This is a genomic window from Archangium sp. (assembly GCF_045802675.1).
GTDB lineage: Bacteria > Myxococcota > Myxococcia > Myxococcales > Myxococcaceae > Archangium.
The window spans coordinates 1-55,661 of the sequence record NZ_JBJMQO010000094.1 but is presented as its reverse complement, the minus strand read 5'-3'; the positions used below and the strand labels follow the sequence as shown (position 1 = coordinate 55,661).

Sequence of the window (55,661 nt, the reverse complement as noted above, 5' to 3'; positions counted from 1 at the left end):
AGCTCATCCGCACCGAGGTCATCCACGGCGGCACGCTGAAGAACAACAAGGGCATCAACCTGCCGGGAGTGGCGGTGCGCGCGGATGCGCTCACGCCCAAGGACCGGGAGGACCTGGTGTTCGGCATCAAGGCGGGCGTGGACTTCATCGCCCTGTCCTTCGTGCGCCAGCCGTCGGACCTGGACATGGCGCGTGCGGCCATGGCGGAGGTGGGCCGCACGGTGCCCATCATCGCCAAGCTGGAGAAGCCCGAGGCGATCGCCCGCCTGGACGCCATCCTGGACAAGACGGACGGCGTGATGGTGGCGCGAGGAGACCTCGGCGTGGAGATTCCGCCCGAGGAGGTGCCCTCGGTGCAGAAGGACATTGTCCGCCGGTGCAACATGCGGGGCCTGCCGGTCATCGTGGCCACGCAGATGCTCAACTCGATGATTGATAACCCGCGGCCCACGCGCGCCGAGGCCAGCGACGTGGCCAACGCCGTCTTTGACGGCGCGGACGCGGTGATGCTCTCGGGCGAGACGGCCAGCGGCAAGTTCCCCATCGAGTCGGTGCAGATGATGGAGCGCATCGTGCTGGCGGCCGAGTCGACCATCCGGGCGCAGGGGCTGACGATGCCCACGGAGTCGCCGGTGGGGCTGCCCTCGCACTTCCCGGACGTCATCGCGGCGAGCGCGTGCTACGCGGCGAAGCAGGCGGGGGCGTCGCTCATCGCGGCCTTCACGCTCTCGGGTGTGACGGCGCGGCTGCTGGCGCACTACCGGCCGCCGGTGCCCATCGTGGCCTTCAGCCCCAACCAGGAAGTGCGCCGCCGGCTGGCGCTCTTGTGGGGCGTGGTGCCGCGCGTGCTCGAGCCCATCCAGGACACCGAGGCGATGGTGCGCCGGGTGGAAGAGGAGCTCGTGACGCGGGGTCTGGCGCGCAAGGGAGACCGCGTGGTCATCGTCTACGGCGCGCCCGTGGGTCAGCCCGGGAAGATCAACAGCCTGCGGCTGCACATCATCGGCAGCTGAGCCCACCTTCCCTCTCTCTTCGGGAGAGGGCCGGGGTGAGGGTACGCGGCTCCCAGGTTGGAGCCGCGTGTCCCCCCCGCGCGTTACCCGCGGAAGTCCGTCAGGGCCCGCTTGGGAATCTCCGCCTCGACGAAGATGTGGAACAGCTGGATGTCCAGCTGGCCGCTCTGCGCCTCGCGCTTGAGGATGTCGAGCGCCAGCTGGTGCGGCACGGCCTTCTTGTAGGGCCGGTCGCTGGCGGTGAGCGCGTCGTAGATGTCCGCGATGGACATCATCCGGGACTGGGTGGGGATGCCCCCGTCCGGAACGGCGCGCGGGTAGCCGGTGCCGTCGAGCTTCTCGTGGTGCGCGTAGGCGATTTCAGGCACGCGCCGCAGGGTGCGCGTCCACGGAATCTGCGACAGGAAGCGGTACGTGTGCTCCACGTGGCTCTCGATCTCCCGGCGCTCCTCCACGGAGAGGGTGCCCTTGGCGATGGAGAGCGATTTGATTTCCCGCTCGAGCAGCAGGGACTGCTCCTGTCCGAAGGCGTCCTCGAAGCGCAGGGCGCGCAGCTCGTGCAGCCGCTCGAAGTTGCCCTGGGCGAGCACCGTGGGCCGGTTGCAGGTGAGGAGGAACTCGAGCACCTCGTCCAACCGCTTGAGCTCCTGGGCGAGCCGCTCGTCCTCCTCGGCGTCGATCTCCGCCAGGTGGTGGGTGCCGCGCAGCTTCGCGGCGGCGAGCCGGCGGCGGTAGCTCTGCAACTGGAGATCCTTGCGGGCCAGCTGGAAGCGGGCGCGCAGCACCTCGAGCTCATGGGGGTAGAGCTTCTCGGCCTTGACGAGCACCGGCTCGCGCACGCCCACCTTGCCGAAGTCGTGCAGCAGCGAGGCGTAGCGCAGTTCCTGCAGCTCGGTGAGGCTGAAGCGCGTGTGGGCGTAGGGCCCGGTGTGCACGTGCTCGAGCGCGCGGGCCATGGCCACGGTGAGGTCCGCCACCCGGCCCGAATGTCCGGCGGTGGTGGGGTCTCTGGATTCGATGGCCACCACCGAGGCGGAGACGAAGCCCTCGAAGAGGCGGTTGATGTCCTCGTGCAGCAGCGCGTTCTCGATGGCGCCGGCGGCCTGGGCGCCCAGGGCGAGCAACAGCTCCTCGTCCTCGGAGTCGAAGGGCTGCCCACTCAGCTTGTTGAGGGCCTGGATGACGCCGGTGACCTCGCCGTTGGCGTCGCGCATGGGCACGCAGAGCACGCTCTGGGTGCGGTAGCCGCTGAGGTTGTCGAAGGTGCGGTTGAAGCGCTCGTCGGCGTAGGCGTCCGGGAGGTTGATGACCTCGCCCGTCTGGGCCACCTGGCCGGCGATGCCGCTGCCCACGGGCAGACGGATTTCGCTCTTGGAGCCCTGGGCCACCTTGCTCCACAGCTCATTGCGCTCGCGGTCGAGCACGAAGAGCGAGCACCGGTCCGCCTCCACCACCTTGCTGGCCTCGTAGAGGATGAGGGGCAGCAGCAGGTCCAGATCGCGCTCGGCGCTCATGGCCTTGGTGACGTCCAGGATGGACGTGAGCTTCTTGAGGCGCCGGGTGAGATCGGATGGGTCGGGCGGCTGGGTCTGTGGAAGCACCGGGAATGGCTCCAAAGGAGGACGGCGCACGGCCTGGGAGGAATCTTCTTAGCACGGGAAAAGCGCGGCCCGCCCCTCCGGGAGGTTCGCCCCCTGGCCGCCTGCCCCGAACCACAGGACATTTCAGGTCGCCCGCCCCCCCACCGAGCGGGTACCACCCGGGGGCGGAAGTGGCTATGTAGCGCCCATGAACCGCCGCGTGCTCGTGTCCCCCTCGCTCCTGTCCTCTGATTTCGGCCGTCTGGCCGAGGAAGTCCGGGCGGTGGAGGCCGCCGGGGCGGATTGGATCCACGTGGACGTGATGGACGGGCGCTTCGTGCCCAACATCACGATGGGGCCGGTGGTGGTGCAGGCCATCAAGAAGGCCGCCACCCGGCCCCTGGACGTCCACCTCATGATTGTCGAGCCCGAGAAGTACGTGGAGGCCTTCGTGAAGGCGGGGGCGGACATCCTCACGGTGCACGTGGAGGCGTGCACGCACCTGCACCGGGTGATTCAGCAGATCCGCCACGCGGGGGCGAAGCCGGCGGTGGTGCTCAACCCGGCCACGCCCCTCTCGTCGGTGGAGGAGGTGCTGGGGGACGTGGACATGGTGCTGCTGATGAGCGTGAACCCCGGCTTCGGGGGACAGGGCTTCATCCCCCAGACGGTGGACAAGGTGCGCCGGCTGCGCGCCATGCTCGACGCGCGCGGGCTGTCCACGGACCTCGAGGTGGACGGCGGCATCAACGCCGAGACGGCGCGGCAGGTGGTGGGCGCCGGGGCGAACGTGCTGGTGGCGGGCTCGTACGTGTTCAGCTCGAAGGACTACGCCGCCGCCATCCGCTCGCTGCGCCCCTGAGGGAGCGCGTCAAACCGCGGGGGGCGCCGGCACGCCCGCCATGCGCGCCACCCGCGTCATGAAGGTGTGGTCGAAGGGCTTCACCTCGTAGGCCTCGGCGCCGAGCTCGAAGCACACGTGGCGGGTGTACTGGTCCTCCACGCCACTGAGGATGATGACCTTGCACGCGCGCGTCTCGGGGTCCTGCTTGAGCCGCGCGAGCAAGTCCCTCCCGTCCAGGCGCTGGTGGATGTCGAGGATGATGACGGCGGGCCGGTGCTTGCGGGCCAGGTCGAGCACGTGCTGGGACGTGGTATCCGCCACCGAGGAGAGCCCCGAACGGCGGGCTTCCCGGGCGAGGGCGGAGACGACGAGCGGCTCGTCATCGGAGATGAGGACGACCGGAGAGAGCATGGGACCCCGCGGTGGCTGAGCTGTACGGCACGGAGCCAAGCAAGCAGTGTTCCTGAGGGTTGCCCCCCGCAAATTGGAGGGGTTACGAGCGCGGGGGCCGGGTCAACGGAGCCCCCCGGGTCCTGGGGAACCCCGGGAAGAGGGGAGGAATGAAAAGCTGATCCACGGGCGTTGACTAGGCCGGGCGGGTCGGGTACATCCCCGCCCACTTCGACGGCCCGAGAGCAGTTCCGGCGAAGGACATAGCGGTATCGGGGAGTGGCTCAGCCTGGTAGAGCACTTGGTTCGGGACCAAGGGGTCGCAGGTTCAAATCCTGTCTCCCCGACCATCAGAAGGGCGCGGAATCCTTGGAGAAATCCTCGGGTCCGCGCCCTTCGTCTTTCCGGGACCCAGAGGCCAGCGGCAAACCAGCGGCAAGCGACGGGGGTTCACCTCCGGCGGCTCCTGGGATGACTCGGCTGGGGCTGGCTCGGGCGCTGCGAAGTCGAGCCGGTCGAGGCCTTTGCGCATGTCCTCCACGTCGAGGTGGCCGTACACCTCCGTGGTGATGGCCGGGTCCGAGTGGCGGAGGATGCGCTGCACGGTGGCCAGCGGGACGCCTGCCTTGAGCAGCAGGGTGGCCGTGGTGTGCCGCAGGTCGTGGAAGCGCAGTGGGCGAGGGAGCGCCCGTGGTCACGGCTTCATGCCGCAGCGAGGGCCTTTGGCCGGTGCTCCTCCCGCTGACGCTGCTGGGGGCGCTGGCCCTGGGAGGGCTGCTCCGGTGGAACTCCCTGCTGCGCCGCTCCCAGCGAGGCGATGCGGCGCTGGCCATGGCCTCCGAGGGGGCCCGGCAGTTGCTGAGTCCCAGCGCCCTCGCACTCGCCGTGGGCCTCTTCGGCGCCACCGCGCTGGCCAGCTCCGATTTCGCGGACGTGTACGAGTCCTTGCACCGGGACCGTCAGAGCCAGCAGGGCAGCTCCTGCGGCGGGGGCGGCTGCGGCGGCTGCGGAGGGGAGTGAGCGGGGCCGTCTCCGTATAGGCTTGGCGTCAGCGCGTGGTGGGACTGGCAAGGAGCCCCCAAATGAATCCCCTGGCTTGGAGCGGCGATGACTTCCTCGGCTTCTACGTCCTGCTGCTCTCAGGGGCGATGCTCGCCTCGGTCCCGCTGTACCAATGGCTGCGCCGTCCAGGAGGCCCGCCGGCGCCCGAGCACCTGGACCTCGAGCCGTACCAGGTAGCCCTGCTCATGGGCCGAAAGGAAACGCTGGTCTCGGCCGTGGTCCAGCTCGTTCAATCTGGCGCGCTGCGCATTCAGGACGGGCTTCTTCACGGCGCCGGGCCCTTGGCCTCCAGCGCCCACCCCCTCGAGAAGGCTTTTCACGCCGCGGTGCTCCAAGGGGTGACGGACCGGAAAGGGCTGCTGCGGGCCGCGGAGCCGGAGCTCGCGCGGATGGAGGACGCATTGCGCCAGCGCGGCCTGCTGATGGCCTCCAAGCCGCTCCAGCGAATGGACACCCTGGGCCACCTCCCCCAGTTCGCGGTGGCGGGCCTGGGATTCGTGAAGGCTGGGAGGGAGCTGTCGCGGGACAGGCCATTGGGCTTCCTCCTGCTGTTCCTGGGGCTGATCGTCATCTTCTGTGCGCACTGGGTGAACAGCCAGTACCGGCGCAGCCGGAGGGGAGACGCGGTCGTCCAAGCCCTTCGCGCGCAGCACGAGGCCCTGCCTGTCCCGGTGGGTCCGCAGGGCGCCCCAAGCTCCCCGCGCCCCGGGAACCTCGTCTTGACCGTGCTCTTCCTCGGGGCCCCCGCGCTCCCCCAGGACAAGGAGCTGCAGGGCTACCTGGCCATGGAATACACACGGCCTGGAGACGTGACATGAATCCCCTGGACTTGAGCGGCCCGCGCTTCCTCCTGCTGGACGTGCCGCTCCTCGTGCTCACGTTCATCGGCGCGGCGGTGCCGCGCGGCATGCGGCGGCCGCCGTACCTAGTGGCCCCGCCCAATCCAATCGCGGCGTGCGCTCCTTCGTCGACTCCACCGTCGCAGCCAGGGCCGGGCTCAGGCCCTGTCTTCGTCGACGATCGCCTGGGTCGCGGCCTCCAGCCAGCGGCGGGTTGAAGCGAGGCGCGCCCCGGTGAGCGACTGGATGGGCAGCAGCTTCCAACTGGTGAGGAAGCCGCTCCAGAGGATGTTGAGCCGCACCGCTCGCCCCTCGCCGTCCGGGGGGCCCAGCCAGCGGGCCAACGGTGCAACCACCTTCGTCTGGAGGAACTCGACGCTCGTCGCGTGCGCCGCGGGGTCGGCCGCCGAGAGGATCATCATCGCCAGCGGGCCCGAGGCGTCCCGCGAGTCGAACAAGGCCGCCACCATGTCCACCCCGAAGCGGTGCCGCCGGTCCTCGCGCAGGATGGGGGTGATGTCGATCACCCGCTCCAACGTCGCCCGGAACAGCCCCTCCTTCGAGCCGAAGTAGCGGCCGACGAGCGCGGAATTCACCCCGGCCTGGTCCGCCACCTCCCGCACCCCGGTGTTGGTGAAGCCGCGCGTCGAGAACAGCGTCTGCGCGGCGTCGAGGATCGCGGTGCGCGTGCGCTCGGCGTCGCGCTGGCGCGCCGCCTTCTTGGGCTCGGGAGGGCGGGACATGTACACGAGTGTTTACCTAGAACGTCACCTGGGTTATGTCCAGGATGTACACGGCTGTGTACTTGTGCGACTGGAATGTACACGGCCGTGTACATACGCTGCGGCTGTCGGTCGAAAGGATGTGTGCGGATGACTGGGACGAAGAAGGGTGAGGCCTCGTTTTCTCCGGAAGCGCTGAAGGAGAAATATCGGCTCGAGCGCGAGAAGCGGCTGCGTCCCGACGGCAACGCCCAGTACCGCGACCTCAGCGGCCTCTACGCGGATTTCGACAGGGATCCCTACGTCGAGCCCGGCTTCACCCGTCCGGCGGTGACCGAGAAGATCGACGTCTTGATTGTCGGCGGTGGCTTTGGCGGCCTGTTGGCGGCGGCGCGGCTGCGCCAGGCGGGGGTGGACTCCTTCCGCATCGTCGAGAAGGGAGGCGACTTCGGTGGCACCTGGTACTGGAACCGCTATCCGGGCGCCGCCTGCGACGTGGAGTCCTATATCTACCTGCCGCTGCTCGAGGAGACCGGCTACATCCCGACGGAGAAGTACGCCAAGGCGCCGGAGATCTTCGCCCACTGCCAGCGGATCGGCCGGCACTTCGACCTCTACAAGGCGGCGCTGTTCCAGACCCAGGTCGAGACGATGGACTGGGACGAGGGGGCCCGGCGCTGGAGCGTCACGACCAGCCGGGGCGACACGCTCGCGGCGCGGTTCGTGATCATCGCCGGTGGCATCATGCACAAGGCGAAGCTGCCCGGCATCCCGGGCATCGAGACCTTCAAGGGCCACAGCTTCCATACGAGCCGGTGGGACCATGCCTATACCGGCGGCGGCCCCAAGGGCGGCATGACCCGGCTGGCCGACAAGCGCGTGGGCATCATCGGCACGGGCGCGACCGCGGTCCAGGTGGTCCCCCAACTCGGTGCTTCGGCCAGGCAGTTGTACGTCTTCCAGCGCACGCCCTCGGGCGTCGGTGTGCGGGCCAACCAGCCCACCGACGAGGCCTGGGTGAAGACGCTCGAGCCCGGCTGGCAGGAGGAGCGCATCCGTAACTTCACCGCGCTCGTCTCCGGTCTCGAGCAGGAGGTCGACCTGGTGCGGGACGGGTGGACCGCTCTCTTCGATGCCACCGAGAGCCGCCGTGCCGGGACCCCCGAAAAAGCGGCCGAGCTCCACCAGCTGGCCAACTTCCGCAAGATGGAGGAGATCCGCGCGCGGGTGGCCACCATCGTCAAGGATCCGGTGACGGCCGAGGCGCTCAAGCCCTACTACGATCCCCTGTGCAAGCGGCCCTGCTTCCACGACGAATACCTGGACACGTTCAACCGCCCCAACGTCCAGCTCGTGGATACCGATGGCAAGGGCGTGGAGCGGATTACTCCCAGGGGCGTGGTGGTGAAGGGCAAGGAATACGAGGTCGACTGCCTCGTCTACGCCTCGGGCTTCGAGGTCTCGAGCGAATACACCCGCAAGCTGGGCTTCGACATTCGCGGGCGCGGCGGCAGGTCCTTGCGCGACAGCTGGGCCGACGGCCCGGCCACGCTCCACGGCATGACCAGCCGCGGCTATCCGAACCTCCTGATGATCAGCCTCATCCAGAGCAGTTGGGCGATCAACTTCGTCCACATCCTCGGCGAGCAGGCGCAACACGCCGCCTATATCGTCGAGCGTTGCCTGAAGCGGGGCCTCGAGACGATCGAACCGACGGAGCAGGCGCAGGAGCAGTGGTGGGGGATGATCCTCGGCAGCCTCCAGAAGGGCCACGTCTTCGGCGGTGCGGAATGCACGCCCGGCTACATAAACAACGAGGGTGTCCGGCCTCCCCCGAGTGCGATGCGCAGCGCCGGTTACGCGGGCGGCACGCTCGCCTTCATCGACATCCTGCGGAACTGGCGCGAGTCCGATGAGCTCTCGGGCCTGGAGCTCACCCGGGGCGGGAGCAACCCATGATGCCGCGATTCCTCTCCAGGACCCTGGCGGCCGGGCTGCTGATGGTGAGCGGCCAGGCTCTCTCCGCCCCACCCCCCGCCTACCGCCAGGAGGTGGTGGTGGCTGGCTCTCCCTTCCAAGGCGTCCATGGACTGGCCCTCGATGGCAAGGGGCACCTGCTGGCCAGCAATCTGCTCGGCCAGTCGGTCCAGTCCGTCGACTTGCGCACGGGTGCGGTGAGCACCCTGGTGGGGCCTCCACTGGGCGGCGCGGATGACGTCACCCTGGGCCCGGATGGCTCCCTCTACTGGACGGGTTACTTCTCCGGCCGGCTGATGCGGCGCACCCCGGATGGAAAGACGCGCGTCATCGCCAAGGAGCTGCCGGGCCTCAACTCGCTGGCCTTCCGCCGCGACGGCAGGTTCTACGTCACCCAGCTCGGCCGGGGCGATGCGCTGTGGGAGGTGGATCCGAGCGGGAAGAAGCCTCCTCGACAGCTCCTCTCCGGGCTCGGCTTCCTCAACGGCTTCGAGTTCGGCACGGACGACAAGTTGTACGGCCCGCTCCTGCGCAAGGGGCAGATTGCCCGTATCAACGTGGATACGGGCACCCTCGAGGTCGTGGCCGAGGGCTTCGCGATGCCGGTCGCCGTCAACTTCGACGCGCGCCACGAGCACCTCTACGTGGTCGACGCCGTGCGGGGCGAGCTGGTCCGCGTCCGGTTGCCCTCGGGAGAGAAGGAGATCGTCGCGAAGCTGCCCACCGGGCTCGACAACCTGGCGGTCGGCCCCGATGACCAGGTGTACGTGTCCAACATGGTCGACAGCGACATCCGCGTGATCAATCCCGCCGATGGCTCCATCCGGCCCATCGTCGAGGCGCGTTTGAGTGTGCCCTCCGGTCTCGCCGTCGCTCCGGATGATCCGGACGAGCAGCTGTACGTGGCGGATGTGTATGCCCTTCGCCGAGTGGGCGGACGTGATGGGAAGATCTCCCAGACGACCCGGGTCCTCTCCTCCCGGATGAACTTCCCGATGAATGTGAGTCTGGGCGCGAAGCACGTGGTGCTGAGCAGTGCCTACCTGGGCAACGTGCAGGTCCTGGAGCGTGCCTCCGGAGAGCTCCTGCGGACGATTCCCAATACGAATGGCGTCCAGGGTGCGCTCGAGCTCCCCGATGGCACGCTGCTCGTCGCCGAGGCCACCACGGGCAGGCTCGTCCGGGTGGATGCCGCCGAGCCCGCGGGGACCACGGTGCTGACCGAGGGTCTGGAGGGACCCGTGGGACTCGTGGCCGACACGGAGGCGGAGGAGCCGGGGGTGTACGTCACCGAGGTGCGCTCGGGACGGGTGACCCGGGTGCGCCTGTCGGATGGAGCCCGGCGCACGGTGGCCAGGGGGTTGAAGGCCCCGGAGGGCATCGCCCGGCATCCCGACGGGGGATTGATCGTCGCCGAGGTGGGCCGCAAGCGGCTGGTGCGCATCGAGCCGGCCACGGGACGCACCACCGCGCTCGCGAGCGGTTTGCGCATCGGTCTGCCCGAGAGCGAGGGCCTGCCGCCGGGCTACCTCCCCACGGGGGTCGCCGTGGGCGGCTCGGGGACCATCTACCTGTCCTCCGATGTCGAGAGCGCCCTCTACCGGTTCGTCCCCGCGCCCTGAGCGGGAGCAGAGGAGAGCACCGCAATGAAGGTCCAGAACAAGGTCGTCGTCGTGACCGGCGGCGGAAATGGCATGGGCAGGGAGCTGGTCCTGGCGCTGCTGTCGAAGGGCGCGAGCGTCGCCGCCGTGGACCTCGACACGTCTGCCCTCGAAGAGACCCTCGCGCTGGCGGGGAGACACCGGGACAAGCTGGCCACCTATCCCATGAACATCACGGATCGGGCCCTGGTGGAGGCGCTCCCGGGCCAGGTCAGCTCCCGCTTCGGAGCTGTCGACGGCATCATCAACAACGCGGGCGTCATCCAACCCTTCGTCCGGTTGAAGGACCTCGATTACGCGGCGATCGACCGGGTGATGAACGTCAACCTGTTCGGAACGCTCTACATGACCAAGGCGTTCCTGCCGCACCTGCTCGCACGCCCCGAGGCGCACATCACGAACATCTCCAGCATGGGAGGCTTCCTGCCCGTGCCGGGACAGACCCTCTACGGGGCCTCCAAGGCGGCCGTGAAGCTCCTGACGGAAGGCCTGGCCTCGGAGCTCCTGGGGACGAACGTGCGGGTCACGGTGGTCTTCCCGGGAGCGATTGGCACGAACATCGCGGCGAACTCGGGTGTGGCCGATAGCTTTCAAGTGAAGGGCGGAGAGGCGCCGGTCAAGATGCTGGCGCCCGCCAGGGCCGCGCAGCTCATCCTCGACGGCATCGAGCACAACCGCTCCCGCGTCCTGGTGGGAACCGACGCCAGACTCATGGACGCTCTCTACAGACTGAATCCCCAGCGCGCGGCGCGGTTCATCTACGGTCAGATGAAAGCCTTGTTGCCGGAGTAGGGTCGGCCAGCGCCGTGGCTCCGCACCCTTCGCCAACCCCCACCCCCCTCCTGTGAGCCGACCCCCCATGAGCGACGCCCCGACCCTGTCCCTGCCCGACAACGCCTCCCTGTTCACCCGCCTGCGCGTGGCGATCCAGGCCCTGAAGGTGCTCGAGCACGACCCGGCGAATCCCACCTGCGGCCAGCTGCTCAACATCTGCCTGGACCTCAACGTCTACGCGTCGCTCGTCCAGCAGCTCCAGCGCAGCGAGGAGGGTCGCCGCCTGCTCTCCGAGCGCCCTTCCCTGCAGGGCAAGGAGCTGGACCTGGACGCCCTCGAGCGCCTGCCCGAGGGAACGCTCGGCCATGGGGTCGCGCGCTACTTCCGCGACAACAAGATCTTCCCCTTCACGACGACGCTCGAGCTCAAGAACGACGTCGACTTCATCGGCAAGCGCTACCGCGAGACGCATGATCTGTTGCACGTGCTGACGGGCTACGGCACGGACGTGGTGGGCGAGATGGAGCTGCAGGCGTACGCCCTGGGCAACCTGGGGATCCGGACCGCGGTGCTCATCCTGCTGTTCGGCACGCTCGGACAACTCAAGGACCGGCAGTCCGGCGTCGCGCTGTCCGCGTACCTGCGGCGGCTGCGGGCCGCGTACCGCCGGGGCCGCGCGTCCCAGCAGTTCCTCGGCTTCCGGTTCGAGCACCACTGGGAGACCCCCGTGGCCACGCTGCGCGCGCAGCTGGTCGCCCCCTGTTGAGAGCCGGGTGAGCACGTCCAGGCCTGACGCCTGACGAGGCCCTCTTGCGCGGGGACTTGTCCTGGTGCAGTGTTGCACCTGTGTACAACACCGCAACACCGGGGGCTCCATGCTGATGAGCCTGAACCCGCGCGACGCGCGGCCGCTCTACCTCCAGATCGTGGACGAGGTGCGGCGGGCGATCGTGGTCGGCACGTTGCGGCCGGAGGATCCGCTGCCCTCGGTGCGGGAGCTCGCGTCGCAGCTGGTGGTGAATCCGCGGACGGTGTTGCAGGCGTACCAGGAGCTGGAGCGCGAAGGGGTCATCTACGTGAAGCGGGGGCAGGGCTCGTTCGTGGCGCCCACCGCCCACCCGGGCGCCCGTGAGCGCCGCGCCCTGGCCCGCGAAGTGGCGAGGCAGGCGCTGCGCGAGGCCCGGCGCAACGGGCTGGGGGTGGAGGAGCTGGTGAAGGGCATCCGGGAGGTGGCGGAGGAGGAGGCGTCCTCCGGCTCGGCCTCCGCCGCGAAGCAGGGAGATGAGAAATGACCCACGCGGATTCAACGGCCGGCACCTGGGCGGTGGCCACGTACGGGCTGTCCAAGCGCTACCGGGACGAGACGGCGCTCGATCGCGTCGACCTCCGGGTTCCCGACGGAGCGGTGTACGTCCTGGTCGGCGCGAACGGTGCGGGAAAGAGCACGACGTTCAAGGTACTGATGAACCTGGAGCGGCCGGATGCTGGCACCGCGGAGGTGCTCGGGCTGGACACCGCCCGGCGCGGCGCCGAGGTGCGCGCGCAGGTGGGCTACGTCCCGGAGCACCACGGCCACGGCTACCGGTGGATGACGTGCGGCCGCCTGCTCCAGCACGTGTCGGCCTACTACCCGGCGTGGGAGCCCGCCTATGCCGAGCACCTGAGCCATGCCTTCGGCCTGCGGTTGGACCGGAAGGTCGGAACCCTCTCCAAGGGAGAGGCGCGGCGGCTGCAGTGGGTGCTGGCGCTCGCGCATCGTCCTCGTGTCCTGCTCCTGGACGAGCCGACCGATGGACTCGACCCGGTGGTGCGCAACCGCACGCTGGCGCTGCTGGCCGAGCACCTCGCGGACACGCCGACCACCGTGCTCGTCTCGACGCACCACCTGCACGAGGTGGAGAGCCTGGCGGACCACGTCGGCGTGATGCGGGACGGGCGGATGGTCGCGCAGCTGCCATGTGACGAGCTCCAGCGCACCGTCCGGCGCTACCGGATGGAGGTGCCAGAGCGGTGGCAGGCGCCACCCGAGCTCCAGGCCGTGGGCTTGCGGCGCTCCAGTGCCGGCCGCGAGCTCCAGTGGACGCTGGTGGGCGAGGAGCGGGAGGTGACCGAGCGCCTCGCCCTCGCCGGGGCCCACGTGCGCGAGGTGACGCCGCTGGGGCTGGAGGACGCGGCCCTCGCCTTTCTCCCCGAGGAGGTCTCGAGATGATGGAGCCAACGCTGCATCCGATACCGCGTCCGCGCGATGTCCTGCGGGAGCAGATTCGCGCCGTGGGACTCGCCCTGCGCGTGCCGGCCCTCGCCGCGACGGCGTTGGTGGGGCTGGCGACGCTGCACGTCGTGGCCGCGGTGTGGAGCTCGGGCGAGGGGTTCGACTTCCGTCCCGAGCTCTCGATGTTGCCGGGAATGGCGGGCCTGTTGCTCCCCATCGGCGTCTGGAAGGGGGAGGAGCGCTTCGGCGCGGGCTTTCTCTGGACGCTGCCGGTGGACCGCCGCCAGCACGCGCTCGCCAAGGTCTTCGCCGGGTGGGTGTGGCTGATGGCGGCCGTCGCGCTGTTCGTGCTCTGGATGCTCGGGGTCACCTTGCTCTCCGGGGGCAACGTCCTGGGGCAGGAGACGCTTCGCCTGTTGCCGTCCTACGACCTCCCGGCTCCAGGCACGCTCGACCCGGCGGCCCTGGCGACCGTCGGTTGGACGCCGCGGCCCGTGCTCTGGTTGGTCCCCTTCACCGCGGCGACCGCGACGTACCTGCTCGCGAGCGCCCTGGCGCTGGGGCTCCGCCACCCGCTGTGGTGGCTCATCGGCACCGTGCTCGGCGCGCTCCTGGTGGGCTCCTTCACCGAGGCGGCGAACCTGGAGTGGGTGGCCACCGTGTCGCAGCGCGTGCTGGAGTCGCTCTTCTATGGACCCTACGGGTTCGATGCGCTCCTCACCGCGAGGACCGAGTCCCTGAAGACGGAAGCGCTCCTCTCCACCGGTGAGACGGTGGGGGTCTGGCGGGGCTTGCCGGACCTCGGGCAGTGGGTGATGGCCACACTGCTCTGGACGAGCGCCGGCCTGGTGGCGCTGTGGGCCGCGGCGTCCCGACACAGGGAGCTCCGGCGGGCCTAGCCCCCGGCTTCTTCCCTCCACCTCTCGTTCCACGCGGCGCCTCCCCGGAGGACGCCGTGGCGGCCCCTCTTTGCCCGGAGTGCACCATGGACCTGCGGATTCAGAACCTCTCGAAGACGTACCCCAATGGGGTGCATGCCCTGAAGGATGTGTCGCTGACGATTCCCGCGGGGATGTACGGGCTGCTGGGCCCGAACGGCGCGGGCAAGTCGACGCTGATGCGGACGCTCGCCACGCTACAGGAGCCCGATGCGGGGACGATCCACCTGGGCGACGTCGACGTGCTGCGTGAGCCGATGCGCGTGCGCGAGTCGCTGGGCTACCTGCCTCAGGAGTTCGGCGTCTATCCGAAGGAGACCGCGGAGCGGCTGCTGGAGCACTTCGCGGTGCTCAAGGGCATCACCGGGCGGCGGGCGCGCAGGGAGACCGTGGAGGCGCTCCTGCACCAGACGAACCTGTACGAGGTGCGCAAGGAGAAGCTGGGGGGCTACTCGGGCGGGATGCGGCAGCGTTTCGGCGTCGCCGTCGCGCTGCTCGGGGACCCGCGGTTGATCATCGTCGACGAGCCCACCGCCGGTCTGGATCCGGCCGAGCGGGTACGCTTCCTGAACCTGCTCAGCGGGGTGGGGGAGAAGAGCGTCGTCATCCTCTCCACGCACATCGTCGAGGACGTCGCGGACCTGTGCAGCCGGATGGCGATCATCAACCGGGGAGAGATCCTGCTGGAGGCCGAGCCCTTGCGTGCCATCGACGCGCTACGGGGGCGGATCTGGCGCAGGAGCCTCCCACGCACGGACCTGGAGAGGGTCGAGCGGGAGCACGCGGTGATCTCGACCAGACTGGTGGCGGGGCGCACCGTCGTGCACGTCTACGGCGAGGGGCAGCCGGGGCCGGAGTTCGAGGCGGTGGAGCCGGACCTGGAAGACGTCTACTTCAGCGTCATGGCGGGCCATCACGGAGTCCAGGGGGCCCGGCTGGGGCGGGAGCTGGCCTCGTGATGCTCTGGAACCTCTTCCGCTTCGAACTGGGTTACCAGCTGCGCCGCGTCTCGACCTGGCTCTATTTCGTGGTCCTGCTGGGGCTCACCTTCCAGGTAGCAACGGAAGGCTACGTCGCCAACGCTCGCAACGGTGGCTTCTACTTCAACGCGCCGTTCGTCATCGCGGCCGTCACGGTCCTGGGCAGTCTCATGGGGCTGCTGGTGGCCGCGGCGCTGGCCGGAGATGCGGCGGCGCGCGACGTGCGGACGCGGATGCATCCGCTCGTCTACACCACGCGGGTCAGTCAGGCGGGCTACCTGGGGGGACGATTCCTCGCCGCCTTCGCCCTCCACGCGCTGATCCTCTTTGCCGTGCCGGCCGGCCTGCTTCTCGCCTTGCTCTCACCGGGCCTGGAGCCCGAGCTCCTCGGGCCGTTCCGTCCGGCCGCGTACCTGGGGGCCTACCTCTTCCTCGCGCTGCCGAATGCCTTCGTCGCCACGGCGCTCCTGTTCTCGATGGCGGCGCTCAGCCGGCGGGAAATGGCGAGCTACGTCGGCGGCGTCCTGCTCTTCCTCACGTCCCTGGTCAGCTGGCAGTTCGTGGCGGGAGCGCTGGGGCGGTGGGAGCTGGCGACGCTGATGGATCCGCTCGGGCTCACGGTGATGAGTGTGCTGTCGAAGTCCTGGACGCCTCTCGAGAAGAGCACGCTCCTGATCGGCCTGGAGGGCTCGCTCCTCTGGAATCGGCTGCTGTGGCTCGGCATCGCCCTGGGCGTGCTCGTGCTCACGTACCTGCGCTTTCGCTTCATCCACCCCATCGCCGGTGCTCGGTCAGGCCGCGGGGTGCGACGGCGGGACGCGGACCCGCTTTCGCCAGGCGCCTCCATCACCGTTCCACGAGTCCCCCGGACGTTCGGCTTCGCGACCCACGCGCGCCAGACGCTCGCCATCGCGGGGGAGTCCTTCCGGCGAATCATGACGGGCTGGGGCGGGCTCGCCCTCGGAGCCATGTCCGTGCTCCTGGTGCTGTCCGGGCCCGAGCTGATGGAATACCTGGGCGTTCCGCTGTTCCCCACGACCGGGCAACTGACGGCGCTCCTGGTCCACTCCCTGGACCTCCTCTGGCAGGTCATCCCGCTGCTCACCGTCTTCTACGCGGGCGAGCTGGTGTGGCGGGAACGGGACGCCCGCCTGGATGGGATCGCCGACGCGACGCCGGTGCCGGACTGGGTCCCCTTTCTCGGCAAGTTGTTGGGGCTTGGCCTGATGCTCGTCGCGGCGCAGGCGCTGCTGATGGCGGCGGCCCTGCTCATCCAGGTGCGCCTGGACTACTACGTCTTCGAGATCGGCCTGTACGGGCGGATTCTCTTCGGGCTTCAGCTCGCTGACTCCCTCCTCTTCGCCGTGCTGGCGCTCGTCGTGCACGTGCTGGTGAACCACAAGTACGTCGGCCACATGATCGTGCTCCTCGCTTATGGGTGCATGACCTGCGCGTCAGCGCTCGGGCTCGAGCACCACCTGCTCATCTACGGGGCCGATCCCGGCTGGGCGTACTCGGACATGCGCGGCTTCGGACCGGCCCTTGGGCCATGGCTCTGGTTCAAGCTCTACTGGGGGGCGTGGGCGTTGCTGCTCGCGCTGGCGGCGAGGCTGCTCTGGGTTCGCGGCGGGGAACGCGGCCTCGGGTCGCGGCTCCAGCTGGCGCGCCGCCACGTGACGCGTCCCGTGGCCGGGGCCGTCGCGGTGGCGGTGGGGCTCATCCTCACCGTGGGCGGCTTCATCCTCTACAACACGAACGTGCTGAACGCGTACCACTCCGCCTCGGACCTGGCGGAGCGGCGCGCCGGGTACGAGCGGCGCTACGGACGCTACGCCGGGGTGGCGCAACCGTTGCTCACGGGAACGCGGCTGCACGTGGAGATATATCCCGCGCGACGGGCAGTGGAGATCCGCGGCACCTACGAGCTCGTGAACAGGAGCGCGGTGGCGATCGACTCCATCCACCTGGCCACGGCCTCGGAAGTGGAGACGGGAGCGGTCCGCTTCAGCCGGCCAGCCACGCTCCAGTTCGCGGACGAGGAGCTCGGCCATCGGCTCTACGCGTTGAAAGAGCCGCTCCAGCCGGGCGAGTCGCTGCAACTCAGCTTCGAGGTGCGCTTCCAACCGCGGGGCTTCTCGAACCAGGGGATCGATGCGTCCGTGGCCGAGAACGGTACCTCCTTCCCGCCCCGGGAGTGGCTGCCCGCCATCGGCTACCAGTCGGAACGCGAGCTCCGCGGGGAAGGGGAGCGGAGAGCACATGGACTCGAGCCGCGCCCCGCGTTCCGCTCGCTGTCCGATGTCGAGGCGCGCCAGGATGTGAACGGTACGCGGATGGCGTTCGAAGCGGTCGTGGGCACGAACGAGGGACAGGTCGCCGTCGCGCCCGGCTCATTGCGCCGGACGTGGACGGAAAACGGGCGCCACTACTTCCACTACGTGGCCGACGCCCCGATCCGAAATGACTACGCCCTCTTCTCCGCCGACTATGCGGTGCATGACGGGCGGTGGAACGATGTCGCGATCCAGATCTTCCACCACCCGGACCACACCTGGAACCTGGACCGCATGGTCCGAAGCGTCCAGGCCTCGCTGGACTACTACACCGGGCAGTTCGGTCCGTACCCGCACAAGCAGCTCCGGCTCGTCGAGCACCCGGGCGATGGCAATACGCTGCACGCCTCTCCCGTGAACATCTCGTACGAGGAGGGGTTCCCGCTCTTCCACCCGGAGGCAGATGTGCGGGGACTCGATTTCCCCTTCGCGATCGTGGCACACGAGGTAGCGCACCAGTGGTGGGGGAACCAGGTCACCCCCGCCCCCGTTGAGGGCGCACCGGTGCTCACCGAGAGTCTGGCGTGGTACTCCGCGATGGCCGTCGTGGAGAAGACCTACGGGGCCGAGCACCTGCGGCGGCTCCTGGGGGTGATGCGCGAGTCGTACCTCACCCCGCGCGCGCGCGCCGACGTCCCGCTGCTCCGGGCCACCGACCGTTTCCTCGCCTACCGCAAGGGCCCGTTCGCGATGTACGCGTTGCGCGAGTACGTCGGCGAGGAGCGCGTGAACACCGCCCTGCGGCGCCTGCTCGAGAAGCACGGCTCGGGAGCACCTCCGCTGCCGACCTCGCTCGACCTGTACCGGGAACTGCGGGCGGTCACGCCCGACGCGCTTGGCTCCCTGCTCCATGACCTCTTCGAGGCCAACACCTTCTGGGATCTCGAGGCGAAGCAGGCCACGGCCGAGCCGGCCGAAGCAGGCACCTGGCGCGTGACGCTCGAGGTGCGGGCGCGCAAGGTGGTGGTCGACACCGAGGGCGTCGCGACCGAGGTTCCCATGGACGACCTCGTCGAAGTCGGCGTCTTCGCGGGCTCGGAGGACGGAGCGCCTGGCAAGCCGCTGTATCTGCGCATGCACCGCATCCGCTCCGGAGAACAGCGCATCACCGTCAGTGTGCCGGGGGAGCCGGCCCGGGCGGGGATCGATCCGCGCATCCTCCTGATCGACGTGAAGGCGGAGGACAACCTCGCGACGGTCACGCCTCCGTCAAGGGCGTCTACTCACCGAGGCTCTGGCCGCTGCCGGTGAATCCATAACGGAAGTTCACCCGCCTGCCGAGGTGGTCCGAGGGCCGGCTCCAGCTTCGCCTGGGTCCGGCCGATTTTTTTTCTGGGGTGACCGATGATTTTCGCCGGTCGCGGCGGTCCAAGCCTCGAAAGCACTTTTCGGAGGCCTCCATGACCGCGACCTACGCCCAGAACCCCCATCCCATCCCCTCTAACAGCCAGGAGGCGGGCAGCAGGCCGAGCCCTACCTCGCTCGACTCACGGCCCTCGAAGACCGCGCTGTGGACGGGACGCATCCTGAGCGGCCTCGCCGTCCTCTTCATGCTGTTCGATGCCACCCTCAAGGTGCTGGAGCTCCCCGTCGCGGTGCAGGGGACGACCCAGCTCGGCTACCCCGAGAGCGTGATTTTCGGCCTCGGTGTCGTTCAGTTGCTGTGCCTGGCCGTGTACCTCTTCCCGAGGACCTCGGTGCTGGGGGCCATCCTGTGGACCGGCTACCTCGGGGGCGCGATCGCCACCCACGTCCGGATCGGCAACCCGCTCTTCAGCCACGTCCTCTTTCCCGTCTACGTCGCGGCGTTCTTCTGGGCGGGCCTCTGGTTGCGTGATGAACGGCTCCGCACCGTCCTTCCGTTCCGAGCCACAAAATAATGCGCTCCCTCGTGCGGCTCGACCGATGATTCCGAGCCGCTCCATCCGTCCATACAGCAGCCACCCGATTCAAGGAGAGAGAACCATGGCAGCCAATTCCCGCATGCTCTTCGTCAACCTGGCCGTGCGTGACCTGAAGAAGTCGATGGATTTCTTCTCGAAGCTCGGCTTCGAGTTCAATCCCAAGTTCACGGATGACAAGGCCGCCTGCATGGTGCTCAGTGAGCAGGCATTCGTGATGCTCCTGACCGAGCCCTTCTTCAAGACGTTCACCAGACGCGAGCCGTGCGACACGAGCCGGCAGACGGAAGGCCTCTTCTGTCTGTCGTGCAGCAGCCGGGCCGAGGTGGACGAGTTGGTCAAGAAGGCCATCGCCGCGGGCGGCAAGCACGCCATGGACTCGCAGGACCACGGCTTCATGTACGGCTGGAGCTTCTACGACCTCGATGGCCACCACTGGGAAGTGATGTGGATGGACCCCAAGGCCGCCCAGTGATTCCTCAGTCCACGAGCGACTGATAGACGAGCTGGCGCAACTGGGTGCGGATGGGATGGGTACTCGAGGGGATGAGCTGGGTCATGAACACGACCGTCAGCTGCTCGGCGGGGTCCACCCAGAACGCGGTGCTCGCCATGCCGCCCCAGTGGTACTCGCCCACGCTCGTCAGCGTGCGGTACGCGGCCGGGTCCACCACCACGCCGAAGCCGAGCCCGAAGCCGACTCCGTCGAAGCGCGTCTCGGCGAACAGCGGCCGGCCGAAGGCCGCGAGGTCCGCGCCCCCCGGCAGGTGGTTGCGCGTCATGTAGCCCACCGTCCGCGGCGACAGCAGCCGCACGCCGTCGAGCTCGCCCCCGTTCAACAGCATCCAGGTGAAGCGCGTGTAGTCGCGCGTCGTCGACACCAGTCCGCCACCGCCCGACAGCCAGCTCGGGGGCTTCGTGAAGCGCTTGCCGGACGCTTCGGCTCGCACGGGCCCGCCGTGGGCGGCGGACATCGCGTACAGCGCGGCCAGCCGGCCCTGGCTGCCTTCGGGACACCAGAAGCCGGTGTCCTTCATCCCCAGCGGGCCGAAGATGCGCTCGGCGAAGAAGGTGTCGAGCGACTGTCCCGAGATGGCCTCGACGAGCCGGCCGAGCACGTCCGTGGCCACCGAGTAGTTCCACTCGGCGCCGGGCTGGAACATGAGCGGAATCTCCGCCCACGCGCGCACGCACGCGGCGAGGTCGAAGCCCTCCGGCGCGCCGAGCTCGAAGCCCTGCTGCCGGTGGATTTCATCCGTGACGTGCACCCGGTGGAAGCCGTACGTCAGCCCCGCGGTGTGCGTGAGCAGGTGCCACACGCGGATGGGCTCCGTCGCGGGCACGGTGACGGGTTTGCTCGCCGGCCCTCCCACGTAGACGCGCGGCTGCGCGAACTCGGGCAGCCACCGGCTCACGGGGTCGGAGAGCTCGAACGCGCCCTCCTCCCACAGCATCATCGCCGCCACGGACGTGACGGGCTTCGTCATGGAGTAGATGCGCCAGACGGTGTCCGTCTCGACGGCGCGGCCCGCCTCCTTGTCGGCGAGCCCGTACGACGTCAGGTGCGCCACCTTGCCCCGGCGCGACACCATCACCTGCCAACCCGCGAGCCGCCCGTCGTCGACGTACCTGCCGAAGTGCGCGTCGATGCGCCGCAGTCGCCCCACGTCCAGTCCCACCTCACCCGGGTCGACGTCGATGCCGAAGTCCGCCATGCGCTGATTCTCCACGGCGCACGGGCGATGTCGAGCGAAGCCCGGCTGCAAGGGGACTCACCCGGAACGGGCCGGGAGGCTCGGCCTTCACGGGCCCGCCTCCCAGCCGCTCACAGGGGTCAACCCGGCACGCTCCGACTACTGGATGTAGCCGACGGTCTCGCCGCGATCGAGGAACTCACCCTTGACCGTGTAGCCCGAGTACCACGAGGTGTTGTTGGTGCCGTAGCGGTCGTACTGCATGTGCGTGTGGGGACCGGTCACGTTGCCGGTGCCGCCCTCGTCGCCGATCTGGCAGCGGTCGCAGGTCTTGTCCACCGAGGTGGGCTCCTTGAGGAAGTGCCACTGGCGGAAGACGTGGTCGTCGGCGAAGGTGTGCTTCACCTCGTTCTGGTTGCCGCTGCCGTTGCCGTAGCACACGACGCCGGTGGTGTGGATGGTCACGTTCCAGGAGTACGAGCCGTACACGCCCGTCTCCACGCCCCAGTAGCCGCAGGCGTTGCGGCTGGAGATGTCCACCGCGCCGTGGAACGAGCCGCTCGAGTAGTACGTGGTGGCCGTCACGTCACCCGGGAAGGGCGAGCCAACCCGGATGGAGGCGGTCGCCGCCGCGGGGAGGAGAGCCAGGACAGCCAGCGTCGTCTTCATGGTCTTGCGCATCGTTGTTCCTCTTGGGCCGGTTCTCCGGCTCCGGGGGGGTTCGCTACCGAGCCTGCTGCAGCCGCTGCTTCTCCCTGAGGATCAGGCTCCAATCCTGAGGGTTCTTCTCCAAAACTCGAATCCAGGTGTCGATCTCCGGCGAGAGGCTCGGGTCGACGCCGCGCAACCGCTGGAGCTCGGGCACCGCGCCGGAGTAACCGAGCCGGGCGATGCTCTGGATGATGGACTTGCGCACCGTGGGGTCGCTCTCGTCGCGGTACATGCCCACGAGCGCCTGCTTCGCGCTGGCCATCTGCGCCGCGGGCACGCCCCCGAGCGCGGTGGACGCCGCCGCGCGCACCTCGGGGGAGTCGCTGCGCAGGAACTGCTCCAGCTTGCGCGCCGACCCCTCGCTGATTTCGCCCGTCATGAGCTGGCCCAGAATCTTCGCCGTCACCTTCGGGTCCGACGAGGCCGCCGCCGCCGCCGCCGCCACCGCCGTGTCCGCCGCATGGCCATCGTGGCCACCGTAGACGTGCAGGTTGTCCTCGACGAGGTTGTTCGCGGCCTCCATGCGCACCTCGGGCGAGGTGTCGCGGACCAGGCGCTCGTACATGTCTCCCGTGCGCTCCAGCGCGCCGGTGCGCCGCATCGCGCGGACCGTGGCGGCGCGGATGCCTGGGTCCCTGTCCTCCAGCGCGCGCTTCGCGACGGCCTGCATCGCCTCGGGCTCCAGGCCCCGCTCCGTGCGCGCCACCAGCGCCGCCGCGAGGTTCTCCACCATGACCGGGTCGTACTCGCGCTCGAAGGCGCCCTGGAGCTCGGCGAGCGGCAGGTTGACGGCGGACTCGCGCAGCAGCGTGCGCAGGTACTGCTTGTAGGCCTCGGAGTCCGAGTGGAGCCCGCGGCGGATGGAGTCCATCAGGCCCTCGACCGAGCAGGTGCCCCCCTTGAGGGCGGGGGCCGTGCTCGAGGCGGCCGGCTGCTCCGCGGACGCCAGCGCCGGGCCGAGCAGGCCGAGGGTGAGGGCCAGGGTGGGGAGCACGTTCATACGAAGGATGGGGCGGATCATGGAGGGCTCCGGGCCTTGCATTACTTGTGGCGGTCGAGGCAGCCGAAGGGATCGTCCGTCGACAGGGAGAGCCAGACGCGCCCGAAGTCGACGACGCCACTGGCGTAGAGCTGCTCGAACTCGCGGTAGATGGCCTGGAAGCTCGGGTCGCTCATGGCCATGTTCGCCATGGTCGGCAGGGCGTCCTTGCCCGCGGTGCGCGCGGCGAAGCGGAACAGGGACCAGCGCACACAGATGTCCTTCTCGACGGTGAAGGTCTTCTCGTAGATCTCCAGCGCCCGGGTCTTGTCCTCGGACATCGACAGGTCGTGCGCGGCCACCTGGCGGACGTCCTCGCTGCCCTCGGCGGTGAGGAGCTTCTCCAGCCGGTCCATGGACTTCGAGTCGAGCGGCGCCTCGGCGTTCATCTCCATCTCGAGCGACAGGTAGCGGACCTGCTCATCGGGTGACGCGGTGCTGATGGTGAGGAGCTTGTCGAGGTAGGGCTTGAAGTTGCCCGTGCGCGAGAGGTCCTCCTTCATCACCCGGCCGATGGCGCGCGTGGTGACCCAGCCGGCCTCGCCCGAGGAGGCGTCCTGGGCGAAGTGGGCGAGCTTGTCGAGCGCGTCCGGCTCGAGCCGGGGCATGCGCTGCAGCTCGTCGAGGAACCCCGCGCGCCGCCCCAGGTCGAGCTTCTCGTCGAGCCCCAGGGCCGTGAGCTTCGAGGCCAGCTTCGGCAGCGCCTGGGAGCCCCGGATGCCGCCCATGAGCAGCTTGAACTCCGCGGGAGAGGCCTCGCGCGCCCAGCCGAGCACCTCACTGGCGCGGCCCTCGTCATTCCCGATGAGCTCGGCCAGCCGGCGCTTGAGGTACTCGAGGACGAGCGGATCCTTCGAGGCCAGCAGGGGCGTGGCCCACTCCCGGAACGTCCCGAGCGTCACCTTCTCGTTGAAGGTCTCCAGGTCCTCCCAGCAGGTGGTGGGGCTGAAGCGGGGCGCCTTCTGCGTGGCCATCCCGGTGCCGCCCTCGCCGGTGTGCCCCCCGGCGTTCGCGCTCGCGGCCTCCTTCGGCTGGGCACCCGGGCCCGCCGCCTGGGGAGCCTCGGGCTTGCCGCCGTCCCCGGAGCCTCGGGCGATCAACGCCACGGCCGCGAGCAGGGCCACGGCGCCGAGGGCGATCGCGATCTTCGGCGCCCGGCGGGCCGGGGCACTCGGGGGGGGCGCGGAGCGGTGGAGGGATTCTGGCGTCATGGGCTCGGGGACGATGGGAGGTTCCATCTATCTTGAGGCCCCGGAAAAGCCGCCGTCTCAAAAAAAATAAAAAAACCGGATTTTCACGCCATGTGCGACAGACACGGGGCTAGCGCTGAAGCCACTGCCCGCCCGGCCTCCGGTCCGAGGCCGAGATCGGCAGCGGGGGGCTCGCCTGTCCGGAGGGGAAACCGGGCATGGCACGTCCCCGTGGGGATGCTCACGATAGGGACGGGACAGCGGCAAGCGGTGAGTGCGTGCGGTTGGTGCGGCCCTGGAGGGGTCCGCCCCATGCTCAATTTCGATGTGAAGCTTCTAGGGGAGAAGGATCCCCTCATGATCGTCCTCGACGGCGAGGGGCGGGTCCTTCTGTGGAACCGGGCGTGCTCGGAGTTGCTCGGGTATGAGTTCGAGGAGGTCCGGGGCCAGAAGGTCGGGCAGATGAGGCCCGATTCAGAGGGGGCCGAGTCCACCAGGCGCCTGCTCACCCAGCTCCTGGACGGCAAGCCTCCTCCTTCCGAATCCCTCACGCTCACCAAGGCGGGGGAGCGCAGGTGGATTGCCTGGTCGGCGCAGGTGTCGAGGCTCCCCGACGGCACGCCGGAGTTCATCTCCCTGGTCGGCGTTGACCGGACGGGCACCAAGCTCGCGGAGGAGGCGCTCCGCGCGTCGGAGGCGAAGTTCGCGGGGATTGTCGCCCTCGCCTCGGACGCCATCATCTCGATGGACGGGGAGCAACGCATCGTCATCTACAACGAAGGCGCCGAGACCATCTTCGGCTGGCGGCGTGACGAGGTCCTCGGGAAGCCGCTCGACCTCCTGATCCCAGAGGGATTCCGGGAGATTCACCGGCAGCACGTGCGTGATTTCGCGGCCGGGACCGTGAAAGCGCGGCGCATGGGCAATCATCACCCCGGCATTTTCGGCCTCCGGAAGAACGGCCAGGAGTTCCCCGCGGAGGCCGCCATCTCGAAGCTGGAGGTCGGGGGGCAGGTGTTCCTCAACGTGGTGCTGCGCGACATCACCGGCCGCGTCCGTGTCGAGCGCGACCAGCGGTTCCTGGCGGAGGTCGGAAGCGTCCTCGCCGCGACCCTGGACTTCCAGGAGGTCATCACCCGCATTGCCCAGCTCGCGGTCCACTTCCTGGCGGACGTCTGCATCGTCGACCTCGTGGAGGAGGAGGGGCAGGCCCGTAAGCGCCGCGTCGTTCACCGGGACCCCGCCAGGATGCAGCTCGCGGCCGCGTTTGAGCAGCTGTCCGTGGAGCGCGGCGGGCCCTCTGTCACCTCCCAGGTCCTCGAGACGAGGCGGCCGATGCTGAGGTCCGAGGTCTCCGCGGAATTCCTCCAGTCCGTGGCCCAGGGGCCCGAGCACCTCGAGCTGCTCCGCCAACTGCACCCCACGTCCTTCATGGGGTTTCCGCTCCTGGCCCGTGGGCGCCTGCTGGGAGCCCTCCTCCTCGTTTCCTCGGACCCGCGCTGCCGCTACGATCCGGAGGATCTCAGGCTCGGGGAGGAGCTGGCGCTCCGTGCTGCCCTCACGGTCGACAACGCGCGCCTCTATCGCGCCGCACAGAAGGCCATCGCCGCGAGGGACGAGGTGCTCAGCATCGTCGCGCACGACCTTCGCAACCCGCTCAATGCGGTGGGGCTCGCCACGGCGGCCCTCCGGCGCACGGGGCCGCAAGATGGTTCGGGAAGAACCGCCCGCAAGACGGCGGAGTCCATCGAGCGGTGCATCGACCAGGCGAATCGCCTCATCGAGGATCTGCTGGACGTGACGCGAATCGAGAAGCAGGGGCTTCACATCGAGCGAGCCCGCGTGGCGCCGGGGGAGCTGTTGGCCGAGGCCGCCCCGTTGTTCACCGCGGCGGTGTCCGAAGCCTCCCTCGAGCTGCGCACCGAGCTGCCCGAGGCGCTTCCGCTGGTCCTGGCCGACAGGGACAGGATTCTGCAGGTCTTCTCGAATCTCCTCGGCAATGCCGTGAAGTTCACGCCCCCGGGCGGCCGCATCCGGATTGGCGCCGAGCGGCTCGACGACGAGGTGCGCTTCTCGGTCGCGGATACGGGCCCGGGTATCGCGCCGATGCACCTCCCACGGCTCTTCGACCGCTTCTGGCAGGAACGGCCCACGGACCGGCGGGGCGCCGGCCTGGGACTCTACATCGCCAAGGGCATTGTCGAGGCCCATGGAGGACGCATCTGGGCGGAGAGCACCCCCGGGCGGGGGACCACGTTCTTCTTCACCCTGCCCGTAGCACCGGGCCTCGCGCACAACGGGATGGCCCCCGCCCCCATGCACGCACCTTGCTGAGCGGGGTGGTGCTGGAGACGGTGCACACCGGCCGTCTTCCGCCAGTCCGTACGAAAGGGCGCTCTCCGGTTGAGCCGAGGACACCGGCCTCGACATGGCTCGGGCCTTGCTGCGTCCGTGGGCCTGGTTCGTACCAGGAGGATGGGCATGGCCGGAGTGGGGAAGGTTTGGGGTGGGTGGGGGCTCGTCGCTGCCCTGTTGTGGGGAGGGTGCTCGCCGGATGTGAGCCCGGGCACGGAGCAAGTGCCTCCGGGGGAAGCGCCGCTCGCCATGGAAGCCGGGGCCCTGCCCGAGCCTCCCGCTCACTTCACGTACCCGCCGCTGCAGCAGACGGTCGAGCAGTACACCCTGGAGATCGATCCGAAGCTCCTCGTGCTCTTCGAGAAGGACGACGACACGCCTCCCCAGCCGGCCACCTTCATCACTCCGGACGGCCGGCGCCTGTCCGTGGAGATGCGGCTGCGCGGCAACAGCTCGCGGCACTGGCCCAAGAAGAGCTGGCGGATTGAGCTGCCCAAGGGAGCGAAGTTCGACGGGCGCCGCAAGCTCAACCTCATCTCCGAGTGGCGCGATTCCACGATGATGCTGGAGAAGCTCGGCTACGACATGCTCGCCGCCATGGGCGTGCCCGCGTCGCGCGCCCGCTACGTGCGCCTCGTCATCAACGGCCAGTACCAGGGCGTCTACGTGGACCTGGAGCGCGTGGACAACCCCTTCCTGGAGAACCACGGCTTCGCCGACACCGACGCCTCCATCTGGCGCTGCGGGGGGAAGAACTGCGAGCTGAAGATGTCCTTCGACAAGCGCTACCAGCGTGACTGGGAGAAGGAGACCAACGAGAAGCGGCCGGATGATGCGCTGTATGCCTTCCTCGAGGCCGTCAACCACACGCCCGAGCCACGGCTCGTCCAGGTGCTGCGGGAGCGCTTCGAGCTGGAGCGCCACCTGCGCGAGCTCGCCGTGGATGCGCTCATCTCCAACGCGACGGTGGAGGACTCGCGCAGCTACCTCGTGCATGACGCGGTGACGGGGCGGTTCTCCTACGTGCCGTGGGACTTCAACAACACGGACGCCAAGTACATCCCCTTCGGCAAGCGGAAGACCGCCGACTACCAGCACCCCCTCTTCAACTTCAGCCTCTTCGACGGCCGCGTGGAGGACGAGTACCTCGACCGGGCCGAGGACGAGCCCAATCGCTGGAAGCCCCTCTTCTCCAACCTCAACACCCGCATCGCCTTGAATCCCGAGCTGCGCGCGCGGGAGCTGGCGCTCGTGGAGCAGGCGTTGAACGAGCTGTTCGCCCCGGAGGTCATCTCCGCGCGCATTGACGCCACCTACGCGTTGTTGGAGCCGTACATGCGCAACGACCCGCAGGCCGATGTGGCGCGGTTCAATGATGGGCCTCGCTACATGAAGCAGTACGTACGGGACCGGACGCGCTTCCTGAAGGAGCAGGTGGCCGCCTGGCGCAACAGGAAGCCGGGGCTGGTGCTCCAGGCGGTGAATCCCCAGGAGGGGTGGCTCGAGCTGCGCAACCTCGGGGACAAGCCGGTGAGCACCTCCGGGCTCGTGCTCACCACCGACCTGCGCAACGCGAAGAAGCGCAACGTGCCCGCGCTCACCCTCCAGCCGGGCCAGACGGTGCGGCTGACGCAGGCCCAGCTCGGCTTGCGGCTGGAGCCCCAGGGCGAGGTGGGCCTCTTCACGGGCAAGAGCGTGGTGGGCGTGCTGGACGCGCTCTATTACGGCGCGCTGCCGCCCGGGAGCTACTACGCGCGCAGCCCGGAGGAGCCCCTTCGCTGGCTGGTGCGCTGAGGGCCGAGCGACCACCAGTGGACGCAGGCCGTTGCCGTGCCTTGCCGGTCCTCGGGCAATGGCCTACCGGAAGGGCTCCTCTCGACAGGTCCATGCAGGAGGGACGGGCCATGAACCGGCTGAAGTGGGGCGTACTGTTGTGCCTCGCCGTTGCGACCGCGTGCGGCGACAAGGGCGGACGACCGGTGACACCGCCCGTCGACCAGGGCGTGGACGCGGGCAGCCAGGAGGATGCCGGGCAGCCCGATGCCTTGGATGAGCCCGATGCCTTGGATGAGCCCGATGCCGGGCAGCCCGATGCCGGAGTCGGCGGGCCTGTCGGGGGCGGAGATTGGTCCCAGTACCGCTCGGGGCCCGAGGGGACCTGGGTGAACGAGGGCTCCTTCACCACGGCCCAGGCCGCTGGCGTCACGGAGCTATGGACGGCCGACGCGGGACCCCAGGGCTACACCCAGCCCCTCATCGTGGGCGACTCCATCTTCGTCACCACGGGCTACGAGGGCAAGGTGCTCGCCTTCGAGGCCCGTACGGGTGCCCCTCGCTGGGCTCGGACCTTGGAGCAGATCTTCACCGACCCGTGCCAGACCCGGTCGCTCCGCCCGGGCTTCTGGTCCGCTCCCGCCGTCGTCAATGGAGTGCTCCATGCCGCCGCTCCGGATGGGAATGTCTACGCGCTCGATCCCCTGAGCGGGCAGACCCTGCGTCAATCACCCGTCGCCACTCCCTCGGACCCGCCCGAGCTGATCCAATCCTCTCCCACCGTCTCGACGGAGCTCGGCCGGCTCTACGTGGGCGTCGCGGCCCTCTTCACCTGCCATCATGTGCCCGGGCGCGTCATCTCGGTGGACCTCGCCACGGGCGCTTCCCAATCCACGACGCTCACGGACGGCGGGCGGGTGGGCGCCGCGGTGTGGAGCAGCATCGCCGTGGATGCTCCCGCCCGCCGCATCTACGTGACGACGGGCGACCCCGTGGACCAGCCCCTCGAAGAGCTCCCGCTCGCCCAGTCCATCGTGGCGCTCGATGCCGATACGCTCCAGGTGCTCGACCATTGGCAGAACCCGGGACCCGGTCCGAGCGACAACAGCGACTTCGGTGCCTCCGCCACGCTGTTCAGCGCCTCGGATGGCACGCGGCTGGTCGGCTCCGCCAACAAGGACGGCTGGCTCTACGTCCTCCGGCGCGAGCACCTCTCGGAAGGGCCCTTGTGGAAGTACCCGCTCGCCAGGGGAGGAAGGGATCCGCTCCAGGGCCAGGGCAGTCTCGTGGCTCCCTCCTTCGCCCATGGCCTCCTCTATGCGGCCGGAGGCACCACGCCAGACAGGGAGCCCGGCTCCGTGGTGGCCCTCGAGCCGCTCGACGGCTCCGTGCGCTGGAAACACACGACGCCCGGCTTCGTCTTCGCGGGGATGCCTGTCCTGGGCGACGTCCTGGTGGTCGTCTCCAACGCGCTCGACGGCAGCACCAGCTGGCTGGAGTTGCTGGATGCCCGGACGGGCGCGCTCCTCAAGCGCTTCGAGGCGAAGGGGCCCACCTATGGCGCTCCCTCGATGGGCCGGGGGCTCATCCTCTGGTACCCCTATTCCGGGCAGCTCCGCGCGCTGGCCATTCCGCCTCCCTGAGCGACGCGCCTCCGGGACGTACCTCGGGAGCGCCCTGTTCTCGAACTACGCCGGGGTGGGCTCCTGCGCCTGCTCCGCCTGGGCCTCCCGGCGCTTCGAGACGAAGAGCAGGAGTCCGACCAGCACCAGTCCCGCGAGCGTCGCCTGGAGCCCCGAGGAGAAGGCCTCGTCCGTGAAGGAGAGCTCGACCTGGTGCGAGCCCTCGGGCACCTCGAGGCCCATGAGCGCGGCATCGGCGACCTGCACGGGCACCTCGGTGCCGTCCACCGTCGCCGTCCAGCCGGGATAGGAGTTGGTCGCGAAGACGAGGAAGGTGCCCCCCGAGCCCGCCACCACCCGCGCCCGCGCGCTCCGGGCGCCGAGCTCCACGCCGCTCACCTGGGCGGGCCCGTAGGTCCTCGAGCTCCCACCCTCCACGAGCGCCTCCTGGTTCGTGTCCACGTTCCCGGAGGCGAGCCGCGCGAGGGCCTCGTCCAGGTCCGCCACCGCCGTGGTCCGCGTCACCGTGCGCAGGCGCGCCGGGCAGTCGGGCAGCTTCGTCACCGCGAGCCCCAGCGAGGGCTCGGACACGAGCACCTCCGAGCCCGGGCCACTCGTGGGCACGGCCTGGGGCGGCACCAGCAGCAGGCACCCCGCGTAGAGCTCCGCCACCTTCTGGGGCCGCTGGGCGAACGCGTCCATCAACGCCCTCCAGCGCCGCAGCTCCACCGCGCTGTAGCTGGTGACCTCCTCCAGCCCGAAGACTCCGGCGAGGTTGCTCTTGAGCGTCCCCAGCTCCCACTCGCGCAGCTGCACGAGCCCCTCGTACGAGCGGCTCGGTGGCGCCGAGCCCTTCAGGGGCTTGTCCATGCGGAACAGCCGCGCCGGGGACGCGCCCGTCCGCTCCTTGAGCCGCGTGGCGACCTCGGGCTCGCGGTAGAGCGAGGCCGGTCCGAGCCACACCGTCTTGCGCGCCGTCCACAGCAGGTCCACCGCCACCAGCGCGAGCACGCCCATGGCCACGGCGCGGACACCGGGCTTGCGGAGCGCGAGGAAGGCGAGCCCCAGCAGCGCGAGCGTGAAGCACAGCGAGGTGCCCACCGCTCGCACCGCGTTCTCCAGGGGGCCATTCGGATCCGCCCGGGTGTTGGCCGCTTGCAGCACGGAGGCGGAAAGGCCTCGGGCCGAGTCCGGCGCGGCCCAGGCGAACACGAGCGCGCCCAGCATGAGCACGGCCGCCCCGAGAATCGGAATCAGCCGCCGCCGCGAGGGACCGGTGATGAGGGCCCGCGCTCCGGACGCGGCGAGCATCGCGCACCCGAAGGCCACCAGGACGACGTACTTCTCCGGGTAACGGAAGAACCGGAACGGCGGGTGCTCGAGCAGGAAGGACACCGGAGAGCGCTCGCCGAGCGCCAGCAGCAGGCCTCCCACGCACAGGGTGAGCGCGAAGCCCGTGAGCCGGTCGCGCCGCACGCCCAGCACCCCGAGCGCCAGCACGGTGACGCCCAGGTAGATGCTCACGGCGAACGGAATCGAGCCCGGCCCCTTCACCATGAACCAGGCCCAGAACTGCGGCGCGCCGAGGTACTCGCCGAAGGGGTAGGGGAAGGCGAGCTCGGCCATGCGCAGCGGGTGCAGGTTCCAGTTCGCCAGGTAGCCGACGGTGGAGCCACCGCGCGTGGACTCGGCCAGCAGCGCGAGCGTGGGGAACACCTGCACGCCCGCGAGCAGCAGCCCGAGCGCCCCGGCTCCCGCGAGCGCCACCAGCGGCTCCTTGCGCCCCGGGAACCACGCCACGTACGCCCCGGCCATCAACGCCGAGTAGAGCGCGGACTGCGGGTCTCCCGAGACAATCTGCGCGGCGATGAGGAAGGAGAGCAGCGCCAGTTTGCGCATGGGCAGCAGCCGCGACTGGAGCACCACGAGCAGCCACGGCGTCCACGTGAGCCCCGAGACGAGTGGCCCGAAGTTGCTCAGCCCGGCCATGTAGCCGGTGAGCCCGAAGGCGAGCGTGCCCGTGAGGGCGGGAAGCGCCTCGAGGCCCTGGCGCCGCAGGAAGGTGAACAGTCCGAGCTGGCCCACGAAGTGGTGGAGCACCAGCAGCAGCGCGTAGGCCGTGGGGAAGGAGAAGACGCCGAAGAGGAGGTTGGGCGGGTAGAGCACGCCGGAGTGGATGTCCGCGAGAAAGGGCAGCCCTCCCTGGTGGAACGGGTTCCACTGCGGCAGTCCACCGAGCGCGAACCGCGTGGCCTGCATGGGCCAGTAGTAGTGCAGCACGTCGCGGTAGAAGAACGCGCGGCCGGGCAGCAGTCCCCCTCCATAGAGTGCGAGGGACGCGAGCAACAGCAGTCCAGGAGCGGCGAAGCGGGCCAGCGGCCGAGGGGCGGGGGAGGCCATGAGCGCCCCGGGTATACCACCAGGCACCGCCCGGACACGGCGCCGAAGGTGGCTCCGGCTCCTGGAGCGCGAGCGGTGCTCCGCCCGGTTCCTCGTGCCCCCTCACGGACGCACCTCGGGCCTCTACCTTTCCCTGGAGCGCGAGGAGTCGTCCATGGTGGAAGGCACGGAGGAGCTCGAGGACTTCAACGACTCGTTCCTGAAGGAGGTCGTCCGCGCCGAGGTGCCCTACCGGATGCCCACTCCGGGCGCCCGGCTGGGGGGGCCGGACGAGCGCCGGTTCGAGGTGCTCGATTCGCTGGGCGGCGGCGCCATGGGCCAGGTCTTCCGCGCCCGGGACGCGGAGCTCCAGCGCGTCGTGGCCCTCAAGTTCTTCCTGCCCCGTGGCTCGGCGAGCGAGGGGGAAGCGCTCGGCGCGATGCTGCGTCAGGAGGCGCGGGCCGTCGCCCAGCTCGACCACGAGAACATCGTCCGCATCTTCGACGTGGACGAGTGGAGCGGCGCGCCGTGGGAGCCCCGTGTCCCCTTCCTCGTCATGGAGTGCCTGGACGGGGAGTCGCTGAGCTCGCTCCTCAAGCGGGGGCGGCCGGGGCTGCGGCGGGCGCTGGGCATCATGCGCGGCGTGGCCTGGGGCCTGGCGCATGCCCACGAGCGCCACCTCGTCCACCGGGACCTCAAGCCGAGCAATGTCTTCCTCACCCGCCAGGGCCCGGTGAAGCTGCTCGACTTCGGACTGGCGCACCTCATGGGCTCCGGAGGCGCGGTCGTGCCCCACCTGCCCACGGCCGGGACGCCTCCCTACATGGCTCCGGAGCAGTGGCGGGGCGAGCCGCAGGATGCGCGCACCGACCTCTGGGCCGCGGGGGTGATGCTCTTCGAGCTGCTCACCGGCGAGCTGCCCTATCCCAGCGTCAGCCTCGAGGAGCTGCGCTCGCGCGTGCTGTCCGCCGAGCCGGTGCCCTCGGTCCGCGAACGGGCGCCGGAGCTGCCCGAGGAAGTCGCTCGGCTGGTGGCGCTGGCCCTGGAGAAGGAGCCCTCGCGGCGGCTGTTCTGCGCGGCCGATCTGGCCCACCGGCTGGAGCGGTTGGAGGCGCAGCTCGGGCCGTGGCACGAGGAGTCGCTCGCCCTGGGTCCCCAGCGCAGGCAGGTGACACTCGTGTCCTGCGGGCTGGTGGGACTGGCCCGGCTCCCCGAGCGGCCCGACCCCGAGGATTCCCTCGAGATGGAGGCGGACTTCCACCGCCGTTGCTCCCAGGTCATCCAGCGGCACGCGGGCTTCGTCCTCCAGCTTCTCGGAGGCGAGGTGCTCGCCTGTTTCGGCTACCCGGTGGCGCACGAGGATGACTCGGAGCGCGCGGTGCGCGCGGGGCTCGAGCTGCGAGAGACGTTCCAGCGCGAGCCTCCCCGATTGCCGGGCCACCCACTCTCCGTGGGTGTGGGCATCCACACCGACTCGGTTGTGTTCACCGTCTCCCCGCAGCAGTCGCCCGGAGTGGGGCCCGCCATCCAGGGCGAGGCGCCACGCGTCGCTTCCTGGCTGGTGGAGCGGGCCGGGCCCGGAGGCGTGGCCCTCGGTGCCTCCACCTGGAGGCTGGTGCGCGGTGCCTTCGAGACCGAGCCCCTCGTCACCCAAGGCTCTCCCGCGCCGGTGAGCGGACCGCGTGTGACGGCCTGGCGGGTGCTGCGCGAGCGCGTGGCGGTGACGCGCTTCGAGCGGGTGCTCGCCACGGGGCACATCACCCCCCTGGTGGGGCGGGAGCGGGAGCTCCAGACACTCCTCGCGCTCTGGCAAGAGGCCCGGGAAGGGCGGGGCTCCTTCGTGCTCGTCAGCGGTGAGGCCGGTATCGGCAAGTCGCGCCTCATCCAGGAGCTGCTTGGCCAGCTCTCCCCGGAGTCGGCCTACCTCATCCAGGGCCAGTGCTGGCCACAGCTCGAGAGCAGCGCCTTCGCGCCCATCATCGACCTGCTGTGGCGCCTCCTTCCGCTCGAAGCGCGAGCGCTCCCCCGGCGGGAGCTGCGTGGCCAGCTCGATTCGTGGATGGGTGCACGGAGACTGCTCCGCGAGCCCGGACTGGATGCGCGGTACATCGATGGTCTCGTCTCCCTGCTCTCTCCCTCCAGTGAGGAGGACGCACCCTCCATGGCGCTCTCGTTGGAGCGGCAGCGGGAGCGCAAGCAGTGGATGCTCGCCGCGCTGCGGGCCCTGATCTCGCGGATGGCGGAGCATCGGCCCGTGCTCGTCGTGGTGGAGGACCTGCACTGGGCGGACCCGTCCACCCTGGAGCTGCTCGGGAGCCTCGTGGATTCCATCGGGCGCGAGCGGCTCTGTATCGTGCTCAGCGCACGCCCCGGGTTCGTTCCACCCTGGCCGCCGGGGCCCGGGTTCCACCGGCTCGAGCTCGGGCGGCTGTCCGCGGAGTCCACCGCGCTCCTGGTGCGGGAGGTGGCCCGGGGCCGCGAGTTGCCGGACGAGCGGGTCGCGCAACTCGTGGCCAGGACGGAAGGGGTCCCGCTCTTCGTCGAGGAGCTGACGCGTCTGGTGCTCGAGCGGGCCCCCGCGTCGATACCGCTCACCCTCCATGAATTGCTCGCGAGCCGGCTCGACGCGCTTCCGTCCCGGCAGCGGGCGTTGGTCTGGTTCGGCGCGGGGGTGGGCCGCCACTTCACCGGGGCCCTGCTCGCCGCGCTCACGCGACGCAGCGAGGCCGAGCTGCGGGGGGACCTCGAGTCCCTGGTGTCGGCCGGAATCCTCCAGCGGGACGACTCCGCCGGGCCGGGCTACCGGTTCCACCATGCGCTCCTCCAGGAGGTGGCCTGGCAATCCCTTCCACGTGGCCGCCGGCGCGAGTTCCACCGGCACATCGCCCAGGTGCTGGAGGCGCGCTTCCCCGACGTGGTGGACACCCGGCCCGAGGTGCTCGCCCATCACTACACCGAGGCGGGAGAGCTCGAGCGGGCCCTGGGTTACCACAATCGGGCCGTGGCGCAGGCTCTCCAGCGGTGGGCCCACCTGGAGGCCGTCGAGCATCTGAGGCAGGCGCTGGCGCTGCTGCGAGCCCTTCCGGATGTCGCGCGGCGCAGCGGCGAGGAGATGCATCTGCTCAATAGGCTCGGCATCGCGCTGATGAACACGCAGGGCTACGGCTCGCCCGAGATCGAGCGGATTCATGCCCGGACGCTGGAGCTGTTCGAGCAGGAGGGGGAGTCGCTCCCGTACCTCGACCTGATGTGGAGCTGGTTGTGCCCCTACTTCGTCAACGGGGGCCGGCTCTCGCTGGCGCACGAACTGGCGGAGCGGCTCCTGGCCCTGGGCCAGCACCGGGGGAGCAGGATGCTGTGTGCCATGGGTTACCTGAACCTGTCGCTCATCTGCCGCGAACGGGGAGAGCTCGTCAGGAGCCTGGAGTTATTCGAGCGCTCCAGGGCGCTCTCCCGGGAGGCGCCGGACGCGGGCGCCTTCCTCGGGCTTCTCGGCAGCCGCCTCTGGGTCGATCAGGAGGTCTACGAGCTGATGTTCCTGTGTATCCTTCGCGCGCTCCTGGGCGATGTGCAGCGGGCGAGGCGGTGCGGCGCCGAGGTGTTGGCGCGGGCCCGGCGGCTGAATCAGCCCATGAGTCTGGTCTATGCGCTGACCTTTCTGGCGGGTGTGGCCCAGTTCGATCGGGATGCCCCGCACACCTTGGAGTGGGCGGAGGAGGCCCTGCTCGTCGCATCCCAGGCCCGGCTCCATCCCTTCGCGGCACCGGCGAAGGTGTTTCGAGGCTGGGCGCTGGCCCGACTGGGTCGGCGCCAGGAGGGCCTCGAGGTCCTGCGTGAAGGTTTCGAACAGTCCCTGGTCGTGGGGGAGTGGAACTTCATCCCTCACTACCAGGGACTGCTCGCGGAGGTGCAGGGAAGTCTGGGACAGGTGCGAGAGGGTCTGGCCTCGGTGGAGGAGGCCCTGGCACGCACGGAGGAGATGGGCATTCACTTCCTCCAGCCCGAGCTGCACCGGATCCGCGGCGAGCTCCTGCGGCTGCAAGGGGAGGACGAGGAGGCGATGCGGTGTTTCCTCAGGGCCCGCACCCAGGCGCGTCACCAGCGGTCGGCGTTGCTCGAGCTGCGCGCGACGGTGGCCCTGGCGCGACTGCTGCGGGACACGGGGCACGGCACGCGGGCCCGCCGGAGACTGGTGCGCGCCCTTCACGCGTCCCGGGTGGACCCCGAGGCCTTGGACTTCCAGGACGCGAGGGTCCTGCTCGAGCAGCTCTCGTCTCCAGAGCCCGGGGCGCTCGCGGCCCACTGACGGTCGTCAGCGCGAGGCGCCGGGCAATATCTCCCGGAGGCAGCGCGAGATGTCGCCGCGCCACGTCCACTGCTGGGGATAGCCGAGCGACACCTCCTCGAAGCGCACCCCGTCGCGCCACAGCGTGGCGGGCATGTGCAGGTGGCCGGAAACCACGACTTCGGCGCGGAAGCGCAGGTGCCAGTCCTCGGTCTTCTTCGTGCCGCACCAGATGGAGAAGCGGGGGATGCGCGGCAGGCGCACGTGCTCGTAGCGCAGCGGGAAGTGGTTGATGAGGATGGTGGTGCAGTCCGCGGGCAGGGCCTGCAGCCGGGCGAGCGCCTGCTCGACGCGCGCCGCGCACCAGGCGGACCGGGTGGGGTAGGGGTCCGGGTGGAGCACGGCCTCGTCGGTGCACAGCACGTGCGTCTCCATCGCCCACTCAATGGCCTTCTCCTCGGGGACGGAGTCCGGCCGGAAGGAGTAGTCGTAGAGGAGGAAGAGCGGCACCAGCACGCGCGGGGGGCCCTCGCCCGGCCAGCGCGGATAGGGGTCCTCCGGGGTGAGCACCCCGTACGAGCGGCAGTGGGCCACGAGCTGCTGGTAGCGGGCCTCGCCGCGCAGGGCGGGCTGCTCGCGTGAGAGCGTCCATAGCTCGTGGTTGCCCGGTACCCAGACGACCTGGCGGAAGCGCTTCGTCAGCGTGCGCCAGGCGAAGTCCATGTGCTCGATTGTCTCGCCCACGTCTCCGGCGACGATGAGCCAGTCCTCGGGGTGCGGTGCGAGGGACTCGAGCGCCTGCCGGTTGTGCTCGTGGCGAAGGTGGAGATCACTGAGGGCGTAGAGCTTCATGGTGGGGGCGCTCGGACCGTCCACCTTAACGGACTCCGGGGGCGCCTGCTTTTCCTTCGAGCCTCATCCGTGCACCATGGGGGCCGCTCCGGCCATCCGCATGGGGAACGAGTCCGCACAGGCACGTCACGCCCGGAAGCCTGCCGCCCAGGCTCCGCAGTCCACGGCATCCGCCGAGCCCGCCGACCTCGTCGTGCGCTCGGTGCTGCCGCCGGAGCTATTGGCGGCGTTGGAGAGCGAGCGCTCCCTGTACCGCTGGCAGATGCTCAAGGGCGCGGTGGACGTGCGGCTGGAGGACGAGTCGATGCTCGGCCTCACCCCGCAGCCCGCGGCGGACCCGAGTTGGGGTGGAGGGCAGCTCATCGGCTTCCTCCCGGACGAGCGCCGCTTCGTGGGCGAAATCGTCCACGTGGACCCGACGAACGGGCGCGTCTTCCTCTCCACGCGCTCGCTGGGCCACATTCCTCCCGAGGTGGCCTCGGCCGAGCGCTGGGCCTTCCAGCCCTTCGACTTCTCCGAGGCGCTGCTGGCGGCCTCGCGGGCCTATGACTCGCGCGGGCCGCAGGTGCGCGACGCGTTGGACCGCGTGTGCGGCCGCATCCCCGATGATGGCGCGGGCCCATCTCCCGGCCCCGAGGACTTGTGGGAGAAGCCCTGGGCGCTGCTCTGGGGACCACCGGGCACGGGCAAGACGGAGACGGTGGCGCGGCTGCTCGCGCAGGCGATTCAGCGCAACCCGAAGGAGCGCATTCTCGCGGTGGCGCCCACCAACCGCGCGGCCGACACGCTCGCGCTGCGCGTGGCGCGCATGCTGTCCAAGGCCGGGGCCCTCTACGCGCCGGACACCACGTGCCGCATCTTCCGGGGCGGGGTGGGCGTGGGCCAGGAGCTGACGCACGCCTTCCCCGCGGTGCTGCACGACTCGGGGTACCAGAAGCAAGCGGCGCGCATCGAGCACATGGAGGAGCGCGTGCGCCGCGAGTACCTCAACGGTGCCAGCTCCTCGCGGCTGGCCACGGTGAAGGCCGAGCTGCGCAAGGTGCGCGACGGGCTCACGGACGAGACGCTCTTCGTGGCGCGCGAGGGCTTCGCCACGTTGATGGTGCTCACCGTGCACCGGGCGCTGCGGCTGGTGTCCGAGCTGGAGGGCGCCGAGCGATTCGATCGGCTGGTGGTGGACGAGGCGGGCATGGTGTCGCGCGCGGCGGTGGGGCTGATGGCGCCGCTGGCGCGCAAGGTGCTGCTGGGCGGAGACCCGAAGTAGATTGGCCCGGTGAGCCGGGCGCTGGAGGGGGCGGAGCGGCCGGTGCAGACGTGGATGCGCAGCTCGCCGCTGTCTCACCTGGAGGACGCGAAGGCCGCGACGGAGTCCTCGCACGTGTTGCTGCTGCGCACGCAGCACCGCATGCACCCGCAGATTGGCTCGGTGGTGAGCCACTTCTGCTACGCGGGGATGCTCGAGGATGGCGAGGGCCCTCGCACGCGGCAGCCGAAGACGGTGGACGTGTACCCGGCCGCGCGGGCCTGCTGGGTGGTGCTGGACGAGGCCACCCGGGATGCGCGCCGCGTCTGCCATGAGCGGGGAGACTCGGGCCACGGCTACCGCAGGCCCTTCTCGGCGGAGATGGTGATGGCGCTCGCCGCCCCTGCGCTGAAGGCGGGCCTCAAGGTGCTGGCGGTGACGCCGTACCGGGCACAGGCGGGGTTGCTGCGCGCGATGGCGATGGAGAAGGGCTGGAGCGAGTCGCGCTTCCAGGCTTCCACCATCCACCGGCAGCAGGGCACCGAGTACGACGTGGTGGTGGTGGACACGGTGGCGGCCGGGCGCCCCTTCGCCCCGAGCGAGCTCACCCCCATGCTCAACGTGGCCGCCAGCCGCGCGCGCGAGTACCTCTTCGTCGTCTCCTCGCGCGCCGAGTCCGAGGCGGCCATTCCCTCGCAACTGTTGGAGCTGCTCACGCCCGTGGCGCCGAGCCTCGAGCCGCGCTTAACGCTACAGCCGCTGCTGGTGATGCCGGGCGTGCGCGCGCAGGTGGCGCGGCGGCCCGAGGCGCTGGGACAGGAGATTGATTCACTGCGGGGCATGGGCCCGCTCTTCACCCAGGAGCAGGTGGCGCTCTTCGAGCGGCACTTCGACGAGGGGCACCACCTGGTGCGCGGCGTGGCCGGGAGCGGGAAGACGTACGTGCTGGCGCACTGGGTGGCGCGCTACCTCGCGGAGCACCCGGAAGCGCGCGTGCTGGTGTCCTTCTTCAACAAGGCGCTGACGCCGCTGCTCTCGCGCCTGCTGGTGTCGGCGCTGAGGCAGCGGCTCGGGAAGCGGGCGCCGCTGATGACGCAGCGGGTGTCGCTCACGCACTTCTCGGGCACGGGTGCCTTCGCCCCGGAGAGCTTCGACGCCGTCTTCGTGGACGAGGCGCAGGACCTGAGCGCCACGGAGCTCGCGCACCTGTATTCCCTGGCCCGCCCGCTCTCGCGCGGCGAGGGGCCTCCGCTCAAGGCCTTCCTCCTCTTCGCGGACGACTCGCAGAACGTGTACGGGCACAGCGCGGTGGACGCCCTGCGCAAGGAGCTGCCGGACGGGCTCGACTTCACCGGCCGGGTGCGCGTGCTGCGCGAGGCGTTCCGCTCCACGCGCCAGGTGTCCGAGCTGGCCTTCAACGTGGTGTTGGATCCACTGGGGCGGCACGGGGTGCCCAACCCGGGCATGCGCGAGTTCATGCGGGCGCACGAGCTGCGCGAGCAGGGCCTGCTGGAGGCGCCGGTGGCGGGGGTGGACGGGCTGTACCGGCTGCAGTGCACCGAGCGCGAGGGCGTGGTGCCCACGGTGCGCGTCTTCGACTCGCCGCGGGCGGAGGAGGAGTGGCTGGTGCGCGAGGTGAAGCGGCTCCAGAGCGAGGAGGGAGTCTTGCCCTCGGACGTGATGGTGGTGGCGCCGGTGCGGCCGGCCCGGCTGGCCGAGGCCCTGGAGCGCGAGGGACTCCCCGCGGTGGCCTTCGGAGGCAAGAGCGGGCAGGACGTGTCCGGCTTCAGCGTGGGGAAGGTGGACTACATCCGGGTGACGACGGCCTTCTCGTGCAAGGGGCACGAGAGCCCGGTGGTGTTCCTCTGCGGCGTGGAGGCGCTGGACGACATGGCGTGGATGGAGGCCCGGCCGGGGCGAACGGAGCGCGAGCTGGAGCGCACGCGCCGCGCGCTCTTCTACGTGGGGGCCACGCGGGCGATGGTGCGCCAGTACGTGAGCGGGCTCGCCGGGGCGCGCTTCACGCGGGTGGCCTTCGAGTACGCGCGGGCGCTCACGCGGGGTGTGCGCTGAGCCGCCCTCCGAGGTGGATTCCGGGTCCCGCGCGCTTCAAACCTGGCAGGTCCTGTCGCTCGCTGGCCCCTCTCGCGCCGGTACCAACCTCCGAGGTCGGGCGGGTGCCGCGCCTCCCGGGTATTCCGGACCCATTGACCCCCCGTGGGCGGGCAGGTGAAAGTACGTACCCATGAGCGAGACCGAGGACACCCAGAAGTACAAGGTCGTGATGAACCACGAGGAGCAGTACTCCATCTGGCCCGCGGACCGGGAGAACGCCCTGGGCTGGAAGGACGCCGGCAAGGAGGGCACCAAGGCCGAGTGCCTCGAGTACATCAAGCAGGTGTGGACGGACATGCGTCCACTCAGCCTGCGCAAGAAGATGGACGCGAAGTCCTGAGTCCCCCGCTCACTTCGGCGTGGGGGCCTGGCCCTGCGTGAGGAAGGCCCGCAGCCGCTCCGGCGGGCAGGGCTTGAGCAGCACGGTGATGTCGGGCGGGAGGATGTCCCGCGACGGCAGCTGGGTGGTGTGCAGTCCGCACAGCAGTCCCGGGGTGCGGGCCTTCAGCGCCGCCAGCAGGGACAACCCATCCATACCCGGCAGGATGTACGCGGCGACCACGACCGAGGGCGGCTCCACCTCCGCCAGCTGCAGCGCTTCTTCTCCGCTGGTCGCCAGCCGCTTGGTACCCGGCAGGTCTCGCAACAATCTCCGCAATGCGGAGAGTTGCAGCGGATCCTCGTCGACGAAGAGATAGGAGGGCGTGGCGTCCGCGGTCATCCGGGGCCTCCGGAACTCGGCATGTAACGTGACGGGTCCTCGGACGGAGATACTACCCCAGTCGTCCTGGGAAACCAACCTCCCGAGTCATATTGCCACTGCCGAACCACTCGGGTCCCGGGACAATGGCAAAAAAGCTGGCAACGAGGCTGGGAGAGTGCGCACGCGCAGCCCGGCAGCGCCTCAACCTCACACAGGAAGACGTGGCGGAGCGGATCGGCATCGCCACGGAGGTGTATGGGCGGCTGGAGCGCGGCAACATGCTTCCGAGCGTTCCCACCTTCCGCAAGCTGTGTGCCGTGCTCGCCCTGTCCGCGGACGAGGCCCTGGGCCTGTCCTCCGAGAATCCCGCGTCCTGGGCCCCACCCACCCCGCCTCCCGAGGTCAATGAGCCCGCGGAGCTGCGCCGCCTGCTGCGGCGCGCCCGCCAGTTGGATCGCAACGCGCTCCGGGTGCTGAGCCTCGTGGCCGCGCACCTGGGACAGAAGGGGTAGGGAGGGGGTTGTCCGACGTCTCACGGTGAGAGCCTCGCGCGCAGCCGCTTCGCCGATGGGAATCCATGGAAGAGCACCACCTGCGGGTGTGCCTCCAGCCGTGCGCGCTCCTGGGTGTCCTTCGCCAGCGCCCGATCCACTCCCAGCAGCAGTCCCGCATCCGGACGTGAGCGCAGCTCCTCGAGCCGCCGCGCCAGCGGGCCCGCGTGCCACGCATGGAAGAGCTCCAGCGCCACCTCGCGCCCCGACTGGCGGTGGCGGAAGGTCAGGTCCGGCACGCACAACCCGGCGGCTCCCGTGTGGCGCGGCAGGGGCAGCAGGTCCAGCTCCCAGTCCGCGTCGTCGAAGCCCCCGGCGAGCGTGGCCACCTCGGGGGGGATGTGGCCCAGGGCGCCGCCGTGCGGGGACACCAATGGGTCCTTGTCGTCGAGCACCAGCGTCACCCGGCGCCGCGGGCTCTCGAGGGCGGCGGTGAGCTGCCAGCGCTCGAGCACCGGCACCACGGACAGGAAGCTCGCGAGCTGTAGCCCGTACTTCTTCTGCAGCGCCAGCATGGAGCCCGGGCCCTCCACCTCCAGCACCCAGTCGTCGGCCTCGCGCCGCACCTCGGCCACCAGCCGGCAGAACTTCAGCCAGCGCAGCACCTTGCGCACCCGCAGCAGCTCCGGCGCCTTCGCCCGCAGCGTCAGCCGCCGCGCGTCGAAGAGCGGCCCCTGCGCGAGCGCCAGGTTGTAGCGATCCACCAGCTCCAGTGCCGTCAGCGCCTCCCAGTCCTGGAGCCGCCGGTGACCCGGGAGGTCGGCGTAGAGGGACTCGCGCAGCTCGGGCAGCGGACGGGGGAAGGCCTCCGCGAGACGTGCCTGGTAGGTCTCCACCGTCGCGTCCGCGGGCAGCGAGCGCAGCACCCGGGATGCCTCGCGGAAGGCCGCCGCGCGCGCCTCGGAGATTCCTTCCGCGGGCTCGTCGAAGAGCATCCGGTCCACCAGCAGCTTCACCAGTCCTCGCGCCACCTTGGGCCGCGAGTGCGCGCCAGCCTCGAGGCCCAGCGTCTCCTCCACCTCGTCGCGCGTCCTGCCGCGTCCCGCCTCCACCTCGGCGATGAGCTCGTTGGCGAGCGCCAGCAGCGCCGCGTCGCCCCGCTTCACGTAGGAGGGGCGCAGCTTCCCGTCGCGCACGCGGAAGAGGAGCAGCTCGCGCGTCAGCACGCCTCACCCTCTTCCTGGTAGGCCCGGTGCTGGCGCCGCCGCTCGCTGATGGAGGCCTCGGCCGTCTGCGCCGAGCACACCTCGTACAGCAGGGCGCGCTTGCCCGGGCGCTGGCGGAGGATGCGTCCCAGCCGCTGCACGTGCTCGCGCACGCTGCCACTGCCGCTGAGCACCACGCCCACGCGCGCCTCCGGCACGTCCACGCCCTCGTTGAGCACCCGCGAGGTGAGCAGCACCGGCAGCTCTCCGCTCGAGAAGGCCGCCAGCAGCGCCTTGCGCTCGGGCACGGGCGTGTGGTGCGTGAGGGCCGGCAGCAGCAGCCGCCGCGCCAGCGTGTACACCGTCTCGTTGTCGTCGGTGAAGACGATGACGCGGTCCTCGCGGTGCTCCAGGAGGATGCGCCAGAGCACCTCCTGCTTCGCGCTCGAGGTGAGGGCGATGCGGCGCTGCTCCCGGTAGCCCCGGTACGCCGCGCGTCCCTCGTCCGTGCGCTGGCTCTCCGCGAGGAAGCGCGCCCAGCCCTCCGGCACGTCGAAGCGGATGCCCTTCTGGCGGATGAAGCCCAGGTAGCGCGCCCGCGCCTCGTCGTGCCGCGCCTGCTCCTCGGGCGTGAGCGGCACCTCCACCCGGCGCACCTCGTACGGGGCCAGGTAGCGGCCCTGCAGCTCGCGGATGTCCGTGCGGTGCACCAGGGGGCCCAGCAGCTCCTCGCACACGCGCTCGCCGCCGTCCGTGCGCTCCAGCGTCGCGGTGAGGCCCAGCCGGTACGGCGCCAGCGAGCCCTCGGCGATGAAGCGGTAGCTGGGCGCCGGCAGGTGGTGGCACTCGTCGCAGATGAGGAAGCCGAAGCGGTTGCCGTGGAACTCCGTCTGCATCGCCGCCGAGTCGTACGTCGTCACCGTCAGCGCCTGCCGGTCACTCACCCCTCCGCCCAACATCCCCACCGGCACGCCCAGGTGCCTGGCCAGCACGCCCTGCCACTGCGTCATCAAGTCGAGCGTGGGGACGACCACCAGGGTGGGCCGCTTCACCCGGGCGATGGCCAGCACCGCCAGCAGCGTCTTGCCCGCGCCCGTGGGCAACTCCACGAGTCCCCGTCCGCCCGCGCGATTCCACGCCTCCAGCGCCGCCTTCTGGTGCGGGAAGGGCTCGATGGGGGTGGTGAGCTCCACCTCCAGCGGCTCGAAGCGTTTGGCCCTGTCCTCGTAGGTCAACCCCAGCTCGCGCAGCCGCAGCACCACCTCGCGGTAGTGACGGGCCGCGGCGCGGTACACGCCGGTGCGCGTGTCGCGCTGGAAGAGCGCTCTCAGGGCGTCGTCTTCCGGCAGCGTGGGCGCCACCAGGGTTCCGCAGTCGAAGTGGAGCTCGGTCGCCATGGTCGGGGCAGGAGGGAGGTTCCGGAGTAACCCGATCTTCGCACTATGGCCAGCGTATGACTTTCGAGGTCGCCCCCGTCCGCTTCTCCGGACGCTCAGGGAGGAGTCTGGGAGGGGCCCTACCCGGGGGAGGGTCGGGCAGTGTTGCTCAAAAGCGGACATTCGGCTACCTGCCGGGTCTGCGCTGGAGTCCGTTGCTACCCCTCCGATGCGGCGTGGCCGTGGGGGCTCAGGGAGGGCTCAACCGCCGGCTCGCCGGGCAGTGGGGCCCGAGGGGGGGCGCGGGTCGTGCTCAAGGGGTAGTCTTCCCTCATCCCATGCGCCGCATCGTCATCCTCAGCCCGCACCGCCCCTCCCGAGAGCTGATCTCGCGCCTCCTGTCGGAGCCGGACCTCTCCGTCGTCGCCATGGCGGACGCGGACGAGGCCCTGGACTCCATCGCCGACGAGGAGCCCGCCCTGGTGGTGGTGGACGCGCGGCGGCCGGACGAGGACCACCCGTTGCTCTTGGGGCTGCTCAAGCGGCGCTACCCGCGCCAGCCGCTCATCACCCTGATACCCGGACGCCTGCGCGTCTTCGATGGCAGCGAGGAGCGGGTGCGCGACGTGCGCGACGGCTCGGCCGAGGGGCTCCACCTGCTGCTCAGCGAGCTGCGGCGCGCCACCAGGGACCTGCTCGCCCAGCACCTGCTGCGGGTGCTGCGTCCGCCTACTGGCGAGGCCTGAGCGCGCCGCATCGGTAGGCCGGACCGGTGGCCCTGCGCGGGTTCGCGACGGTGCGTGCCGCCGCGAGGTGGCTCACCAGCGGACGCGGGTGAAGAGGCAGTCGGCGAGCACGGCCTCGCCGAGAACGGCGTTGCCGCTGACCGGCGCGAGGTCTGGCACGGGGGTGAGGAGGGCCTCGGTGGACACGCGGGTGAAGCCCAGGGTGGCCTCGATGAGCGCGGCGAGCTTCGCCTCGTGCTCCTGGTACTCGGGAGGAAAGGGGGCGAAGCGCCACCAGGCTTCCCCCCCAGAGAGCCTGTTCGTGTAGTGGGACGCGTAGAGGGCATACACCGGCGCGAGCCGACTCAGCAGGCCCACGACGCTGTCGTACGGGGGCTTATCGGACGTGGAGCCCGGAAGGGAGACCCGGATGATGTTGCAGGGCTCGAGCAGAGGCACGGTCATGTCCCAGATGTGGCATCCGGGAAACTCCTCGACGACCTTGCCGGTGAAGCCCTTCCAGGTGGGCGATGGCCGCTGGTGGGCGAGCATCAGCCGGTCGAGCCGCTGGCTCTCCTCTGATTCCTTGTAGCGAGGCTCATAGGTTTCGACTCCAGGCGGGTAGTAGCAGTGGACGAGACGGACGAGCGCGTCGGTGAAGGGGTCCAGCTTCATGCGGGAGGTGCCTCGTACCTTTCGTAACGGGAGACGGGCACCTGTCCTTCCTACTGCCTTCGAGGGTGCGGAGGACTCGCCAGCTCAAGGGAACGTCTTCCGGGAGACGAGCACCCGCTTGAAGGCAGAGACCTGGGCGCTAGGAATGGGCTTGGACACCTCGCTCCGTATGAGGCGCTGCATGTATTCCCTGAACCGAATACACGCCACGGCGGTCATCAGGCGCTCGCGTAGGACGATGCGCGCGGCCCTGTCCGATGCCTCGGCGGCCGCCGCCTGGGCGTCTTCGTTCGTCACCCACGTGTTCCCTTGCCTCTCGGGAACGCCCACCTCGATGTCGCAGGTGGCGGACTGGGGGAAGGAGGGAGAAATCCTGCTCAGCAGGACGAGCACCTGGGCGGCCTTCCATCCGCCTCCATCTGGAGGGGTGTAGGGCACGACGTTCTCGAACTGGAACGTGGAGGGCGGAATGTGACCGCCGACGCACGCGAGCCAGGCCGAAGCGAGGAGTGCCAGGAACGCCACGAGCCGCCGAGCGGGGGATGCGCGCCGCATGTGCATGAGACCTCCCTCTCCTCAGACTACGAGGGGGTCTGACCTGACCATCCGTGATGCGAGACCCGCTCCGGCCTGCCCGTCGCTCGGAGGCGCGGAGCGGGTCCCAACCCGGAGGGTACTCGTGAGTGACGAGCACCCTCTGGTCCTACCCGGGCTTCAGAAGCGGAAGCGGTAGCCCACGCCCGCGGCGAGGAAGCCGCCGACGTTGACGTCACCGGTGGTGAGGAAGTCCACGCGGGTGAAGTGGTAGTGGACCTCGGCGAAGAGGCCGCCGGGGCCCAGCGTGTACTCGAGGCCGCCGAGCAACTGGAAGCCCACGCTGCCCTCGGTCTCCGTGTACGTGTTGCCGAAGGCCTCGCTCTTCGCGCGGTGCAGGTAGAGGCCAGGGCCGGCGCCCACGTACGGGGTGAGGGTGCCCTCGAAGCGGTACACGGCCGAGAGCAGCACGGCCATCTCGCGCTCGGTGAGGGTGTAGGCCTCGTCCGCCTGCAGCTGCGGGTCGCTGAGCGTGCCCTTCACGTTGGGCTGGTGGAAGTCGAGCTCGGCGACGATGGCCAGGCGGTTGCTGAGCAGCGGGGTGACGTAGCCCACCTCGGCCCCGAGGAAGAATGCGCCGCTGAGCGGGGTGGTCGTCTTGAAGAAGCCCAGCTTGGGGGCCAGGAGGAGGCGGCCTCCGGGCTCCTTCGAGGCCTCGGTGGTGGCCTCGGTCGTCTTCGGGGACTCGGCGGCCGCGGGCGTCCGGGCGAGCGCGAGGAGGGAGAGGAGAGGAAGTGCGTTCATGGTGGGGGCGCTCCCGGGGGCCTAGTAGATGAGACGCTCGACGGTGTCGGTGGGCGTGGTGACGGCGTCATTGGGGAAGCCGCCCGCGGTGTAGACGAAGGCGCGGAAGAGGACGTTGCCGGAGAGGTAGCGCGGGCCGCCGCTCACGTAGCTCACCGAGGTGGCGTTGAGGGTGCCCGAGAAGCTGGTGGCCGCCGTGCACCGGGCGGGATCCTTCCCCGAGCTGCCGCACACGAAGTTGGAGCGGAAGGCGAAGCCCGTGCCGCCCGTGGCGCCGGCCTGGAAGAGGTAGTTGGCGACGACCTCGCTCCAGCCGCCGTGGGTGCTGGCGGTGTTGTAGTTGGCCTGGGTGAAGACGGGGGTGGTGACGAGCCCCGCGGCGCTCTTCACCTGGGCCACCTCGATGATGCCGGCGCCGGTGAGCGGAGTGCTGCCCGCGTCGCCGCCCACCGCGAGCAGCCAGGCGTCCTGGCTGTTGTCGGGCGTGGCGGAGGTGAAGGCATTGGGGGCGGTGGTGGCGTTGGCCAGGGCGAGCGAGTGCCGCTGGCGCGCGCGGGTGAGGGTGCCCGAGGCCTCGAAGGCGCCCAGGTCCGCGGTGTTGGCGGCGAAGGTGGCGCGCTCGACGCTGGCCAGGGTGGTACCGGCGGAGGCGCAGCTGGCGCTCACGGTGGAGCAGAAGCCGCCCGCGACGAACACGGTGTCCCCCTCGAGCCGGGCGGCGGTGTTGCCGCGCTCGTTGAGCAGGGTGCCCGCGCTGACCCACTTGCCGAGCGCGCCCGGAGGCAGCGGCGCGTCGCCCGCGGGCGTCTTCGAGCCGGTGTCGGTGTAGCTCACGTTGGGCAGGGGCGAGCCCGTGCAGGTGCCGGCGGTGGCGGCCACCTCGTCGAGCAGCAGCTCGCTGCCGGACACGGCGTTGGCCTCGGCGGTGCGGTAGACGCGGTACTTCGCGGCGCCGGGGAGGCAGGGCCAGGAGAGCGCGGTGGAGGCCGCGCCCGCGGCGCCCACCGTCACCGGGTACTCGTCCGAGGGCAGCGTCTCGCCGCCGGGGTTCTTGGGGTCGGCGGCGTCGAGCACGGCCGACACGCGGTAGTAGAAGGTGCCCGCGGGCAGGGTGCCGCCGGTGCCCACGGTGGGGGGCTGCAGCGCGGGGGCATCCGCCACCTTGAGGACCTGGGCGCGCTCCACGGTGTTCATCGCGGTGCCATCGGCGCGGATGCCGCCGAGGACGAAGACGTAGGAGGTATCCCCGGGGACGGTGCGCACCACGGCGGTGGCGCCACGCCGGGCCACCGGAGTCGCGCCCGCGCCCAGCGCCGAGCGCTCGAGCGTACGGAAGGTGCAGGTGGTGCCGGTGCACTGGCCGCCGACCTCACCGAAGAGCGAGACGGGGGCCACCTCGACGGAGGCGAGCACGGTGGTGCCGCTGGTGCCGCCCAGCGCGTAGAGGTAGGGCTGGCCGAGGTCGTCCGTGGCGACCACGAGGGGGAAGTTGCCGCGCGGCCCGCTGAGCTTCGTCGGGGTGGGCGCGACGGTGGTGGTGTCGTTCGTCGGGTTGGCGGAGGGGTTGGTGACGATGAGGCCCGAGTAGTTGGCGTACGCCGGGTTCTCGGTGTTCTGCACGCGCACCACGTAGAGGCCCGCGGCGAGGCTGAGTCCGCCCGTGGCCGCCACCTGGGTGCCGGTGGGCGTGTACTCGACGCAGTTGGCCTGGGCCACGTTGTTGACGAGCGCGCGCAGCTCGGTGGCGCTTGGCGTGCCGGTGGGGGTCAGGTCGCACGCGCGGATGTTCTGGCTGCCCACGGGCTTGAGGAGCAGCTGCACCTTGGCGTTGGCGCCGAAGTTGCTGCCCGTCACCACGAGCGGGTTGGCGGGGTCGGTGAGGCCGTTGGTGGTGATGGCGCTCGGGGAGATGGAGGTGATGGTGGGCGCCGGGTTCTCCAGCACGGTGAAGCCGTTGGCCGCGGAGATGGAGCCGGTGGCGCCGCTGGGGTCCTTCACGCGCAGCTCATAGGGGCCGCCGGGGACGATGCCGTTGGGGCACTCGGGGCCGGCGAGGGGCAGGGCCGCGTTGCCCGAGCAGGTGGGCACCACGGCGGTGACGGTGGTGGCGCTGAGGAAGGCGCTTCGCCGCAGCGGAATCTCCACGGGCTTGCTGGGGTCCGACTTCAGCGGGGCGAAGAGGAAGATTTCCGGCGAGCCGTTGGAGAAGCCCTTCTGCTCACCGGTGGGCGCGTTGAAGAGGGTGATGGAGGTGTTCTGCCGCTGCCAGCCGAAGCGCGGGTCGAGGCTGAGGGTGCCCAGGCGCACGTAGCTGATGACGAGCCCCTGGGGCAGGGTGAAGGAGCAGCCCTCGGGGTTGGTGAGCACCACGTCGTAGGTGCCCGCGGGGGTGTTGGCGGGGACGTTGGCCGTCACGAGCGTGGCGGAGGACACGGCCACGTCGGTGAGCGTCACCTCGGGGAGGCCGGCGCCGCGGATGACGACGGTGGGCGCCTCGCCCGTGCGGAAGCCCGAGCCGGTGAGCTCCACGGCGCTGGGGGCCGTCTGGGTGAAGCCGCCCGGGGCGTTGGCGCCGGTGAGCGTGGGCGGGGGCACCACGAGCAGGGCGTCGGCGAGCTGGCCGGTGGTGCCGCTGGGGTTCTTCACCTCGACGGTGTAGCTGCCGGGCGCCAGGTCCGCGGCGGGCGAGGTGTCACGCGTGGGCACGTCCAGCTCGAGCTGGCTGGGGCTCACGAAGAAGACGCGCTCGCGGGCGAGCGTCGCGGTGCCGGCGCCGCGCAGCGTCACCTCGGGCAGGCCCACCTTGGGCGAGTCCGTGAGGACGTCCTGCGGCATGGGGGCGAAGCCATTGCCGGCCAGCGTCACGCGCCACCCGTTGGGGGCTCCCTGCGCGGTGCACACGCGCGCGGGCTGGGCGCTCGGCTGTTTGGGGTTGGTGGTGCTGGAAACGGTGGGGGTCGGTCCCTCGGTGGTGCGGGAACACGCCGCCAGGGTGAGCAGGGCTGCTGCGACACGAAGACGCAAAGGGGGTCTCTTCCTCGGTCTGGAGAGCCCCCACGTGTCCGGCAACGGTCACTCCCGCCGCCGAGGAGGAGCCGTGCTCAGTGGAACAGCGAGGGATTTGCCTCGGAGGCGGACTCGTCGCGGGCGACCTTCAAGGGCGCGAGGTGCTCGAGGACCTCGCGCTCCACGCGGGTGCCGGTGGTGGGCAGCTCCAGCCCTTGCGCGCTCCACCCGGGGAGGAAGAGGAGGGGCTCGGCCTCGGCGGTGTAGCCGAGCTGGACGAGCTGCTCCGGCTCGAAGGTCCGGCAACGTCTGGCGCAACAAGGGAAGGGCGCGAGGACGCGGTAGAGGCCCTCGGGGGGAAGGGGCTCGAGGTGCTCGGCCCAGGAGGCGTCCGGCAGGGGCGTGCCGCGCGAGTGCCATTGCGCCCGGTTGGCCGCCCAGCTGCTGGGCAGGTAGAGGCCGGGGCCCGGGTCGCCATGGTTGTGGAAGTAGACGAGCCGGCCCGCGGGCACGTCCGAGCCGAGCGCGCGGCGGGTGCGGTAGAGGCCACAGGGGGGGAGGGCGGGCATGGGCGGGGTTGTAGCGCGGGTGGGCAAGGTTTTTCCCTCTGGCCCGACGCGCCTTTCCGTGCGCGGGAGCGCGGCCGGGAGTTTTTTCCGTGCGCGGGGGGCCTCCGTCTCGTACCCCGGCCGGATTGCGTCCTCAAACGCTTGGAATCACGGGGAAGCCGTCCGTCCGCGGGCGTCGGCACGGCGCATGCTGAAGCCTCGGTGCGCAGGACGGGGCGGTGCTGCTGGACGGGGTTGGGTGGGGTGGGTGGGGCGGTACCGTTGGGGTGCCTCGCGGCGGGCGGCGGTGATGGGGTCGGGGACGGTTGGGCCGCCCGTCGCGAGGAAGGTGGTGGGGGCGGGGAGTTGGGGCACCCTGTGTGGAAGCCCGGCCGGGTCACACCGGCCGGGCGTTCGCATTGCGGGTGGTGAAGAAGGCCAGCACCTGGGCCTCGCCCCAGAAGGCGGGGGAGAAGGCGTTGCCGGCGACGAAGCCCACGTGGCCGCCGTGCTCGGTGACGACGAGGTGCAGGTGGGGGTGGGCGGCCGCGTCCTTGGGGTGGGTGGAGGCGGGAATCATCGGGTCGTCCTTGGCGCTCAGCAGCAGGGTGGGGCGGCGGATGGCGTGGAGGCGGGGACCCGAGGAGGCCTCGGCGTAGTAGTGGGCGGCGTCGCGGAAGCCGTGGAGCGGGGCGGTGACGACGTCGTCGAAGCCGCGGATGGTGCGCACGCGCTCCAGCGCCGCGCCGTCGAAGGCACCGGGGAAGCGGCGCAGCTTCTCGCGGGCCTTGCGCTTGAGGGTGCGCAGGAAGCGCTCGCGGTAGAGCAGTTGGAAGGGCCCGGGTCCGTCGAGCGAGTCCGCGCAGGCGCCCAGGTCATACGGAGCGCTCACGGCGGCGGCGGCGTCCACGAGGCTGTTTTCCCCCGTCTCCTCCATCAGCCGCAGCAGCACGTTGGCGCCGAGCGAGAAGCCCACCGCGTAGAGCGGGCCGGTGAGGCGCGCGCGCAGGTGTTTCAACACGGAGAGCGCATCGCCGATGTCGCCCGAGTGGTAGGAGCGGGCGAGCCGGTTGGGCTCTCCGCTGCAGGAGCGGAAGTTGATGGCGGTGGCGCCCCAGCCGCGCTCGGCGGCGCCGCGGAGGATGGCGGTGATGTAGCCGGCGCGCGAGGAGCCCTCGAGGCCGTGGAGCGTCACCACGTGGGGGGCGCCCGTCACGCCGTCGAAGGAGTCGAGGTCGACGAAGTCGCCGTCGGGCAGCTCCCAGCGCTCGCGCTCGAGCGGGGGCGCGTGCGTGGGGCGCGCGAGCGAGGCGTAGATGGTCTGCGCGTGGGGCGAGGCGAGGCCGCGCGCGGGGGCGAAGGGCTCGGTGGGGAGGAAGGACACGTGCGGGGGGATATCACCCGCCGCGGGCCTTGCGCATGGAGGAACAGCCGCTCTGGCGGATGGCGTCGGCCTCGGGGGCGAGGCCGAAGAGGTCGAGGTACTTGCGCACGCGCTCCTCGAGGGTGGGGGCCTCGATGAGGCGGCAGACGGCGTCGGCCTGGTAGTCGCGGCACACCTGGGGGCGCCGCTCGTACACGGAGCAGAGGTTGTCGGCGGTGAGGTGGGGGCAGCGCAGGCCGAGCGGTTTGTCGAGCGCGGCGATGTCGGGCGCCACGCAGCAGGCGCCGCAGCGGGTGCATTCCAGGGAGGCCATCAGCGCACGCTGTCGCCGGCGAGGACGTTGACGGAGCCGAAGTTGTTCACCTGGAGGGGGACGGACTGGCCCTTCTCCCAGGAGAGGAACTCGGCCTCGGTTTTCGGCTCGAGCGCGTAGTCCTTGGGGCCGTCGTCCGAGTAGCCGATGTGGACGGCGTACTTCTCCTCGCGGCGCAGCCGGTCGAGCGAGCCGGTGCTCAGCTCGGGCCAGCGGGGAGCGCTGTCGCGGCCGGACTCCTGGCGGACATCCGTCTCGTTCCAGGCGTAGGTGTCGTAGGTGCAGCTCTGGCCGTAGACGGGCTCGGAGCGGTAGCGCGTCTGGTTGCGGCAGTCCTGGTAGGACTCGCTGCAGTACTTCGGGACGTCGTGGCACTCCTCCTTCATGTAGCCATTGCCCATCTTGTGGCGCGAGCACTTCTCCTCGGAGCCGCACTGGACGCGGCGGGACTTCGTCGAGCACACGCGCTCGGTGCCATCGGCGACCTGGCGGGTGCCGCGCTGGCGGGTGACGCAGTCGCGGAGGTTCTCCACGCCGGGCTCCTCGCCCTGGCCGTTGACGGGCATGCGGGGCGAGCGGGTGCGCAGCTCATCGCTCCAGCCCGTTTTGCTCACACGCTGGAAGCTCTCGCGGTGCACGGTGCGAGTCCACTCGGTGGAGGACACCTGGCCGGTGACCTCATGGCCGCGCGAGCCCCAGAACATGCAGGTGCCGAAGCACGACAGGAGGCTGGCGCCCAGGACGAGCCACTTGCGCCCGAAGCCCTTGGAGGGGGGAGGCGGGGGTGGGGCGGGCGCGCGAGGGGCCTGCGCGGGCTTCTCGGCGAGGGTGCGCGAGGTGTCGGAGCGCTGGGCGCGGCAGTGGCGGCACAGGGGCGCGTCGCCGCGGTTGGAGGCGCCGCAGTAGTCGCAGAACCAGTCCACGCCCGCGGCGGCGGCGGAGAGGGCCTTCTCCTCGGTGACGCCCTCGCGCAGGGACTTGCCCGAGGTGGCGTCGACGCCCCCGAAGTCGAACTCGGATTCCTGGCCGGTCTCCTCGCGCGGGTTGTTGCAGGTGGGGCAGCTGCGGTGCCTCGCGAGGATGTCGCGGGCATCGCAGGAGGTGCAGTTCCAGGTGCCCTCGATGATGCGGGTGCGCGTGGCCATGGCCGCATCCTAGCGGGTCCTCACACCCAGAGCCCACGGGGCACGGGGAGCGGGTCCGCGAGGGGGAGGTCCCGGCGCAGGGGCCGCACCATGGGCAGCGAGCCCTCGCGGGCCACGCGGGAGGCGCCCTCCACGAGGGGCAGGAGCGGGGCGAGGGCGGGCTCCTCCCAGAGCACGACGCGGGAGAGGCCGGAGCGGTGCGCCTCGCGCTGGGCCGCGCCGAGCAGGGCCCGGGCATGCTCGGGCGAGTGGGCATCGAGCATCAACACGGTGAGCTCGTCCTTGCGGCCCACGAGCCCCCAGACGGCGGTGGACTCGCCCACGGTGGCGCCGGCGGAGACGGGAAGCGAGCAGCCGGGGAGGTAGTCGACGTAGATGCGGCCGCGCTCGAGGTGCCAGTCGAGCTGCGCGGGCGTGGGCCAGAAGGAGAAGGGCGCCTCGGGGCGGCGCAGGCGTCCGAGCGCCCAGTCGAGGCCGTCCTCCGGGAGGAGCGAGTCCACGAGCGCGCTGGGATCTCCGGGGGTGGGGGACAGGAGCCAGTCCCAGGCGGGCAGCTCGTGGTAGCCCGAGCGCGCGTAGAGGCGGGGGCCCACGTCGGAGAAGAGCAGGGCCGCGTGGGCGCGGGGCTGGCGCGCCATCTCGGCGGCGAGCAGGTCCATGAGGCGGGTGGCGTAGCCGTGGCCGCGCAGGCGTTCCTCGGTGAAGACGCTGGCGATGGCGAAGCTGTCGCCCGGGGCGAGCGAGCCGTCGGGGGAGCGCAGGAAGCTGTCGGTGCGGAACGTCTCGCAGGAGGCGAGCACGCCGCCGTCCTCGCCGCACAGCAGCCAGGTGACCATGCCCGAGGCCCACGGGTGGGCGCGCAGGCGCTGCTCGCGGGAGACATAACCCTCCACCGTGAGGCGCTTGCCCCACTCGGAGTAGGTGAGCGCGTCGCGTTGGGCCTTCTGTTCCTCGGTGGCGACAGCGAGGTGCATGGGCGGGAGCCTACGCCGTCGGGCGGGGGGCCGGGCCCGCAAATGAAACGCGGCGCCGGGGACTGGCCCGCGGCGCCGCGTGGTGGACGTCCCGCGAGGGACGTGCCGGTGTTACGGGTGGGTGCCGGGCGGCTTCAGCGCGCCGCCGTAGCGGCCGGCCTGTCCGGTCTCCACGGGCCACTGGATGGGCGTGGAGTTGGAGGGCAGGGTGGGGCGGAAGCGCGTCCCGAAGTCGAACAGGGTGAAGAGCAGCAGCAGCACCACGAAGAGCATGGACGTACCGAACACCAGCCGGTTGGCGCCCTTGTGCTCGGCGAGGTGCATGAAGAACAGCGCCACCAGCGCCCCCTTCACGCTGGCGATGATCAGGGCGAGCGCCAGGCCGTAATTCGGCAGGTGCATGTGCCCGGTGTACACCGTGACGACGGTGAGCACCATCAGCGCCGCCCAGACCAGGATGTACCTCCCCGGTCCGGAGTGGTGCTCCTCGCGCATCTCACGATCTTCCTTCAGCGACTCATTGGCCATCGCGGACATGGGCGAGCGGCTCCCTTAGATGAGGTACAGCATGGGGAAGAGGAAGATCCACACCAGGTCGACGAGGTGCCAGTACATGCTGCCCAGCTCGACGGCGGTGTAGTTGCGGTAGCTGAACTGGTTCCTCATCGCCTTGGTGGTCACCCACGCGAGGACGATCATTCCCACGATGACGTGGAAGGCGTGCAGGCCGGTGGAGAGGAAGTAGAGCGTGAAGTACATCGACACGCCCGGCAGCTGGATTCCCTCGTAGCGGTAGTACGGCCCGGGCAGCTGGCCCTCGTGGAACTTGTGCTTGTACTCGAAGTACTTGATGACGAGGAAGGCGCACGCCATGAGGATGGTGAGCACGAACATCAGCACCACCTGCTTGTTCTTCGCCTCCTTGGCGTAGTGCACCGCCATGGCGGCGGTGAACGAGGAGGTGATGAGCACCAGGGTGTTGATGGTCCCCAGCATCAGGTTCAGCTCGCGGCTGGCCGCGGCGAACGCATCCGGGAAGAGGAAGCGGTAGCACGCGTAGCAGACGAACAGGCCCGCGAAGAGCAGGATTTCAGTGGCCAGGAACAGCCACATGCCGAGCCGGGCCGCGTGGTTCTGCACCTCGAGCGACGCGAAGTGCGCCGCCACCTGCGGCACCGGAGGAGCGCCGGCCGTACCGGCGGCGGAGCTAGACTGCATCGGGCACCTCGGCCTTCTTGGGCTCCACGTAGAAGTGGGGCTCCTCGGGGTAGGTGGGCTGCGGTCCCACGAAGTT

General features: G+C 70.3%; 48 protein-coding genes and 1 tRNA gene (1 of these 49 running past the window's edge). 25 read left to right on the top strand and 24 right to left on the bottom strand.

Annotated features, from left to right (window positions below):
* Positions 1–1,013 carry the 3' portion of a pyruvate kinase gene (gene pyk / locus ACJ8AN_RS27590; RefSeq protein ID WP_407758472.1) on the top strand. The gene continues 418 nt to the left of window position 1, outside the view, so only the last 1,013 of its 1,431 coding nucleotides appear in the window; its start codon lies beyond the left edge, outside the window; it ends in the stop codon at positions 1,011–1,013.
* Positions 1,014–1,096: 83 nt separating this feature from the next.
* On the opposite strand, the gene ACJ8AN_RS27585 is transcribed toward pyk, so the two are convergent.
* On the bottom strand, positions 1,097–2,614 hold the full coding sequence (locus ACJ8AN_RS27585; RefSeq protein WP_407758471.1) for an HD domain-containing phosphohydrolase: 1,518 nt from the start codon (positions 2,612–2,614) through the stop codon (positions 1,097–1,099).
* A 187-nt stretch (positions 2,615–2,801) separates the two neighbouring features.
* Between ACJ8AN_RS27585 and rpe the strand changes: the two genes are divergently transcribed.
* Positions 2,802–3,455 (top strand): ribulose-phosphate 3-epimerase, encoded by a 654-nt coding sequence (gene rpe, locus ACJ8AN_RS27580; RefSeq protein WP_407758470.1) that lies wholly within the window; start codon positions 2,802–2,804, stop codon positions 3,453–3,455.
* Between the two features lie 9 nt (positions 3,456–3,464).
* Here the strand turns inward: rpe and ACJ8AN_RS27575 are convergent, their stop codons facing one another.
* Entirely contained in the window at positions 3,465–3,848 is a 384-nt protein-coding gene (locus ACJ8AN_RS27575; RefSeq protein WP_407758469.1) for a two-component system response regulator, read from the bottom strand.
* A gap of 252 nt (positions 3,849–4,100) precedes the next feature.
* On the opposite strand from ACJ8AN_RS27575, the gene ACJ8AN_RS27570 reads away from it, so the two are divergent.
* Positions 4,101–4,177, top strand: a tRNA-Pro gene (locus tag ACJ8AN_RS27570).
* Here ACJ8AN_RS27570 and ACJ8AN_RS27565 read toward each other — a convergent pair.
* Positions 4,156–4,500 (bottom strand): tyrosine-type recombinase/integrase, encoded by a 345-nt coding sequence (locus tag ACJ8AN_RS27565; protein ID WP_407758502.1) that lies wholly within the window; start codon positions 4,498–4,500, stop codon positions 4,156–4,158. The two genes, ACJ8AN_RS27570 and ACJ8AN_RS27565, sit on opposite strands and share 22 nt — an antisense overlap.
* A gap of 56 nt (positions 4,501–4,556) precedes the next feature.
* Between ACJ8AN_RS27565 and ACJ8AN_RS27560 the strand changes: the two genes are divergently transcribed.
* Both ACJ8AN_RS27560 and ACJ8AN_RS27555 read left to right on the top strand, forming a co-directional pair.
* Complete coding sequence (locus ACJ8AN_RS27560; protein WP_407758468.1) at positions 4,557–4,847, top strand: hypothetical protein; 291 nt, start codon at positions 4,557–4,559, stop codon at positions 4,845–4,847.
* A 62-nt stretch (positions 4,848–4,909) separates the two neighbouring features.
* Positions 4,910–5,707: a TIGR04222 domain-containing membrane protein gene (locus tag ACJ8AN_RS27555; protein ID WP_407758467.1), complete on the top strand. Its 798-nt coding sequence runs from the start codon at positions 4,910–4,912 to the stop codon at positions 5,705–5,707.
* A gap of 179 nt (positions 5,708–5,886) precedes the next feature.
* Here ACJ8AN_RS27555 and ACJ8AN_RS27550 read toward each other — a convergent pair whose 3' ends face one another.
* Positions 5,887–6,471, bottom strand: a complete 585-nt coding sequence (locus ACJ8AN_RS27550; RefSeq protein WP_407758466.1) for a TetR family transcriptional regulator — start codon at positions 6,469–6,471, stop codon at positions 5,887–5,889.
* 129 nt (positions 6,472–6,600) lie between these two features.
* On the opposite strand from ACJ8AN_RS27550, the gene ACJ8AN_RS27545 reads away from it, so the two are divergent.
* From ACJ8AN_RS27545 to ACJ8AN_RS27495, 11 genes are all read left to right on the top strand, one after another.
* On the top strand, positions 6,601–8,409 hold the full coding sequence (locus ACJ8AN_RS27545; RefSeq protein ID WP_407758465.1) for a flavin-containing monooxygenase: 1,809 nt from the start codon (positions 6,601–6,603) through the stop codon (positions 8,407–8,409).
* Positions 8,406–10,049 carry a gluconolaconase gene (locus tag ACJ8AN_RS27540; protein ID WP_407758464.1) on the top strand — a complete coding sequence of 548 codons (1,644 nt, stop codon included), beginning with the start codon at positions 8,406–8,408 and terminating at the stop codon, positions 10,047–10,049. The genes ACJ8AN_RS27545 and ACJ8AN_RS27540 overlap by 4 nt, the downstream gene beginning before the upstream one ends.
* 24 nt (positions 10,050–10,073) lie before the next feature.
* The gene (locus ACJ8AN_RS27535) at positions 10,074–10,880 is read left to right on the top strand and encodes an SDR family NAD(P)-dependent oxidoreductase (RefSeq protein ID WP_407758463.1); all 807 of its coding nucleotides are present in this window, start codon (positions 10,074–10,076) and stop codon (positions 10,878–10,880) included.
* A 67-nt stretch (positions 10,881–10,947) separates the two neighbouring features.
* Complete coding sequence (locus ACJ8AN_RS27530; protein WP_407758462.1) at positions 10,948–11,628, top strand: Coq4 family protein; 681 nt, start codon at positions 10,948–10,950, stop codon at positions 11,626–11,628.
* Positions 11,629–11,737: 109 nt separating this feature from the next.
* On the top strand, positions 11,738–12,154 hold the full coding sequence (locus tag ACJ8AN_RS27525) for a GntR family transcriptional regulator (protein WP_407758461.1): 417 nt from the start codon (positions 11,738–11,740) through the stop codon (positions 12,152–12,154).
* On the top strand, positions 12,151–13,071 hold the full coding sequence (locus tag ACJ8AN_RS27520; RefSeq protein ID WP_407758460.1) for an ABC transporter ATP-binding protein: 921 nt from the start codon (positions 12,151–12,153) through the stop codon (positions 13,069–13,071). Before ACJ8AN_RS27525 ends, ACJ8AN_RS27520 begins: the two co-directional genes overlap by 4 nt.
* Positions 13,068–13,973 carry a hypothetical protein gene (locus ACJ8AN_RS27515; protein ID WP_407758459.1) on the top strand — a complete coding sequence of 302 codons (906 nt, stop codon included), beginning with the start codon at positions 13,068–13,070 and terminating at the stop codon, positions 13,971–13,973. Before ACJ8AN_RS27520 ends, ACJ8AN_RS27515 begins: the two co-directional genes overlap by 4 nt.
* Before the next feature lie 86 nt (positions 13,974–14,059).
* Entirely contained in the window at positions 14,060–14,971 is a 912-nt protein-coding gene (locus ACJ8AN_RS27510) for an ABC transporter ATP-binding protein (RefSeq protein ID WP_407758458.1), read from the top strand.
* Positions 14,971–18,576, top strand: coding sequence for an ABC transporter permease/M1 family aminopeptidase (locus ACJ8AN_RS27505; protein WP_407758501.1), 3,606 nt, complete (start codon positions 14,971–14,973; stop codon positions 18,574–18,576). Before ACJ8AN_RS27510 ends, ACJ8AN_RS27505 begins: the two co-directional genes overlap by 1 nt.
* Positions 18,577–18,725: 149 nt before the next feature.
* Positions 18,726–19,205 (top strand): DoxX family protein, encoded by a 480-nt coding sequence (locus tag ACJ8AN_RS27500; RefSeq protein WP_407758457.1) that lies wholly within the window; start codon positions 18,726–18,728, stop codon positions 19,203–19,205.
* A gap of 85 nt (positions 19,206–19,290) precedes the next feature.
* Complete coding sequence (locus ACJ8AN_RS27495; protein ID WP_407758456.1) at positions 19,291–19,701, top strand: VOC family protein; 411 nt, start codon at positions 19,291–19,293, stop codon at positions 19,699–19,701.
* Between the two features lie 4 nt (positions 19,702–19,705).
* Here ACJ8AN_RS27495 and ACJ8AN_RS27490 read toward each other — a convergent pair whose 3' ends face one another.
* The 4 genes from ACJ8AN_RS27490 to ACJ8AN_RS27475 all read right to left on the bottom strand — a co-directional run bounded on the left by ACJ8AN_RS27490 (position 19,706) and on the right by ACJ8AN_RS27475 (position 23,908).
* Entirely contained in the window at positions 19,706–20,941 is a 1,236-nt protein-coding gene (locus tag ACJ8AN_RS27490; protein WP_407758455.1) for a serine hydrolase domain-containing protein, read from the bottom strand.
* Positions 20,942–21,079: 138 nt separating this feature from the next.
* A complete protein-coding gene (locus tag ACJ8AN_RS27485) occupies positions 21,080–21,601 on the bottom strand; it encodes a hypothetical protein (RefSeq protein WP_407758454.1) in 522 nt (173 codons plus the stop codon).
* 43 nt (positions 21,602–21,644) lie between these two features.
* Positions 21,645–22,652, bottom strand: a complete 1,008-nt coding sequence (locus tag ACJ8AN_RS27480; protein ID WP_407758453.1) for a HEAT repeat domain-containing protein — start codon at positions 22,650–22,652, stop codon at positions 21,645–21,647.
* Positions 22,653–22,672: 20 nt separating this feature from the next.
* Positions 22,673–23,908 carry a hypothetical protein gene (locus ACJ8AN_RS27475; RefSeq protein ID WP_407758452.1) on the bottom strand — a complete coding sequence of 412 codons (1,236 nt, stop codon included), beginning with the start codon at positions 23,906–23,908 and terminating at the stop codon, positions 22,673–22,675.
* 264 nt (positions 23,909–24,172) lie between these two features.
* Here ACJ8AN_RS27475 and ACJ8AN_RS27470 point away from each other — a divergent pair, with 264 nt between their 5' ends.
* From ACJ8AN_RS27470 to ACJ8AN_RS27460, 3 genes are all read left to right on the top strand, one after another.
* Positions 24,173–26,194 (top strand): PAS domain S-box protein, encoded by a 2,022-nt coding sequence (locus ACJ8AN_RS27470; RefSeq protein ID WP_407758451.1) that lies wholly within the window; start codon positions 24,173–24,175, stop codon positions 26,192–26,194.
* Positions 26,195–26,464: 270 nt separating this feature from the next.
* Positions 26,465–28,009, top strand: coding sequence for a CotH kinase family protein (locus tag ACJ8AN_RS27465; protein WP_407758450.1), 1,545 nt, complete (start codon positions 26,465–26,467; stop codon positions 28,007–28,009).
* Positions 28,010–28,119: 110 nt separating this feature from the next.
* The gene (locus ACJ8AN_RS27460) at positions 28,120–29,631 is read left to right on the top strand and encodes a PQQ-binding-like beta-propeller repeat protein (RefSeq protein WP_407758449.1); all 1,512 of its coding nucleotides are present in this window, start codon (positions 28,120–28,122) and stop codon (positions 29,629–29,631) included.
* 45 nt (positions 29,632–29,676) lie between these two features.
* Here ACJ8AN_RS27460 and ACJ8AN_RS27455 read toward each other — a convergent pair whose 3' ends face one another.
* Positions 29,677–32,010, bottom strand: coding sequence for a YfhO family protein (locus ACJ8AN_RS27455; RefSeq protein ID WP_407758448.1), 2,334 nt, complete (start codon positions 32,008–32,010; stop codon positions 29,677–29,679).
* 154 nt (positions 32,011–32,164) lie between these two features.
* Between ACJ8AN_RS27455 and ACJ8AN_RS27450 the strand changes: the two genes are divergently transcribed.
* Positions 32,165–36,295 (top strand): protein kinase domain-containing protein, encoded by a 4,131-nt coding sequence (locus ACJ8AN_RS27450; protein WP_407758447.1) that lies wholly within the window; start codon positions 32,165–32,167, stop codon positions 36,293–36,295.
* A gap of 6 nt (positions 36,296–36,301) precedes the next feature.
* Here ACJ8AN_RS27450 and ACJ8AN_RS27445 read toward each other — a convergent pair whose 3' ends face one another.
* Positions 36,302–37,126 (bottom strand): metallophosphoesterase family protein, encoded by an 825-nt coding sequence (locus ACJ8AN_RS27445; protein ID WP_407758446.1) that lies wholly within the window; start codon positions 37,124–37,126, stop codon positions 36,302–36,304.
* Positions 37,127–37,202: 76 nt separating this feature from the next.
* Here ACJ8AN_RS27445 and ACJ8AN_RS27440 point away from each other — a divergent pair, with 76 nt between their 5' ends.
* The 3 genes from ACJ8AN_RS27440 (at position 37,203) to ACJ8AN_RS27430 (ending at position 40,824) form a co-directional block, all read left to right on the top strand.
* Positions 37,203–38,390 carry an AAA domain-containing protein gene (locus tag ACJ8AN_RS27440; RefSeq protein WP_407758445.1) on the top strand — a complete coding sequence of 396 codons (1,188 nt, stop codon included), beginning with the start codon at positions 37,203–37,205 and terminating at the stop codon, positions 38,388–38,390.
* Between the two features lie 9 nt (positions 38,391–38,399).
* The gene (locus ACJ8AN_RS27435) at positions 38,400–40,442 is read left to right on the top strand and encodes an AAA domain-containing protein (RefSeq protein ID WP_407758444.1); all 2,043 of its coding nucleotides are present in this window, start codon (positions 38,400–38,402) and stop codon (positions 40,440–40,442) included.
* Positions 40,443–40,614: 172 nt separating this feature from the next.
* Positions 40,615–40,824 (top strand): MbtH family protein, encoded by a 210-nt coding sequence (locus ACJ8AN_RS27430; RefSeq protein WP_407758443.1) that lies wholly within the window; start codon positions 40,615–40,617, stop codon positions 40,822–40,824.
* Between the two features lie 9 nt (positions 40,825–40,833).
* On the opposite strand, the gene ACJ8AN_RS27425 is transcribed toward ACJ8AN_RS27430, so the two are convergent.
* Entirely contained in the window at positions 40,834–41,205 is a 372-nt protein-coding gene (locus ACJ8AN_RS27425) for a two-component system response regulator (RefSeq protein WP_407758442.1), read from the bottom strand.
* Positions 41,206–41,330: 125 nt separating this feature from the next.
* Here ACJ8AN_RS27425 and ACJ8AN_RS27420 point away from each other — a divergent pair, with 125 nt between their 5' ends.
* A complete protein-coding gene (locus tag ACJ8AN_RS27420; RefSeq protein WP_407758441.1) occupies positions 41,331–41,699 on the top strand; it encodes a helix-turn-helix transcriptional regulator in 369 nt (122 codons plus the stop codon).
* Positions 41,700–41,719: 20 nt separating this feature from the next.
* Here the strand turns inward: ACJ8AN_RS27420 and ACJ8AN_RS27415 are convergent, their stop codons facing one another.
* Together ACJ8AN_RS27415 and ACJ8AN_RS27410 are read right to left on the bottom strand one after the other, a co-directional pair.
* Positions 41,720–42,904: a DUF790 family protein gene (locus tag ACJ8AN_RS27415; RefSeq protein WP_407758440.1), complete on the bottom strand. Its 1,185-nt coding sequence runs from the start codon at positions 42,902–42,904 to the stop codon at positions 41,720–41,722.
* Positions 42,898–44,280, bottom strand: a complete 1,383-nt coding sequence (locus ACJ8AN_RS27410; protein WP_407758439.1) for a DEAD/DEAH box helicase — start codon at positions 44,278–44,280, stop codon at positions 42,898–42,900. Before ACJ8AN_RS27410 ends, ACJ8AN_RS27415 begins: the two co-directional genes overlap by 7 nt.
* 317 nt (positions 44,281–44,597) lie before the next feature.
* On the opposite strand from ACJ8AN_RS27410, the gene ACJ8AN_RS27405 reads away from it, so the two are divergent.
* A complete protein-coding gene (locus tag ACJ8AN_RS27405) occupies positions 44,598–45,005 on the top strand; it encodes a DNA-binding response regulator (protein ID WP_407758438.1) in 408 nt (135 codons plus the stop codon).
* Positions 45,006–45,077: 72 nt separating this feature from the next.
* On the opposite strand, the gene ACJ8AN_RS27400 is transcribed toward ACJ8AN_RS27405, so the two are convergent.
* The 11 genes from ACJ8AN_RS27400 to ACJ8AN_RS27350 all read right to left on the bottom strand — a co-directional run bounded on the left by ACJ8AN_RS27400 (position 45,078) and on the right by ACJ8AN_RS27350 (position 55,585).
* The gene (locus tag ACJ8AN_RS27400; RefSeq protein ID WP_407758437.1) at positions 45,078–45,659 is read right to left on the bottom strand and encodes a hypothetical protein; all 582 of its coding nucleotides are present in this window, start codon (positions 45,657–45,659) and stop codon (positions 45,078–45,080) included.
* A gap of 84 nt (positions 45,660–45,743) precedes the next feature.
* Entirely contained in the window at positions 45,744–46,214 is a 471-nt protein-coding gene (locus tag ACJ8AN_RS27395) for a hypothetical protein (RefSeq protein WP_407758436.1), read from the bottom strand.
* 159 nt (positions 46,215–46,373) lie between these two features.
* Positions 46,374–46,997, bottom strand: a complete 624-nt coding sequence (locus ACJ8AN_RS27390; RefSeq protein WP_407758435.1) for an outer membrane protein — start codon at positions 46,995–46,997, stop codon at positions 46,374–46,376.
* 21 nt (positions 46,998–47,018) lie between these two features.
* On the bottom strand, positions 47,019–50,021 hold the full coding sequence (locus ACJ8AN_RS27385) for a hypothetical protein (RefSeq protein ID WP_407758434.1): 3,003 nt from the start codon (positions 50,019–50,021) through the stop codon (positions 47,019–47,021).
* A gap of 77 nt (positions 50,022–50,098) precedes the next feature.
* A complete protein-coding gene (locus ACJ8AN_RS27380) occupies positions 50,099–50,572 on the bottom strand; it encodes a hypothetical protein (RefSeq protein WP_407758433.1) in 474 nt (157 codons plus the stop codon).
* A gap of 376 nt (positions 50,573–50,948) precedes the next feature.
* A complete protein-coding gene (locus ACJ8AN_RS27375; protein ID WP_407758432.1) occupies positions 50,949–51,935 on the bottom strand; it encodes a hydrolase in 987 nt (328 codons plus the stop codon).
* Between the two features lie 13 nt (positions 51,936–51,948).
* On the bottom strand, positions 51,949–52,248 hold the full coding sequence (locus tag ACJ8AN_RS27370) for a YkgJ family cysteine cluster protein (RefSeq protein ID WP_407758431.1): 300 nt from the start codon (positions 52,246–52,248) through the stop codon (positions 51,949–51,951).
* Entirely contained in the window at positions 52,248–53,393 is a 1,146-nt protein-coding gene (locus ACJ8AN_RS27365; RefSeq protein ID WP_407758430.1) for a hypothetical protein, read from the bottom strand. Before ACJ8AN_RS27365 ends, ACJ8AN_RS27370 begins: the two co-directional genes overlap by 1 nt.
* Before the next feature lie 20 nt (positions 53,394–53,413).
* Complete coding sequence (locus ACJ8AN_RS27360) at positions 53,414–54,367, bottom strand: GNAT family N-acetyltransferase (protein ID WP_407758429.1); 954 nt, start codon at positions 54,365–54,367, stop codon at positions 53,414–53,416.
* Between the two features lie 111 nt (positions 54,368–54,478).
* Positions 54,479–54,904, bottom strand: coding sequence for a cytochrome C oxidase subunit IV family protein (locus ACJ8AN_RS27355; protein WP_407758428.1), 426 nt, complete (start codon positions 54,902–54,904; stop codon positions 54,479–54,481).
* Between the two features lie 15 nt (positions 54,905–54,919).
* A complete protein-coding gene (locus tag ACJ8AN_RS27350; RefSeq protein WP_407758427.1) occupies positions 54,920–55,585 on the bottom strand; it encodes a cytochrome c oxidase subunit 3 family protein in 666 nt (221 codons plus the stop codon).
* Positions 55,586–55,661: the final 76 nt, after the last annotated feature.

Bases quoted from the DNA above. Each gene is read 5' to 3' on its own strand.
- rpe (WP_407758470.1), top strand. From the start codon at position 2,802: ATGAACCGCCGCGTGCTCGTGTCCCCCTCGCTCCTGTCCTCTGATTTC.
- ACJ8AN_RS27575 (WP_407758469.1), bottom strand. From the start codon at position 3,848: ATGCTCTCTCCGGTCGTCCTCATCTCCGATGACGAGCCGCTCGTCGTC.
- ACJ8AN_RS27555 (WP_407758467.1), top strand. From the start codon at position 4,910: ATGAATCCCCTGGCTTGGAGCGGCGATGACTTCCTCGGCTTCTACGTC.
- ACJ8AN_RS27550 (WP_407758466.1), bottom strand. From the start codon at position 6,471: ATGTCCCGCCCTCCCGAGCCCAAGAAGGCGGCGCGCCAGCGCGACGCC.
- ACJ8AN_RS27545 (WP_407758465.1), top strand. From the start codon at position 6,601: ATGACTGGGACGAAGAAGGGTGAGGCCTCGTTTTCTCCGGAAGCGCTG.
- ACJ8AN_RS27540 (WP_407758464.1), top strand. From the start codon at position 8,406: ATGATGCCGCGATTCCTCTCCAGGACCCTGGCGGCCGGGCTGCTGATG.
- ACJ8AN_RS27535 (WP_407758463.1), top strand. From the start codon at position 10,074: ATGAAGGTCCAGAACAAGGTCGTCGTCGTGACCGGCGGCGGAAATGGC.
- ACJ8AN_RS27530 (WP_407758462.1), top strand. From the start codon at position 10,948: ATGAGCGACGCCCCGACCCTGTCCCTGCCCGACAACGCCTCCCTGTTC.
- ACJ8AN_RS27525 (WP_407758461.1), top strand. From the start codon at position 11,738: ATGCTGATGAGCCTGAACCCGCGCGACGCGCGGCCGCTCTACCTCCAG.
- ACJ8AN_RS27520 (WP_407758460.1), top strand. From the start codon at position 12,151: ATGACCCACGCGGATTCAACGGCCGGCACCTGGGCGGTGGCCACGTAC.
- ACJ8AN_RS27515 (WP_407758459.1), top strand. From the start codon at position 13,068: ATGATGGAGCCAACGCTGCATCCGATACCGCGTCCGCGCGATGTCCTG.
- ACJ8AN_RS27510 (WP_407758458.1), top strand. From the start codon at position 14,060: ATGGACCTGCGGATTCAGAACCTCTCGAAGACGTACCCCAATGGGGTG.
- ACJ8AN_RS27505 (WP_407758501.1), top strand. From the start codon at position 14,971: ATGCTCTGGAACCTCTTCCGCTTCGAACTGGGTTACCAGCTGCGCCGC.
- ACJ8AN_RS27500 (WP_407758457.1), top strand. From the start codon at position 18,726: ATGACCGCGACCTACGCCCAGAACCCCCATCCCATCCCCTCTAACAGC.
- ACJ8AN_RS27495 (WP_407758456.1), top strand. From the start codon at position 19,291: ATGGCAGCCAATTCCCGCATGCTCTTCGTCAACCTGGCCGTGCGTGAC.
- ACJ8AN_RS27490 (WP_407758455.1), bottom strand. From the start codon at position 20,941: ATGGCGGACTTCGGCATCGACGTCGACCCGGGTGAGGTGGGACTGGAC.
- ACJ8AN_RS27485 (WP_407758454.1), bottom strand. From the start codon at position 21,601: ATGCGCAAGACCATGAAGACGACGCTGGCTGTCCTGGCTCTCCTCCCC.
- ACJ8AN_RS27480 (WP_407758453.1), bottom strand. From the start codon at position 22,652: ATGATCCGCCCCATCCTTCGTATGAACGTGCTCCCCACCCTGGCCCTC.
- ACJ8AN_RS27475 (WP_407758452.1), bottom strand. From the start codon at position 23,908: ATGGAACCTCCCATCGTCCCCGAGCCCATGACGCCAGAATCCCTCCAC.
- ACJ8AN_RS27470 (WP_407758451.1), top strand. From the start codon at position 24,173: ATGCTCAATTTCGATGTGAAGCTTCTAGGGGAGAAGGATCCCCTCATG.
- ACJ8AN_RS27465 (WP_407758450.1), top strand. From the start codon at position 26,465: ATGGAAGCCGGGGCCCTGCCCGAGCCTCCCGCTCACTTCACGTACCCG.
- ACJ8AN_RS27460 (WP_407758449.1), top strand. From the start codon at position 28,120: ATGAACCGGCTGAAGTGGGGCGTACTGTTGTGCCTCGCCGTTGCGACC.
- ACJ8AN_RS27455 (WP_407758448.1), bottom strand. From the start codon at position 32,010: ATGGCCTCCCCCGCCCCTCGGCCGCTGGCCCGCTTCGCCGCTCCTGGA.
- ACJ8AN_RS27450 (WP_407758447.1), top strand. From the start codon at position 32,165: ATGGTGGAAGGCACGGAGGAGCTCGAGGACTTCAACGACTCGTTCCTG.
- ACJ8AN_RS27445 (WP_407758446.1), bottom strand. From the start codon at position 37,126: ATGAAGCTCTACGCCCTCAGTGATCTCCACCTTCGCCACGAGCACAAC.
- ACJ8AN_RS27440 (WP_407758445.1), top strand. From the start codon at position 37,203: ATGGGGGCCGCTCCGGCCATCCGCATGGGGAACGAGTCCGCACAGGCA.
- ACJ8AN_RS27430 (WP_407758443.1), top strand. From the start codon at position 40,615: ATGAGCGAGACCGAGGACACCCAGAAGTACAAGGTCGTGATGAACCAC.
- ACJ8AN_RS27425 (WP_407758442.1), bottom strand. From the start codon at position 41,205: ATGACCGCGGACGCCACGCCCTCCTATCTCTTCGTCGACGAGGATCCG.
- ACJ8AN_RS27420 (WP_407758441.1), top strand. From the start codon at position 41,331: ATGGCAAAAAAGCTGGCAACGAGGCTGGGAGAGTGCGCACGCGCAGCC.
- ACJ8AN_RS27410 (WP_407758439.1), bottom strand. From the start codon at position 44,280: ATGGCGACCGAGCTCCACTTCGACTGCGGAACCCTGGTGGCGCCCACG.
- ACJ8AN_RS27405 (WP_407758438.1), top strand. From the start codon at position 44,598: ATGCGCCGCATCGTCATCCTCAGCCCGCACCGCCCCTCCCGAGAGCTG.
- ACJ8AN_RS27400 (WP_407758437.1), bottom strand. From the start codon at position 45,659: ATGAAGCTGGACCCCTTCACCGACGCGCTCGTCCGTCTCGTCCACTGC.
- ACJ8AN_RS27395 (WP_407758436.1), bottom strand. From the start codon at position 46,214: ATGCGGCGCGCATCCCCCGCTCGGCGGCTCGTGGCGTTCCTGGCACTC.
- ACJ8AN_RS27390 (WP_407758435.1), bottom strand. From the start codon at position 46,997: ATGAACGCACTTCCTCTCCTCTCCCTCCTCGCGCTCGCCCGGACGCCC.
- ACJ8AN_RS27380 (WP_407758433.1), bottom strand. From the start codon at position 50,572: ATGCCCGCCCTCCCCCCCTGTGGCCTCTACCGCACCCGCCGCGCGCTC.
- ACJ8AN_RS27370 (WP_407758431.1), bottom strand. From the start codon at position 52,248: ATGGCCTCCCTGGAATGCACCCGCTGCGGCGCCTGCTGCGTGGCGCCC.
- ACJ8AN_RS27365 (WP_407758430.1), bottom strand. From the start codon at position 53,393: ATGGCCACGCGCACCCGCATCATCGAGGGCACCTGGAACTGCACCTCC.
- ACJ8AN_RS27360 (WP_407758429.1), bottom strand. From the start codon at position 54,367: ATGCACCTCGCTGTCGCCACCGAGGAACAGAAGGCCCAACGCGACGCG.
- ACJ8AN_RS27355 (WP_407758428.1), bottom strand. From the start codon at position 54,904: ATGTCCGCGATGGCCAATGAGTCGCTGAAGGAAGATCGTGAGATGCGC.
- ACJ8AN_RS27350 (WP_407758427.1), bottom strand. From the start codon at position 55,585: ATGCAGTCTAGCTCCGCCGCCGGTACGGCCGGCGCTCCTCCGGTGCCG.